This is a genomic window from Streptomyces sp. CB02980 (assembly GCF_014451325.2).
GTDB lineage: Bacteria > Actinomycetota > Actinomycetes > Streptomycetales > Streptomycetaceae > Streptomyces.
This window is the reverse complement of record NZ_JACSCH020000007.1, coordinates 291,583-346,777: the sequence shown is the minus strand read 5'-3', so window position 1 is coordinate 346,777 and position 55,195 is coordinate 291,583. Positions and strand designations below refer to the sequence as shown.

56 protein-coding genes and 1 pseudogene (2 of these 57 running past the window's edge) are annotated in these 55,195 nt (G+C 71.8%); 23 read left to right on the top strand and 34 right to left on the bottom strand.

The features are described from left to right. The 7 genes from pstS to E0F75_RS17935 form a co-directional block, all read right to left on the bottom strand. Positions 1-881, bottom strand: partial view of a phosphate ABC transporter substrate-binding protein PstS gene (gene pstS, locus E0F75_RS17965; protein ID WP_187623553.1) — the 5' end (the start) only. It extends 958 nt beyond the left edge of the window; only the first 881 of its 1,839 coding nucleotides appear in the window; it begins with the start codon at positions 879-881; its stop codon lies off the left edge, out of view. Next, complete coding sequence (gene pstA / locus E0F75_RS17960; RefSeq protein ID WP_187623512.1) at positions 878-2,179, bottom strand: phosphate ABC transporter permease PstA; 1,302 nt, start codon at positions 2,177-2,179, stop codon at positions 878-880. Before pstA ends, pstS begins: the two co-directional genes overlap by 4 nt. Positions 2,180-2,228: 49 nt before the next feature. After that, complete coding sequence (pstC, locus tag E0F75_RS17955) at positions 2,229-3,233, bottom strand: phosphate ABC transporter permease subunit PstC (RefSeq protein ID WP_187623511.1); 1,005 nt, start codon at positions 3,231-3,233, stop codon at positions 2,229-2,231. A 78-nt stretch (positions 3,234-3,311) separates the two neighbouring features. Further along, complete coding sequence (locus E0F75_RS17950) at positions 3,312-3,683, bottom strand: DUF1508 domain-containing protein (protein WP_187623510.1); 372 nt, start codon at positions 3,681-3,683, stop codon at positions 3,312-3,314. Between the two features lie 319 nt (positions 3,684-4,002). Next, entirely contained in the window at positions 4,003-4,749 is a 747-nt protein-coding gene (locus E0F75_RS17945; protein WP_187623509.1) for a PH domain-containing protein, read from the bottom strand. 34 nt (positions 4,750-4,783) lie between these two features. Further along, positions 4,784-5,425 carry a class F sortase gene (locus E0F75_RS17940; RefSeq protein ID WP_187623508.1) on the bottom strand — a complete coding sequence of 214 codons (642 nt, stop codon included), beginning with the start codon at positions 5,423-5,425 and terminating at the stop codon, positions 4,784-4,786. Between the two features lie 111 nt (positions 5,426-5,536). Then, positions 5,537-6,928 carry a hypothetical protein gene (locus E0F75_RS17935; protein ID WP_187623507.1) on the bottom strand — a complete coding sequence of 464 codons (1,392 nt, stop codon included), beginning with the start codon at positions 6,926-6,928 and terminating at the stop codon, positions 5,537-5,539. Between the two features lie 276 nt (positions 6,929-7,204). Between E0F75_RS17935 and deoC the strand changes: the two genes are divergently transcribed. The 3 genes from deoC to E0F75_RS17920 are packed head-to-tail and all read left to right on the top strand — an operon-like array spanning position 7,205 to position 10,495. After that, a complete protein-coding gene (gene deoC / locus E0F75_RS17930; protein WP_187623550.1) occupies positions 7,205-8,164 on the top strand; it encodes a deoxyribose-phosphate aldolase in 960 nt (319 codons plus the stop codon). Between the two features lie 5 nt (positions 8,165-8,169). After that, positions 8,170-9,606 (top strand): aldehyde dehydrogenase family protein, encoded by a 1,437-nt coding sequence (locus E0F75_RS17925; RefSeq protein ID WP_187623506.1) that lies wholly within the window; start codon positions 8,170-8,172, stop codon positions 9,604-9,606. Then, the gene (locus tag E0F75_RS17920; RefSeq protein ID WP_187623505.1) at positions 9,599-10,495 is read left to right on the top strand and encodes an aldehyde dehydrogenase; all 897 of its coding nucleotides are present in this window, start codon (positions 9,599-9,601) and stop codon (positions 10,493-10,495) included. Before E0F75_RS17925 ends, E0F75_RS17920 begins: the two co-directional genes overlap by 8 nt. An 87-nt stretch (positions 10,496-10,582) precedes the next feature. Here E0F75_RS17920 and E0F75_RS17915 read toward each other — a convergent pair whose 3' ends face one another. Continuing rightward, entirely contained in the window at positions 10,583-11,317 is a 735-nt protein-coding gene (locus E0F75_RS17915) for a TetR/AcrR family transcriptional regulator (RefSeq protein WP_187623504.1), read from the bottom strand. A 114-nt stretch (positions 11,318-11,431) separates the two neighbouring features. Between E0F75_RS17915 and E0F75_RS17910 the strand changes: the two genes are divergently transcribed. After that, the gene (locus E0F75_RS17910) at positions 11,432-12,022 is read left to right on the top strand and encodes an NADPH-dependent FMN reductase (RefSeq protein WP_187623503.1); all 591 of its coding nucleotides are present in this window, start codon (positions 11,432-11,434) and stop codon (positions 12,020-12,022) included. A gap of 4 nt (positions 12,023-12,026) precedes the next feature. Then, positions 12,027-13,559 (top strand): MDR family MFS transporter, encoded by a 1,533-nt coding sequence (locus tag E0F75_RS17905; protein ID WP_229312718.1) that lies wholly within the window; start codon positions 12,027-12,029, stop codon positions 13,557-13,559. Here the strand turns inward: E0F75_RS17905 and E0F75_RS17900 are convergent. Then, positions 13,492-13,890 (bottom strand): hypothetical protein, encoded by a 399-nt coding sequence (locus tag E0F75_RS17900; RefSeq protein ID WP_187623502.1) that lies wholly within the window; start codon positions 13,888-13,890, stop codon positions 13,492-13,494. The two genes, E0F75_RS17905 and E0F75_RS17900, sit on opposite strands and share 68 nt — an antisense overlap. A 61-nt stretch (positions 13,891-13,951) precedes the next feature. On the opposite strand from E0F75_RS17900, the gene E0F75_RS17895 reads away from it, so the two are divergent. After that, entirely contained in the window at positions 13,952-14,647 is a 696-nt protein-coding gene (locus E0F75_RS17895) for a uridine kinase (protein WP_187623501.1), read from the top strand. Positions 14,648-14,791: 144 nt separating this feature from the next. Here the strand turns inward: E0F75_RS17895 and E0F75_RS17890 are convergent, their stop codons facing one another. Then, positions 14,792-15,511 carry a SigE family RNA polymerase sigma factor gene (locus tag E0F75_RS17890; protein ID WP_030318346.1) on the bottom strand — a complete coding sequence of 240 codons (720 nt, stop codon included), beginning with the start codon at positions 15,509-15,511 and terminating at the stop codon, positions 14,792-14,794. Positions 15,512-15,680: 169 nt separating this feature from the next. Here E0F75_RS17890 and afsQ1 point away from each other — a divergent pair, with 169 nt between their 5' ends. The 5 genes from afsQ1 (at position 15,681) to E0F75_RS17865 (ending at position 19,475) form a co-directional block, all read left to right on the top strand. Further along, a complete protein-coding gene (afsQ1, locus tag E0F75_RS17885) occupies positions 15,681-16,358 on the top strand; it encodes a two-component system response regulator AfsQ1 (protein ID WP_017239746.1) in 678 nt (225 codons plus the stop codon). Further along, positions 16,355-17,884, top strand: a complete 1,530-nt coding sequence (locus E0F75_RS17880) for a HAMP domain-containing sensor histidine kinase (RefSeq protein WP_187623500.1) — start codon at positions 16,355-16,357, stop codon at positions 17,882-17,884. The genes afsQ1 and E0F75_RS17880 overlap by 4 nt, the downstream gene beginning before the upstream one ends. After that, positions 17,881-18,489 (top strand): hypothetical protein, encoded by a 609-nt coding sequence (locus tag E0F75_RS17875; protein ID WP_187623499.1) that lies wholly within the window; start codon positions 17,881-17,883, stop codon positions 18,487-18,489. The genes E0F75_RS17880 and E0F75_RS17875 overlap by 4 nt, the downstream gene beginning before the upstream one ends. A 158-nt stretch (positions 18,490-18,647) precedes the next feature. Next, positions 18,648-19,184 (top strand): VanZ family protein, encoded by a 537-nt coding sequence (locus E0F75_RS17870; RefSeq protein ID WP_374115409.1) that lies wholly within the window; start codon positions 18,648-18,650, stop codon positions 19,182-19,184. A 90-nt stretch (positions 19,185-19,274) separates the two neighbouring features. Continuing rightward, on the top strand, positions 19,275-19,475 hold the full coding sequence (locus E0F75_RS17865) for a PspC domain-containing protein (RefSeq protein WP_055600943.1): 201 nt from the start codon (positions 19,275-19,277) through the stop codon (positions 19,473-19,475). A gap of 83 nt (positions 19,476-19,558) precedes the next feature. On the opposite strand, the gene E0F75_RS17860 is transcribed toward E0F75_RS17865, so the two are convergent. After that, positions 19,559-19,930: a hypothetical protein gene (locus E0F75_RS17860; protein WP_187623497.1), complete on the bottom strand. Its 372-nt coding sequence runs from the start codon at positions 19,928-19,930 to the stop codon at positions 19,559-19,561. A 173-nt stretch (positions 19,931-20,103) separates the two neighbouring features. After that, positions 20,104-21,258 (bottom strand): adenosine deaminase, encoded by a 1,155-nt coding sequence (locus E0F75_RS17855; protein ID WP_187623496.1) that lies wholly within the window; start codon positions 21,256-21,258, stop codon positions 20,104-20,106. A gap of 265 nt (positions 21,259-21,523) precedes the next feature. On the opposite strand from E0F75_RS17855, the gene E0F75_RS17850 reads away from it, so the two are divergent. From E0F75_RS17850 to E0F75_RS17835, 4 genes are all read left to right on the top strand, one after another. Further along, on the top strand, positions 21,524-21,922 hold the full coding sequence (locus E0F75_RS17850) for a hypothetical protein (RefSeq protein WP_187623495.1): 399 nt from the start codon (positions 21,524-21,526) through the stop codon (positions 21,920-21,922). 120 nt (positions 21,923-22,042) lie between these two features. Next, positions 22,043-22,816 carry a GNAT family N-acetyltransferase gene (locus E0F75_RS17845; RefSeq protein ID WP_187623494.1) on the top strand — a complete coding sequence of 258 codons (774 nt, stop codon included), beginning with the start codon at positions 22,043-22,045 and terminating at the stop codon, positions 22,814-22,816. A gap of 4 nt (positions 22,817-22,820) precedes the next feature. Beyond that, positions 22,821-23,864 (top strand): S66 peptidase family protein, encoded by a 1,044-nt coding sequence (locus tag E0F75_RS17840; RefSeq protein ID WP_187623493.1) that lies wholly within the window; start codon positions 22,821-22,823, stop codon positions 23,862-23,864. 93 nt (positions 23,865-23,957) lie between these two features. Beyond that, entirely contained in the window at positions 23,958-24,734 is a 777-nt protein-coding gene (locus E0F75_RS17835) for an alpha/beta hydrolase (RefSeq protein ID WP_187623492.1), read from the top strand. On the opposite strand, the gene E0F75_RS17830 is transcribed toward E0F75_RS17835, so the two are convergent. Continuing rightward, the gene (locus E0F75_RS17830) at positions 24,720-25,733 is read right to left on the bottom strand and encodes a LysR family transcriptional regulator (protein ID WP_229312717.1); all 1,014 of its coding nucleotides are present in this window, start codon (positions 25,731-25,733) and stop codon (positions 24,720-24,722) included. The genes E0F75_RS17835 and E0F75_RS17830 overlap by 15 nt on opposite strands. 62 nt (positions 25,734-25,795) lie before the next feature. On the opposite strand from E0F75_RS17830, the gene E0F75_RS17825 reads away from it, so the two are divergent. The 3 genes from E0F75_RS17825 to E0F75_RS17815 all read left to right on the top strand — a co-directional run bounded on the left by E0F75_RS17825 (position 25,796) and on the right by E0F75_RS17815 (position 28,923). Continuing rightward, positions 25,796-27,079: an MFS transporter gene (locus E0F75_RS17825; protein ID WP_187623490.1), complete on the top strand. Its 1,284-nt coding sequence runs from the start codon at positions 25,796-25,798 to the stop codon at positions 27,077-27,079. A gap of 77 nt (positions 27,080-27,156) precedes the next feature. Next, positions 27,157-27,864, top strand: a complete 708-nt coding sequence (locus E0F75_RS17820) for a L,D-transpeptidase (RefSeq protein WP_187623489.1) — start codon at positions 27,157-27,159, stop codon at positions 27,862-27,864. Positions 27,865-27,948: 84 nt separating this feature from the next. After that, positions 27,949-28,923, top strand: a complete 975-nt coding sequence (locus tag E0F75_RS17815; protein WP_187623488.1) for a sigma-70 family RNA polymerase sigma factor — start codon at positions 27,949-27,951, stop codon at positions 28,921-28,923. 19 nt (positions 28,924-28,942) lie between these two features. Here E0F75_RS17815 and E0F75_RS17810 read toward each other — a convergent pair whose 3' ends face one another. Next, on the bottom strand, positions 28,943-29,194 hold the full coding sequence (locus tag E0F75_RS17810; RefSeq protein ID WP_229312716.1) for an STAS domain-containing protein: 252 nt from the start codon (positions 29,192-29,194) through the stop codon (positions 28,943-28,945). A gap of 89 nt (positions 29,195-29,283) precedes the next feature. Between E0F75_RS17810 and E0F75_RS17805 the strand changes: the two genes are divergently transcribed. Further along, complete coding sequence (locus E0F75_RS17805) at positions 29,284-29,943, top strand: HAD family phosphatase (RefSeq protein ID WP_187623486.1); 660 nt, start codon at positions 29,284-29,286, stop codon at positions 29,941-29,943. Here the strand turns inward: E0F75_RS17805 and E0F75_RS17800 are convergent. From E0F75_RS17800 to E0F75_RS17745, 12 genes and pseudogenes are all read right to left on the bottom strand, one after another. After that, a pseudogene (locus tag E0F75_RS17800) lies at positions 29,936-30,299 on the bottom strand (Uma2 family endonuclease). The gene E0F75_RS17805 and the pseudogene E0F75_RS17800 overlap by 8 nt on opposite strands. A 114-nt stretch (positions 30,300-30,413) precedes the next feature. Continuing rightward, the gene (locus E0F75_RS17795) at positions 30,414-31,691 is read right to left on the bottom strand and encodes a thymidine phosphorylase (protein ID WP_187623485.1); all 1,278 of its coding nucleotides are present in this window, start codon (positions 31,689-31,691) and stop codon (positions 30,414-30,416) included. An 80-nt stretch (positions 31,692-31,771) separates the two neighbouring features. Further along, positions 31,772-32,176 (bottom strand): cytidine deaminase, encoded by a 405-nt coding sequence (locus E0F75_RS17790; RefSeq protein WP_187623484.1) that lies wholly within the window; start codon positions 32,174-32,176, stop codon positions 31,772-31,774. Next, on the bottom strand, positions 32,173-33,435 hold the full coding sequence (locus tag E0F75_RS17785; protein WP_187623483.1) for an ABC transporter permease: 1,263 nt from the start codon (positions 33,433-33,435) through the stop codon (positions 32,173-32,175). Before E0F75_RS17785 ends, E0F75_RS17790 begins: the two co-directional genes overlap by 4 nt. Next, on the bottom strand, positions 33,432-34,550 hold the full coding sequence (locus tag E0F75_RS17780) for an ABC transporter permease (RefSeq protein WP_187623482.1): 1,119 nt from the start codon (positions 34,548-34,550) through the stop codon (positions 33,432-33,434). Before E0F75_RS17780 ends, E0F75_RS17785 begins: the two co-directional genes overlap by 4 nt. Continuing rightward, complete coding sequence (locus tag E0F75_RS17775; RefSeq protein WP_374115410.1) at positions 34,547-36,184, bottom strand: ABC transporter ATP-binding protein; 1,638 nt, start codon at positions 36,182-36,184, stop codon at positions 34,547-34,549. The genes E0F75_RS17780 and E0F75_RS17775 overlap by 4 nt, the downstream gene beginning before the upstream one ends. A 182-nt stretch (positions 36,185-36,366) precedes the next feature. After that, the gene (locus E0F75_RS17770; RefSeq protein ID WP_187623481.1) at positions 36,367-37,425 is read right to left on the bottom strand and encodes a BMP family protein; all 1,059 of its coding nucleotides are present in this window, start codon (positions 37,423-37,425) and stop codon (positions 36,367-36,369) included. Positions 37,426-37,728: 303 nt separating this feature from the next. Next, positions 37,729-38,949: an amidohydrolase gene (locus tag E0F75_RS17765; protein ID WP_187623480.1), complete on the bottom strand. Its 1,221-nt coding sequence runs from the start codon at positions 38,947-38,949 to the stop codon at positions 37,729-37,731. A 116-nt stretch (positions 38,950-39,065) separates the two neighbouring features. Next, positions 39,066-40,286: a hypothetical protein gene (locus tag E0F75_RS17760; protein ID WP_187623479.1), complete on the bottom strand. Its 1,221-nt coding sequence runs from the start codon at positions 40,284-40,286 to the stop codon at positions 39,066-39,068. Next, positions 40,283-41,176 carry an N-acetylneuraminate synthase family protein gene (locus tag E0F75_RS17755; protein ID WP_187623478.1) on the bottom strand — a complete coding sequence of 298 codons (894 nt, stop codon included), beginning with the start codon at positions 41,174-41,176 and terminating at the stop codon, positions 40,283-40,285. Before E0F75_RS17755 ends, E0F75_RS17760 begins: the two co-directional genes overlap by 4 nt. An 11-nt stretch (positions 41,177-41,187) precedes the next feature. Further along, positions 41,188-42,372, bottom strand: coding sequence for an acylneuraminate cytidylyltransferase (locus tag E0F75_RS17750; protein WP_187623477.1), 1,185 nt, complete (start codon positions 42,370-42,372; stop codon positions 41,188-41,190). Continuing rightward, positions 42,372-43,661, bottom strand: coding sequence for a DUF6716 putative glycosyltransferase (locus E0F75_RS17745; protein WP_187623476.1), 1,290 nt, complete (start codon positions 43,659-43,661; stop codon positions 42,372-42,374). The genes E0F75_RS17750 and E0F75_RS17745 overlap by 1 nt, the downstream gene beginning before the upstream one ends. Before the next feature lie 219 nt (positions 43,662-43,880). On the opposite strand from E0F75_RS17745, the gene E0F75_RS17740 reads away from it, so the two are divergent. Together E0F75_RS17740 and E0F75_RS17735 are read left to right on the top strand one after the other, a co-directional pair. Continuing rightward, positions 43,881-44,909 (top strand): glycosyltransferase family 2 protein, encoded by a 1,029-nt coding sequence (locus E0F75_RS17740; RefSeq protein ID WP_187623475.1) that lies wholly within the window; start codon positions 43,881-43,883, stop codon positions 44,907-44,909. Further along, positions 44,906-46,240: an alpha-2,8-polysialyltransferase family protein gene (locus tag E0F75_RS17735; RefSeq protein WP_187623474.1), complete on the top strand. Its 1,335-nt coding sequence runs from the start codon at positions 44,906-44,908 to the stop codon at positions 46,238-46,240. Before E0F75_RS17740 ends, E0F75_RS17735 begins: the two co-directional genes overlap by 4 nt. 136 nt (positions 46,241-46,376) lie before the next feature. Here E0F75_RS17735 and E0F75_RS17730 read toward each other — a convergent pair whose 3' ends face one another. From E0F75_RS17730 to E0F75_RS17720, 3 genes are read right to left on the bottom strand one after another with little or no spacing between them, the layout of a single operon-like run. Continuing rightward, entirely contained in the window at positions 46,377-47,198 is an 822-nt protein-coding gene (locus E0F75_RS17730; protein WP_187623473.1) for a MerR family transcriptional regulator, read from the bottom strand. Between the two features lie 37 nt (positions 47,199-47,235). After that, entirely contained in the window at positions 47,236-47,901 is a 666-nt protein-coding gene (gene leuE / locus E0F75_RS17725) for a leucine efflux protein LeuE (RefSeq protein ID WP_187623472.1), read from the bottom strand. A gap of 59 nt (positions 47,902-47,960) precedes the next feature. After that, positions 47,961-49,541 (bottom strand): methylmalonyl-CoA mutase, encoded by a 1,581-nt coding sequence (locus tag E0F75_RS17720; RefSeq protein ID WP_187623471.1) that lies wholly within the window; start codon positions 49,539-49,541, stop codon positions 47,961-47,963. Between the two features lie 123 nt (positions 49,542-49,664). On the opposite strand from E0F75_RS17720, the gene E0F75_RS17715 reads away from it, so the two are divergent. Beyond that, complete coding sequence (locus tag E0F75_RS17715) at positions 49,665-50,555, top strand: L,D-transpeptidase family protein (protein WP_187623470.1); 891 nt, start codon at positions 49,665-49,667, stop codon at positions 50,553-50,555. A gap of 179 nt (positions 50,556-50,734) precedes the next feature. Here the strand turns inward: E0F75_RS17715 and E0F75_RS17710 are convergent, their stop codons facing one another. Together E0F75_RS17710 and E0F75_RS17705 are read right to left on the bottom strand one after the other, a co-directional pair. After that, entirely contained in the window at positions 50,735-51,874 is a 1,140-nt protein-coding gene (locus tag E0F75_RS17710) for a hypothetical protein (RefSeq protein ID WP_187623469.1), read from the bottom strand. Continuing rightward, entirely contained in the window at positions 51,874-52,563 is a 690-nt protein-coding gene (locus tag E0F75_RS17705) for an RNA polymerase sigma factor (protein ID WP_187623468.1), read from the bottom strand. The genes E0F75_RS17710 and E0F75_RS17705 overlap by 1 nt, the downstream gene beginning before the upstream one ends. A gap of 386 nt (positions 52,564-52,949) precedes the next feature. Between E0F75_RS17705 and E0F75_RS17700 the strand changes: the two genes are divergently transcribed. After that, a complete protein-coding gene (locus E0F75_RS17700; RefSeq protein WP_187623467.1) occupies positions 52,950-53,693 on the top strand; it encodes an ATP-dependent Clp protease ATP-binding subunit in 744 nt (247 codons plus the stop codon). A gap of 7 nt (positions 53,694-53,700) precedes the next feature. Here E0F75_RS17700 and E0F75_RS17695 read toward each other — a convergent pair whose 3' ends face one another. The 3 genes from E0F75_RS17695 to E0F75_RS17685 all read right to left on the bottom strand — a co-directional run. Continuing rightward, positions 53,701-54,273 (bottom strand): hypothetical protein, encoded by a 573-nt coding sequence (locus E0F75_RS17695; protein WP_187623466.1) that lies wholly within the window; start codon positions 54,271-54,273, stop codon positions 53,701-53,703. A 66-nt stretch (positions 54,274-54,339) separates the two neighbouring features. Then, positions 54,340-54,981: a DUF4328 domain-containing protein gene (locus tag E0F75_RS17690; RefSeq protein WP_187623465.1), complete on the bottom strand. Its 642-nt coding sequence runs from the start codon at positions 54,979-54,981 to the stop codon at positions 54,340-54,342. Positions 54,982-55,068: 87 nt separating this feature from the next. Further along, positions 55,069-55,195: the 3' end of a glycoside hydrolase family 20 protein gene (locus E0F75_RS17685; protein WP_187623464.1), read on the bottom strand. 1,496 nt of this gene lie beyond the right edge of the window; the window shows 127 of its 1,623 coding nt (coding positions 1,497-1,623); its start codon lies off the right edge, out of view — the gene reads right to left on this strand; the stop codon is at positions 55,069-55,071.

Sequence of the window (55,195 nt, the reverse complement as noted above, 5' to 3'; positions counted from 1 at the left end):
TCGGAGTCGATCCGGGCCTTGAGCAGGGCGACGGCGACGGCCTGCGCGGTCGGCTCGACGTAGTAGCCGGAGGCGTTGAGCACCTTGACGACCGGGAAGTGCGCGTTGATCGCGTACGAGTACTCGACGTACGTGATGGCGCCCTCGCCCTGCGGCTGGCGGACGTGCGCGGAGACGCCGAGCGAGCCGGACTTGGCGACGGTGGTGGTGCCGGGCACGACCGGGAAGTACGAGGTCATGCCGCAGGGGGTGGAGCGGCCGGCGCGACGGCAGTAGTCGTCCCAGACGGGGCCGTTCTCCTTGGCGAGCCAGGTGGTGAACTGGGCCGTCGTGCCCGAGCCGTCGGAGCGCACGACGGGGACGATGCGGCGGGCGGGGAGGTTCAGGCCGGGGTTGTCGGCCTTGATCTCCGGCGCGTTCCACATGGTCAGCCGGCCGGTGAAGACCTTCGCGAGGACGGGCCCCGAGAGGCGCAGGTTGGTGACCTGGCGGCCGCCGATCCGCAGGTTGTACATGAAGGCGGTGCCGCCGGCGACGATCGGCATGTACGCGTAGCCCCGGCGCGGCGGTACGTCGGTGGCGCCGCCGTCGTTGAGGCCGTACGGGATCTCGGAGACGGCGAAGTCGACGGTGCCGTTCTTGAACTGCTCGCGGCCCTGCGAGGAGCCGTTGGCGTTGAAGTTGACCGTGAGGCCGACGTTGGCGCCGATGTTGCGGCGCCACTGCTCGACGGCGTTGGAGCTCCAGGTGGAACCGGAGCCGGTGATCTTGGTGTACCCGGCGGCCTGCGCCGCGGGCGGATGGACGAGCAGGGCGAGCACCGCGCACAGGGCTGCGGCGAGCCCCAGGGCGGTGCGGGCGAGCGGGGCGGCGGATCTCACGGCGTACTCCTCGGAGGTACGGATCGGTCGGCGGGCGCGGCGGAGGACCCGGAGGCGGAAGGGGTCCCGGGGGCCGGGTCCGGCCCGGAGGCGGAAGGGGGCTCGGGGGCCGGGGCCGGCCCGGGGGCGGCGACCCATCGCGCCGCGTCCTGCCGCGACGCGAGGGCCCTGCGCCGCTCCTGGCGCTTCGTCAGCTGCCCCGGTCCGCGCCCGCCCGCGATCCGCGCGAGGACGAAGAGGAGCAGGACGAGCAGCATCAGGACGGCGGCGGTGCCGAAGCCGCGGGCGATCATGTTCGGTTCGGGCGACTTGACGAGCTCGAAGGTGGCGAGCGGCAGGGAGACCTGCGCGCCGGACGTCGGCAGGGCGTTCAGCTCGGCGGTGAACCCGGCGGTCAGCAGCACGGGCGAGGTCTCCCCCACCCCGCGCGCGGTGCCGAGGATCACGGCCGTGGTCAGCCCCGAGCGGGCGGTCGGCAGGACGACGTGCCAGACCGTGCGCCAGCGCGAGGACCCCATGGCGTACGAGGCCTCCCGCAGCGTGCCGGGGACGAGCCGGATGACGACGTCGGAGGCGCGGATGATGATCGGCAGCATCATCACGGCGAGGGCGAGCGAGGCGGCGAGACCGGAACGCTCGGTGCCCAGGGCCAGGATGACGGTCGCGTAGATGAAGAGCCCCGCGACGATCGACGGCAGCGCCGTCATGGCTTCGACGATCGTGCGGACCAGGCGCGCGAAGGGGCCGGGCACCTCGGTGAGGAAGACGGCGCAGACGATGCCGGTGGGCACGGTGATCGCGAGCGCGATGCCGACCTGTTCGAGGGTGCCGACGACGGCGTGCAGGATGCCGCCGACGTCGAGCGGTTCGAGGGGTCCCGCCAGGCTCATGTCCTCGGTGAAGAAGTTGAGGTGGACGAGGGCCCTGCGGCCCTCCCAGAGCGTGAAGGCGACGACGAAGACGAGGACGGCGAGGAGCAGCAGACCGAGGCTGCGGACGACGACTCCGGCGATCCGGTCCCGTACGGCGGGCCCGTCCTCGTCGAACGAGACGAGCAGCGCGTACAGCCCGATGAAGAGGACGTACGCGACGATCACGAAGCCGACGGCGCCGCTGAAGGGCAGCAGGCGGGCGAAGAGGAGCCAGGTGAGGGCGAGCGAGGCGGCCGCGGCGCCGAACAGGGCGTACACGTCGGAGGCGCGGGTGGTGCCGGTGGTGCGGCGGCGTTCGGGTCCGGGGGGCGGCGGGGCCTTCTCGGTGGGCGGTCGCAGCCTCGGCCGCTCCGGGGCGATGGTCATCGGGTTCGGGTCCCCCTTGAGGAGAGCACGGGCCGGGGCCGACAGGCCCTCAGGCGTCGCTGCTGGCGCCGGAGCGGCTGCGCGCGACGATGGACGAAGCGGCGAAGTTGACGATCAGGGTCATGACGAAGAGCGCGAAGCCGGCCGCCATCAGGGCGGACATGCCGAAGGGCGTGGCCTCGCCGTAGCGCAGGGCGATGAGTGAGGACACCGAGCTGGTGCCGGTCTGCAGGACGTGCCACTGGATGGTGAAGACCTGCGAGATGACCATGTAGACGGCGATGGTCTCGCCGAGCGCGCGGCCGAGGCCGAGCATGGTGCCGCCGATCATGCCGCCCTTGCCGAAGGGCAGGACGACGCTGCGGATCATGCCCCAGCGGGTGGCGCCGAGCGCGTAGGCGCCCTCGCGTTCGCCCGCGGGGGCCTGGGAGAAGACCTCGCGCATGATCGAGCAGATGATCGGCGCGACCATCATCGCGACGACGAGACCGGCGACGAAGGTCGACGACGTGTAGACGGTGGGCGGGGCCAGCGGATCGTCGGGGTCGGCGCCGTCCACGCGCAGGAACGGGATCCAGCCGAAGTACGTGGCGATCCAGCGGGCGATCGGGAGGATCGACTCCTCCAGCCAGAAGACGCCCCACAGGCCGTAGACGACGGAGGGCACGGCGGCCATCAGGTCGACGGTGGAGATCAGGGTGCGGCGCAGCCTGGGCGCCGCGTACTCGGAGATGTAGAGCGCGGCTCCGGTGGCCAGCGGCACGGCCACGACGATCGCGACGAGGGCGATCAGGACGGTGCCGAGGAGGACGGCCGCGATGCCGAACCGTCCGGCGTCGGGCTCCCAGTTCTCGGTGGTGAGGAAGGAGAGTCCGGCGCGGTCGAGGGCCTGCCAGGCGCGGAGGAGCAGGAAGCCGCCGACGAGGAGCATGACCGCGAGGACGAAGCCGCCGCCGGTGCGGGCGACGGCGCGGAAGACCCGGTCGGGAAGGCCGGGGTCGGCATGGAGCCGTCGCGGCGTGTCGGGCGGCGGGTCAAGGGTCTCGGTCGTCACGGGAAGGACGTAAGTCCCGCCCGGTGGACAGGTGTTCCCCTCGACGTGAACGAGGGGAGTGCGGGGGGCAACTTCCGTTCACCGTAAGGCAGTCGAGGCCCATCTGGGCCCCTCGGCGGCGATCAGGGCGCGGAACCGCGCATAGGCGGTACGACAGGTGGAATGACGCTCGTAGGAGCGTCCCGAGAGGGCGGCGGTACGCCCCTCGGCGTCGCGCAGCAGCCACACCCAGCCGTTGCCGCCGGCCGTGTGCTGGACACCGCCGGCCATGTCCGCGTGCCCGGTGCACAGGGCCGTGAAGGCCTCCCGGCACCGGGCGTGGTCGTCGTAACAGACCCCCGAACGCGCGACGACCCTCCCGTTCTGCGCGACGAGTCGCCATCCGTAGCGTCCGTCGGCCCCCATGTCGACCAGACAACGCGTCCCGGACACACCGGTGTCCTTGGTCATCGCCCCCACCCCCACAGTCTCGGCAAGCGCAATCTATTGAGACCGGAGTGACTGTTGGGTGCTAAACCAATTGCGGGGTTGCACGCTTCACCAGGAGGTTGCCCCTAGGACACCGGCAGCGCGTGCGACCCCTCGGGAACAGGACAGTCTGACGAGATCGGCGCCCCGCGCCGGCTGTGGACGTGCCGATTCTGCGAAGGGTCGGCCCGTCGTGAGGGGGCGACCGTCGCGAGCAGGGTCGGTCCGTCGCGAGGGGGGCCGACCGTCGCGAGCAGGGTCAGCCCGTCGCGAGGGGGGGGGCCGACCGTCGCGAGCAGGGTCAGCCCGTCGCGAGAAGGATCACCAGGAGCAGCAGCCCGGCCGCCGCGGGGCCGACGATCTCGTACGCCCAGCGCACCCGCGCCTCGCCCCGCGCGCCCGGGGTGCCCGCGCGGCGCTCGGCGAGCTCGCGCAGATCGGCGACGGTCTGGTCGGTGGGCGCGGTGCGCGACGAGCTGTCCCGGACGTCGGCGGTGACCGAGGTACGGCCGTGCGGGTCGTCCTGGGAGGCGCGGGAGGCGCGGCGGGCCGCCTTCTTGCGCTGGCGCAGAGAGACGGGGACGGCCCACAGCTGGTACTTCGCGCCGTCCTGGGTGAAGACCTCGCTGGAGTAGCCGGCGCGGACGTCGGCGACCGTCGACCAGGGCAGCGTGATCGACCGGAACGGGTTGCGGATCCGGAGCCGGTCGTCGTTGGCGTACACGGCGGGCCGGATCGTGAAGGCCACGATCAGCGGCACGGCGAGGAGGAGGCCCGCGAGCGCGAGCCAGGGCGACCGGCCCTCGCCGCGGAACAGCACGTCACCGGCGAACAGTGCCGCGAGGATCAGCAGGAACACCCCGCTCGCGATCCCGAGCGGCGACCGGAAGACACGGTCGGGGGACTCCGGCCCCGTGGACTGCCGCCCTGCGGACTTCTGCCCGGCGGGCTTCCGCCCCGCGGGCTTCTTCCCGGCGGACGGCTGCTCGGGGGTCGACTCGCGGCTCGGCTCGTGGCTGGGCTCGGGGGTCGGCTCGGGGGTCGTCATGGGGCCGATTCTGCCTCAGTGGGCCGGTGGGGGCTCAGGCGGCCCGCGTGGCCACGAGATCCGCGTACAGAATGATGTTGTCGGGGCGGTGGCCGTCGGTCAGCTCGCCGCCGCAGGTGATGAGGCGCAGCTCGGGGCGGTCGGTGTCGCCGTACACCTTGGCCGTCGGGAAGGCGTCCTTGTCGACCTGCTCCAGTTCCCTGACCCGGAAGACCGCGGTGGTGCCGTCGGCCCGGGTCACGGTGATCTCGTCGCCGACCGCGACCTTGGACACGTTCTTCAGTACGGCGGGGCCCCGGGCGGTGTCGAAGTGCCCGATGAGGACGGCGGGGCCGGTCTGCCCGGGTGTGACGCCTTTGTCGTACCAGCCGATGCGGTCGGCGTCCGCGACCGAGGGCACCTCGACGGTGCCGTCGGCGGCGAGCCCGAGCTCCAGGACGGGCCCGGTGGGGCCGGTGTCGACCCCGGCGGCGGGGACCCGGACCCGGACGGGCAGGGAGCGGGCGAGCGGACGGACGGGGGCGGAGCTCGCGTCCGGCGTGGGGGCGGCGGTGGCCTCGGAGATCCGCGCGGGCGGGGTGACGGCCTGCTGCCCGCTCCCGGCCGAGCAGCCGGTGAGCGCGGCGAGGCCGGCCAGGAGGAGGACGGAGGCGGTACGGGCACGGCGACGGTTCACGGGAGGGCTCCGGACAGGGTGCGGCCGGCCGCCGCGTGGAGTGCGACGGCCGGCCAGGGGTGGGGTGTGCTCCCGCTCGGGTCGAAGGGCGAGGAGACGGGTGGTGCGGGATCAGACGCGGGCGGAGGCCCGGCGGCGCAGGACCACGAAGCCGAGGCCCGCGGCAGCGAGCGAGGCGGCACCGGCACCGGCCGCGACGAGCGCGGTGGAGTCGTCCGACGCGCCGAGCTCGGCACCGGCCGCGACGCCGCCCTTCGGGACGACGGAGGTCTGGCCGGCGTTGTTCGCGGTGACGTTCGTGCCGGTGGTGGCGGAGGGCGTCGGGGACGCGGTGGAGCCGTCCTTCTCGCAGCCCTTCGGGAGCGCCGGGAAGGAGGTCCAGCGGAACGGCGTGTCACCGCCCTGGGTGCGCTGGCCGAACCGCGGGGCGAGGGTGCCGGCACCCTCGATCTTGAGCCCAACGGCGCTGTCGAAGGGGTGGGCGCGGTCCGCCGTCCCGCGCACCTCGCCCTGCTCGTCCGTGAGGACCGCCTTCGGGCCCTTCTCCAGGTCGTTGGTGAGGGCGACGGTCCACCCGAGCCCGAACACCGAGGGGACGACCTGCTGGACCGTGCACTCGCCGGTGGCGACGGGGGCCGGGGCCTCGACGACGGGCTTCGGGGCCGCCTGGTACCTGTAGCCGGGCACGTACGCGGCGAACTGTCCGTCCGACTCCAGGACGACGACCGCCTTGCCGAAGGTCCACACGGCGCGGGCGCCGTTCACGTACGTGTAGCCGCGGCCCTTGCCGTTCTCGATCAGCTGGAGGCCGAAGCGCCCGTCCTTCTTCGCGAGCTGGAGGACGGTGCCGTCGACGAGGCGGTAGAGGCCGGGGGTGTTCGGGGCGATGTTCCCGATCCAGTTGTGGGTCGTGCCGTCCTGGTTCAGGACGAAGAACTCGCCGTTGTCCTGCCCCGCGGCGGAGCGGCTGTTCGCCTCCACGACGCCGACCGGGCTGCCCTGGCGGAAGAGCTCCGCGCGGTAGTCCAGCTGGTTGACCTTGTAGATCTTGGCGACGGTGCCGGTCAGGAGCGTCTCGGTACGGACGAGGGTGCCCTTCGGGGTGTCGACCGCGGTCGCGGTCACCTCGCCCTCGGAGTTCAGGGTCACCGAGTGTCCGGCGAAGACCTCGGTGTCCTGCTGGGCGTAGCCGCCGCCCGCCTTCAGCTCGCCGAGCACGTGCCCGTCCCGCACGACGGTGGCGGTGTAGTACGGGTGCTGGTCGCCCTTGGCGTACACCTTCGCCGACAGCCCGCCGGCCAGCTGGACCGTGCGGACGGGGGCGTCCTCCGCGGTGACGGCCGGGGCGTCCTCCGCGGTGACGGCCGGGGCGGCGGCCGTGGTGGCCTTCGGCGCCGGGGTCGTACCGGCGGCGAAGGCGGCACCGGCGGCGAGCGCCGGAGCGGTGATCGCGACGCCCGCGACGAGGGCGGTGGCGATGGCGGTGCGAAGGGCGGTGCGCATAACGACTCCTGTGAATTCAGGCAGGTGGATGGGAGAGTCGCATGCCGCTTTTTCTCGGTCCGTTCGTGCTGTCCGGTGAGGTCTGGCTGGCTGCAGGAAAAAATCTATTGATCTTGTATTCAGGACTCGTCCACTCCGCGTCACGGGCGTGTGACAGGGCTCACCACCCCCTCCCGGCGCACGCCACCACGCCGACGCCCGGCTGTGACCTCGGGCTCTGCGAAGCCGGTCCCCTGTACAGGTCGCTACGCGCGTAGATATGCTCGACTGGTGACCATGCCCACCACTGCATCCGCAGCATCCGCATTCGCCGACGTGACCGCGTCCGACGGTGCGCTGCGCCGCTTCCTCCACGGGCTGCCCGGCGTCGACGCCGTCGGCCTGGAGGCGCGCGCCGCGTCCCTCGGCACCCGCTCGATCAAGACCACGTCCAAGGCGTACGCCATCGACCTGGCCATTTCCATGATCGACCTGACGACGCTCGAAGGCGCGGACACCCCGGGCAAGGTCCGGGCGCTCGCCGCCAAGGCCGTCCGTCCCGATCCGACCGACCGTGCGACCCCGACGACCGCCGCCGTCTGCGTCTATCCGGACATGGTGGCCACCGCCAAGGCCGCCGTCGCGGGCTCCGGCGTCAAGGTCGCCTCCGTCGCCACCGCCTTCCCGGCCGGGCGCGCCGCGCTCCCCGTGAAGCTGGCCGACACGGCCGACGCCATCGCCGCCGGCGCCGACGAGATCGACATGGTCATCGACCGCGGCGCCTTCCTCGCCGGCCACTACCTGAAGGTCTACGAGCAGATCGCCGCGATCAAGGCGGAGTGCGGCGACCGCGCCCGCCTCAAGGTGATCTTCGAGACCGGCGAGCTGTCCACGTACGACAACATCCGCCGCGCCTCCTGGCTCGGCATGATGGCCGGCGCGGACTTCATCAAGACCTCGACCGGAAAGGTCGCGGTCAACGCCACCCCGGCCAACACGCTGCTCATGCTGGAGGCGGTGCGCGACTTCCGCGCGCAGACCGGCGTGCAGATCGGCGTGAAGCCGGCCGGCGGCATCCGGAACACCAAGGAAGCCATCAAGTTCCTGGTTCTCGTCAACGAGACCGTGGGCGAGGACTGGCTGGACAACCACTGGTTCCGCTTCGGCGCTTCCAGCCTGCTCAACGACCTGCTGATGCAGCGCCAGAAGCTGGCGACCGGCCGTTACTCCGGCCCCGATTACGTGACGGTGGACTGATCAACATGGCATCTGCATTCGAGTACGCACCGGCGCCCGAGTCCCGGTCCGTCGTCGACATCGCCCCCAACTACGGCCTCTTCATCGACGGCGAGTTCGTCGAGGCGGCCGACGGCAAGGTCTTCAAGACCGTCTCCCCGGCCACCGAGGAGGTCCTCTCCGAGATCGCCCAGGCGGGCGCCGAGGACGTCGACCGTGCGGTGAAGGCGGCCCGCAAGGCGTTCGAGAAGTGGTCGGCGCTGCCCGGCTCCGAGCGCGCCAAGTACCTCTTCCGCATCGCCCGGATCATCCAGGAGCGCAGCCGTGAGCTGGCCGTCCTGGAGACCCTGGACAACGGCAAGCCGATCAAGGAGACGCGCGACGCGGACCTCCCGCTGGTCGCCGCGCACTTCTTCTACTACGCGGGCTGGGCCGACAAGCTCGACCACGCGGGCTACGGCGCGAACCCGCGCCCGCTCGGCGTGGCCGGTCAGGTCATCCCGTGGAACTTCCCGCTGCTCATGCTGGCGTGGAAGATCGCCCCGGCGCTCGCGACCGGCAACACGGTCGTCCTGAAGCCGGCCGAGACGACCCCGCTGACCGCCCTGTTCTTCGCGGACATCTGCCGCCAGGCCGGGCTGCCGAAGGGCGTCGTCAACATCCTTCCCGGGTACGGGGAGACGGGCGCCGCGCTGGTCGCGCACCCGGACGTGAACAAGGTCGCGTTCACCGGTTCGACCGCCGTCGGCAAGGCCATCGCGCGGTCGATCGCCGGCACCGACAAGAAGGTCACCCTGGAGCTGGGCGGCAAGGGCGCGAACATCGTCTTCGACGACGCCCCCATCGACCAGGCCGTCGAGGGCATCGTCAACGGCATCTTCTTCAACCAGGGCCAGGTCTGCTGCGCGGGCTCGCGCCTCCTCGTCCAGGAGTCGATCCAGGACGAGCTGCTCGACAGCCTGAAGCGCCGTCTGAACACCCTCCGCCTCGGCGACCCGCTGGACAAGAACACCGACATCGGCGCCATCAACTCCTCGGAGCAGCTGGCGCGGATCACCTCGCTGGTGGAGCAGGGCGAGGCGGAGGGCGCCGAGCGCTGGACCGCCGCCTGCGACATCCCCGAGGCCGGTTACTGGTTCGCCCCGACGCTCTTCACGAACGTCACACAGGCGCACACGGTCGCCCGCGACGAGATCTTCGGCCCGGTCCTGTCGGTGCTGACCTTCCGTACGCCCGACGAGGCCGTCGCGAAGGCCAACAACAGCCAGTACGGCCTGTCCGCCGGCATCTGGTCGGAGAAGGGCTCCCGCATCCTGGCGGTCGCCAACAAGCTCCGCGCCGGTGTCGTCTGGGCCAACACGTTCAACAAGTTCGACCCGACCTCGCCGTTCGGCGGATACAAGGAGTCGGGCTTCGGCCGCGAGGGCGGCCGTCACGGTCTGGAGGCCTACCTCGATGTCTGAGTCGGCGACGCGGCTGAGCGTCTTCAAGACCTACAAGCTGTACGTCGGGGGCAAGTTCCCCCGTTCCGAGAGCGGCCGGGTGTACGAGGTGACCGACTCCAAGGGCAAGTGGCTGGCGAACGCTCCACTCTCCTCCCGCAAGGACGCGCGTGACGCGGTCGTCGCCGCCCGCAAGGCCTTCGGCGGCTGGGCGGGCGCGACCGCGTACAACCGCGGCCAGGTCCTCTACCGCGTCGCCGAGATGCTGGAGGGGCACAAGAACCAGTTCGTCCGCGAGGTCGCCGAGGCGGAGGGCCTGTCGAAGTCGAAGGCCGCCGAGGTCGTCGACGCGGCGATCGACCGCTGGGTCTGGTACGCGGGCTGGACGGACAAGATCGCCCAGGTCGTGGGCGGTGCGAACCCGGTCGCGGGCCCGTACTTCAACCTCTCCACGCCCGAGCCGACCGGTGTCGTCACGGTCGTGGCCCCGCAGGACTCGTCCTTCCTCGGCCTGGTCTCGGTGATCGCCCCGGTGATCGCCACGGGCAACACGGCGGTCGTCATCGCCTCGGAGAAGTCCCCGCTCCCCGCCCTCTCCCTGGGCGAGGTGCTCGCCACCTCCGACCTGCCGGGCGGTGTCGTCAACATCCTCTCCGGCAAGGCCGCGGAGATGGGCCCGCACCTGGCGGCCCACCAGGACGTCAACGCGATCGACCTGACGGGCGCGACCGAGGGCGACCTGGCCCGCGACCTGGAGATCGCGGCGGCGGACAACCTGAAGCGCGTCCTGCGCCCGCGCACGGAGGACTTCGCGGAGTCCCCGGGCACGGACCGCATGACGGCGTTCCTGGAGACGAAGACGGTCTGGCACCCGACGGGTTCGCTGGGCGCGAGCGGCTCTTCGTACTAGCCGGGTCCGACCAGGCTCACCAGTCGGGTCCGACCAGGCTCACCAGTTCGATCCGACAGGCCCCCGGGTGGTCCCGGGGGCCTGTCGTCATGCCCGGCCGCGTTCCACGATCCCCGCCACGCCGTCGAGCACGCAGTCGAGTCCCGTCTCGAACTGCCAGGCCGCGTCGTCCTTGCGCGCCGCCCCCCGGGTGTACCGCCGGTAGGTCGGGTAGCGCCCGGTCTCCATCAGGTACGACATCTGCGGGGCGAGCCCCCGCCGCGTCTCGTCGGCGCTCTGCCAGCCCTGCTCCTCCATGTACTGGAGCAGCGCGGCCTCGGACTGCGTGGCCCCGTGGACGTACGCGTTGACCGCCCGGAACGCGGCCATCATCGTGTCGACGTCGAGTCCGAGCCCGTCGAGCGAGGCCAGCTGAGCCTCGGCCGCCGCCATCCGGGTCGGGGTGAGTGCGAAGAGCGGCGCCGGCATATGGGCCAGCCAGGGGTGGCGCAGCATCATCTCCCGGGTCCGCAGCGCGTACGCGCGGAGCGTCTCCCGCCAGCCGGAGACCTCGTCCACCGGCGCCAGCTCGCCGGACACCCGGTCGATCATGAGCGCCCACAGCTCGTCCTTGCCGTTGACGTGCCGATAGGCGGCCATGGGCGCGACGCCCAGTTCGGTGGCGACCTTCCGCATCGTCACGGCGGCGAAACCCTCGCGGTCCGCGATGCCGATCGCGACCTCGGCGATCCTCCCCGCGCTGAGGGACGCCCGCGGCGCCGCCGCGGGCCGCTCCAGGCGTTCCCACAGCGAGACGTCGTCCGTCTCTTCCTTCTTCGCCACTGGGGCCTCCCTCTCTCGCGTACAGCGTATCTCCAGTAGACGACGTACACATCGGCGTGTACGTTGTACACCAGTCGGTATACGCCGTACACATCACCGTTCCAGGGGGACCCCATGACCGCTCCGCTCCACCTCGCCGTGATCCAGGGCTCGACCCGCGACGGCCGCCTCGGCCCCGTCGTCGCGAACTGGCTGCTCACCCACGCCGCCGACCGCCCCGATCTGACCACCGACCTGATCGACCTGGCCGAGACCCCGCTGCCGACCGTCTTCCCGCACCTCGGCCAGGCCCCCGAGCGGGCCGAGGACCGCGCCCTGCTCGCCGCCGTGTCACCGCGTCTGGCCGCCGCCGACGCCTTCGTCGTGGTGACCCCCGAGTACAACCACAGCTACCCGGCCTCCCTGAAGAACGCGATCGACTGGCACAACCGGGAATGGCACGCGAAGCCCGTCGGCTTCGTCGCCTACGGCGGCTTCTCCGCCGGCCTGCGCGCCGTCGAGCACCTGCGGGGCGTCTTCGCCGAGCTGCACGCCGTCACCATCCGCGAGACGGTCGGACTCCAGGGCGTCTGGGGACAGTTCGACGAGAACGGCCGGGCCGCCGACGCCGCCGCCGACACCGCGGCGAAGGCGATGCTCGACCAACTCGTGTGGTGGGGCGAGGCACTGCGCGACGCGCGCACGAACAAGCCCTACGCGGCCTAAACCAATGACGACCGCTCAGACGTCCCCGCGGGAGACCCGCATCCCCTACCTGGGCGTCGCCGGGCTCATGCTCGGCGTCGTCCTCGCGACCCTCGACGGCACGATCGTCGGCACCGCCCTCCCCACCATCGCGGGCGAACTCGGCGGCCTCGACCGGCTGTCCTGGGTCGTCACCGCCTATCTCCTCACCGCGGCCGTCGCCACCCCGCTCTGGGGCAAGCTCGGCGACCTCCACGGCCGCAAGGGGGCCTACCTCTCCGCCGTCGGCGTCTTCCTCGCCGGATCGGTCCTCTCCGGCCTCGCGCAGAGCATGGGACAGCTCATCGCCTTCCGCGCCCTCCAGGGCATCGGCGCCGGCGGCCTGATGGTCGGCGCCTTCGCACTCATCGGCACCCTGGTGGCCCCGAAGGACAGCGCCCGGGTCCAGGCAGTCACCGGGGCGATGCTGCCGGTGGCCTTCGCCGGCGGCCCGCTCCTCGGCGGCCTCCTCACCGACCACCTGAACTGGCGCTGGGCCTTCTACGTCAACCTGCCCGTCGGCCTCGCCGCCCTGCTGATCGTCTCGCTCCGCCTGCGCGTAAGGACCCCGCGCGTCCGAGCCCGCGTCGACTGGGCGGGAGCCCTGCTGCTGACCACCGGGGTCCTCGCGCTGACCCTGCTCGCCGGCTGGGCCGGCACCGCCCACGCCTGGACCTCACCCCGGATCCTGGCCCTGGGAACGCTCGCGGTCGTGGCGCTCGCCTGGTTCGTCCGGGTCGAGCGGCGGGCCGAGGAGCCCGTGATCCCGCCCCGGCTCTTCCGCACCCGCAACTTCACGCTGGCGCAGATCCTGAGCCTCCTGGTCGGCGCGGGCATGATCGCCGCCCTGAACTACCTCCCGCAGTACCTGCAGTTCGCCCGCGGACAGTCGTCCACGGCGAGCGGGCTGCTGCTGCTCCCGCTGATGCTCGCCATGGTCGCCGCGCAGCTGGCCTCGGGCCGGATCATCGCCCGTACCGGCCGCTACCGGATGTACCCGATCCTCGGCGGTGCGCTGATGACGGCGGGCGCGCTCGCCCTGCTGCTGCTCGACGTGGACACCCCCGTCGCCCTCGCCTCCGGACTCACCGTGGTCGTCGGCGCGGGCATGGGCCTCCTCATGCAGGCCACGCTGCTCGTCACGATGTACGGCGCCGAGCCGCGCGACATGGGCGCGGCCAGCGGCACCGTCACACTCGTGCGGACGCTCGGCGGCTCGCTCGGCGTGGCCGTCCTCGGCGCGGTGTTCACCGCGCGCCTCGACGGGGCCGACACCCACCTGACCCCGGCACAGGCCCTGCGGCTGCCGGAGCCCGTACGGGAGGACCTGGGGGCGGCCGTGACGAGCGGGGTGCACGGGGTGCTGCTCGGCACGGCACTGCTCGCCGCCCTGGCCTTCGCCGTGGCGTGGCTCGTACGGGACGCCCCGCTGCGGCCCGGAACCGGCTCCGTTACGGAAGCAGCCCCCGCGTCAGCGGACCGGCCACCGGAAGATCGGCCACTGCCCCGCCCTTCGTGACGTGGTCGGTCACCAGGTTGGTGCCCACCGGCTTGAAGTCGGCGACCTGGGTGCCGAGACCGTTGTCGAGCGGGTCGACGCCGGTGTTGGCCAGCGGGTCGAGCTGGAGCCGGGTCAGCGGGCCGATCCCGTGGGTGACACCGGACAGCGCACCCGCACCGGCCGCGGTGGCGTCCGTCCTGGTCAACGAGTCGACGGGCAGCGGCACCGGGGCCACGGCCTGCGCCGCCGCACCGGCGCCGAGCACCGCCGCGCCCGCCGCCGTGACGGTGAGACCTGCCGCGAGCAGGGCGCTGCGACGGGGACTCCGGGGTTCTGCGTGACGCGCCATGATGATCCTTCCGAGATTTCCACGGGGTGACCGAGCGGACACCGACAGTAGTTGAGGTGTGATGCTCGATACCAACGGGCCTCCTCGGGGGTCCCCTGCACGGGGGAATGCTTCACACTGGTGTCCCGTGAGTTCCCAACCGATCCCGACCCGTGTCGTCCTGCTCGCGGGCCCCTCAGGCTCCGGCAAGTCGTCCCTCGCCGCCGTCACCGGTCTCCCGGTCCTGCGCCTCGACGACTTCTACAAGGAGGCCGACGACCCGACCCTCCCTCTCGTGGAGGGCAGCTCGGACATCGACTGGGACTCTCCGGGGTCCTGGGACGCGGAGGTGGCCGTCGCCGCCATCGTCGAACTGTGCCGTACGGGACGGACCGACGTCCCCGTGTACGACCTCGCCACCAGCTCCCGGGTGGACCGCGAGCGGCTGGACATCGGACGGACGCCGCTGTTCGTGGCGGAGGGGATCTTCGCGGCCGAGATCGTGGCCCGCTGCCGTGAGCTCGACGTCCTCGCCGACGCGCTCTGCCTGCGCGGCCGCCCCTCGACGACCTTCCGCCGCCGGCTCGCCCGCGACCTGCGCGAGGGCCGCAAGTCGGTCCCGTTCCTGCTGCGTCGCGGCTGGCGTCTGATGCGCGCGGAGCGGGCGATCGTCGCCCGCCAGTCGGAACTGGGCGCCCACCCCTGCGCCAAGCCGGAGGCCCTGGGCCGTCTGGCGGCGGCGGCAGCGGGCCGCCACCGCACGCCCGCGACCAGCTGAGAGCCGCAGAACACGACGCGGGTCGTACGAGCCCCCCAGCTCGTACGACCCGCGTCGCCATTCCCCGTACCCCCGTACGGTTCCCCCGTGCTCCCCCGACGGCTCCGTTTCCCCCGTAGCCCCCGTGGGTCTTTCCCCCAGCCTTCAGGCCACCAGCTCGCCGAAGGACTCCTCCTCGTCACGGCCGAAGCTGAGCACCTCGTCCTCGCGCAGTCGCCGCAGCGACCGCCAGATGCTCGACTTCACCGTGCCGACACTGATGTCCAGGATCTCCGCGATCTCCGGATCGGTACGGCCCTCGTAGTAGCGCAGCACCAGCATCGTCCGCTGGAGCTCGGGCAGCCGGGCCAGCGCCTGCCACAGCACCGCGCGCAGCTCCGTGCCGCGCATCGCGTCCGTCTCGCCCACCGTCTCCGGGAGCTCCTCGGTCGGGTACTCGTTGAGCTTGCGCCGGCGCCAGGCGCTGATGTGCAGATTGGTCATGGTGCGGCGGAGGTATCCGCCGACCGCGGCCTTGTCGCTGATCCGCTCCCAGGCGCGGTACGTGGAGAACAGCGCGCTCTGGAGCAGGTCCTCGGCCTCGAACCGGTCACCGGTGAGGTGGTAGGCGGTGGCGTACAGGGAGGCACGACGCTCCTGGACGTAAGCCGTGAACTCGGCTTCCGAACAGTTGCGCTCCCCCGTGACCTCCCCGTACGCCGCTCCCCCGTCAGCAATGGCCACCATGTACGGCGCCTTGCGCTGACGCCCGACGCTGCGAACGCACCCCCGCCCGTTCACCGCGCCGGACTTCTCCGTGCTCCGCACGACGTCGTGGAGACGCGTGACTACTGCGCTTGAGGTGGTGCTGTGCAGTGCGTTCATCCGGCGCCCCCCGTCGGTTGGAGTGTGTTTCGGTCCGTGTGCAATGAAGCTTGCCCATCGGACTTCATGGCGTTGTCCGCCGACTGTCACAGGCGTGTCACAGGGGCCCGGGCAGAAGCGCGCCTCCCAGCGGTCGAACTCGGACGGCCGAATGCGACAGAATGACGGCGTGCCTTTTCTGTTGCTGATCGAGGACGACGACGCCATCCGCACGGCCCTCGAACTCTCCCTGTCGCGGCAGGGCCACCGGGTGGCCACCGCCGCGACCGGTGAGGACGGCCTCCAGCTGTTGCGCGAGCAGCGGCCGGACCTGGTCGTGCTCGACGTCATGCTGCCCGGCATCGACGGCTTCGAGGTCTGCCGGCGCATCCGCCGCACGGACCAGTTGCCGATCATCCTGCTGACCGCGCGCAGCGACGACATCGACGTGGTCGTGGGCCTGGAGTCCGGAGCCGACGACTATGTCGTCAAGCCGGTGCAGGGCCGCGTCCTCGACGCCCGGATCCGGGCCGTACTGCGGCGCGGGGAGCGGGAGTCGACGGACTCGGCGACCTACGGCTCGCTGGTGATCGACCGCTCCGCGATGACGGTCACCAAGAACGGCGAGGACCTCCAGCTCACCCCGACCGAGCTGCGGCTGCTCCTGGAGCTGAGCCGCCGGCCCGGACAGGCGCTCTCCCGGCAGCAGTTGCTGCGGCTCGTGTGGGAGCACGACTACCTGGGCGACTCGCGGCTCGTCGACGCCTGTGTACAGCGGCTGCGCGCCAAGGTGGAGGACGTGCCGTCCTCGCCGACGCTCATCCGCACCGTGCGCGGGGTCGGCTACCGGCTGGACGTTCCTGCGTGAGCAAGGGGATCGTCACGCGGCTGCGTCTCTCCAGCCTGCGTCTGCGTCTAGTCGTCGTCTTCGCCCTGGTCGCGCTCACCGCGGCCGTCGCCGCCTCCGGCATCGCGTACTGGCTGAACCGCGAGGCGGTGCTGACGCGTACTCAGGACGGGGCGCTCAACGACTTCCGGCAGGAGATGCAGAACCGGGCGGCGACGCTGCCGCTGCGGCCCACGCAGGAGGACCTGCGGCGGACGGCCGAGCTGATGGCGACGGGCAGCGCCAACTACCAGGTGCTGCTGCTCGGCGAGCGGGACGCGGGCAAGCCGATCGTCGGCGCCTCGGACCCGGACGACTTCACCCTGGCCGACGTGCCGCGCTCGCTGCGCGAGGCCGTGGACACCGAGCGGCCGGTGACGGAGGCCAACCCGTATCCGTACCACCTGTTCTGGCAGCGAACGGAGCGGAACGGGACGCCGTACCTGGTCGGCGGGACGCGGATCGACGGCGGCGGGCCCGCGGGCTACATGTTCAAGTCGCTGGCCGCGGAGAAGGCCGATCTGAACTCGCTCGCCTGGTCGCTCGGGATCGCGACCGCGCTCGCGGTGGCCGGCTCCGTGCTGCTCGCGCAGGTCGCGGCGACGACCGTGCTGCGGCCGGTGCACCGGCTCGGCGAGGCGGCCAAGCAGCTCGGCGAGGGCAAGCTCGACACCCGGCTCCGGGTCACCGGCGCCGACGAACTGGCCGATCTCACCCGGACGTTCAACAGTGCGGCCGAGTCCCTGCAGAAGAAGGTCGCGGACATGAGCGCCCGCGAGGAGTCCTCCCGGCGGTTCGTCGCCGACATGTCGCACGAGCTGCGGACCCCGCTGACCGCGCTCACCGCCGTCACGGAGGTCCTCGAGGACGAGCAGGACTCCCTCGACCCGATGATCGCCCCGGCGGTCGCCCTGGTGGTCAGCGAGACCCACCGGCTGAACAACCTGGTCGAGAACCTGATGGAGGTGACCCGCTTCGACGCGGGCACCGCCCGGCTCGTCCTCGACGAGGTGGACATCGCCGACCAGATCACCGCGTGCATCGACGCGCGCGCGTGGCTCGACGCGGTCGACCTGGACGCCGAGCGCGGCATCGTGGCGCCGCTCGATCCGCGCCGGCTCGACGTGATCCTGGCGAACCTGATCGGGAACGCGCTGAAGCACGGAGGTTCGCCGGTCCGGGTCTCGGTGCGCACCGAGGACGACGAACTGGTCATCGCCGTACGCGACCACGGCCCCGGCATCCCCGAAGAGGTGCTGCCGCACGTCTTCGACCGCTTCTACAAGGCGAGCGCGTCCCGGCCCCGGTCCGACGGCAGCGGGCTCGGCCTGTCGATCGCCATGGAGAACGCGCTGATTCACGGCGGTTCGATCACCGCCGCCAACTCGGTCGGCGAGGACGGTGCGGTGGACGGCGCGGTGTTCGTGCTGCGGCTGCCGCTCGACGCGTCGGGGATCACCCGCGAGGTGCAGACCCGCAGCAGCCAGGGCGAGGTGGAGGAAGCGTGAGACGCCGCACTGTGGGGCGTACGGCCGTGACGGCCGGGCTCGTCGTGCTCACCGCGCTGGCCACCGGCTGCGGGATCAGGACCACGTCGGTCCCGGTGGACGCCGGCGCGGCCCCGTCACGGGTCCCGTGCAGCGTGACCCAGGAGGGGACGACGGGCGCGGCGGTGCAGGGCGTGCCGGTCCGGGTGTTCCTGGTCTGCGGCTCGCAGCTCGAGGCGGTGGACCGGCGCTCGCTGCCGGAGGAGAAGGCGGGCGGCGACCCGGTACGCACGGCGTCGGGGCTGCTCGCGCAGCTGCTGGCCGAGCCCTCGGAGAGCGAGCAGCGGGCCGGGTACACGACGGCGGTCCGCGGCCCGCTGGTGGTGAGCGGCGGCCACAAGGGCGACCCGGCGGGCACGCTGCGGCTGAGCCGCCAGCCGGAGGACCTGGCGCCGACGGCCCTGTCGCAGCTGGTCTGCACGTTCGCGGCGAGCTCGGCGGGGGCGGGGGAGCAGACGGTGCTGCTCGGCGGCCCGGGCGCGTACGCCCCGAAGCGGTACCGCTGCACGACGGAACTCCGCGAACGCCCGGAATCGACCCCGCCGACGGCCCCGACACCCTCCTGATCCCGCCGCCCCCCGCTGCGGCCGGCCGCTCCGCGGGGGCAGTGACCCTCCACACGGCGGGTCGCGTGGGGTTCGGTGGAACCGGATTCGGTGTTCGGGGCGTCTTGGGGGGCGTGCAGCGTCAAGGTTCGGGCGGCAGTGCCGCCGTGGTCGTCCGCGTGGCAGGGTTCGCCCTCGTCCTCGCGCATCTGCTGCTCGTCGCCTGGGTCAGCCTGCGCCCACGGGACGTCGCCTGGGTCACCGCGCCGAACATCGTCCCCCTCGACGGCCTCCGCGCCGACCTCGCCCTCGGTACCGCCGAGGCCGCCCGGCTGATCGGCGAGGGGCTGCTGCTCCTCGCCCCGCTCGGGATCCTGCTCCCGATGGCCGACGGACGGCTCCATGTCTCCGGGTGGGCCTCCCTCGCCCGTACGACCGCCGCAGGCGCGCTGGTGTCCCTCGCCGTGGAGCTGCTGCAGACCGCCGTGCCCGGTCAGGTCGTGGACGTGGACTCGGTCCTCCTGAACACCGCCGGGGTGGCGCTCGCGCATCTGCTCTTCGTCCCGGCCGGCCGCACCTGGCTGCGCCGCAGGTCGGACGGGGGGCGGACGGACTCCTCCGCGGGGAGCAGGCCGGGTCGGGGTTCCGCCCTGCTGCGGAACGAGGCGTCTCAGGGTGCGACCCCGACGATTCCCAGGGTCCCGATCGCCCGGTAGACCGACGCCCCGGACGGCACTCCGGCGGCACCATGGAGTCATCGGGAGCCCGACGGAGCGGCTCCCGGACCGACTCCGAAGGAGCCCACCATGGCCGCACTGACCCGCCCTCGTGACGGACGCGTGATCGGCGGAGTGTGCGCGGGCCTGGCCCGGCGCTTCGGCATCTCCGCGAACACGATGCGTCTGATCTTCCTGGTCTCGTGCCTGCTGCCCGGCCCGCAGTTCCTGATCTACATCGCCCTGTGGATCTTCATGCCGGACGAGCGGAAGGCCACCACGGCCTGGTGACGAACCCACGCCGAAGGGGCGCGTGCCCGGGAGACCGGGTGCGCGCCCCTTCGGCGTACGGAGAGCCGGGTACGGCCCCGGGGTCAGCCGATCGGCAGGCCGCCGGCGCCCAGCGGCAGGCCGCCGAGGAGGCCGCCCAGCGGGGTGGCGCCGAGGCCGCCGGCGGCGGCGTCGAGCGGGAGGCTCTGGGTGGCCTGCCCGGCGGCGGCCGGGAGGGTCTTCACGCCCTGGTCGAGACCCTGGCCGAGGGCGCCCTGGCCGGCACCGAGGGACTCGGCCGCGCCGTCGGGGAGCTTGGTGAGGTCGTCACCCAGCGGCACGGTCTGGGTCACCAGGCCGAGCGCGTCGGGGGTGGCGGGCACGACCGGGGCGGCGGAGGCCGTGCCGGCGGCGGCAGCGGCGAAAGCGGCACCGAGAGCGGCGACACCGAGCTTCTTGGCGGCAGACTGCTTCATCTGAAAATCTTCCTTGTGGAATCCGGGGGCTTCCGGGAAAGCCGGGCGGGGAAATCCTGGGAATGCAGAGCGGCTCTGCAACCTAACCAGTGATCGGCCCGTCCGCAAACACCGGAAAGCGGCCGGGTGTCGTACTTTTCCCGGCCGCTCGGTTCCTCTTGACGGGGTGGCGTTCAGCCCGCCGTACGGGAAGAGTCGCTGGTCGTGGCGGTCTGCTGGAACAGCCATTCGGACTTCAGCTCGGCATATCCGGGCTTGATGACCTCGTTGATCATGGCCAGGCGTTCATCGAAAGGAATGAACGCTGATTTCATCGCATTGACCGTGAACCACTGCATGTCATCGAGCGTGTAATCGAATGCCTCGGTCAGGAGCTCGAATTCCCGGCTCATGCTCGTCCCGCTCATGAGCCGGTTGTCAGTGTTGACCGTGGCCCGGAAGTGCAGCTTGCGGAGCAGACCGATGGGGTGCTCGGCGAACGAGGCCGCGGCACCGGTCTGGAGGTTGGAGGAGGGGCACATCTCCAGCGGGATCCGCTTGTCACGGACGTAGGCGGCGAGCCGGCCGAGGGTCACCGAGCCGTCGTCGGCGACCTCGATGTCGTCGATGATCCGGACGCCGTGCCCGAGCCGGTCGGCGCCGCACCACTGGAGCGCCTGCCAGATCGAGGGCAGCCCGAAGGCCTCGCCCGCGTGGATCGTGAAGTGGTTGTTCTCCCGCTTGAGGTACTCGAAGGCGTCGAGGTGACGGGTGGGCGGGTAGCCGGCCTCGGCGCCCGCGATGTCGAAGCCGACGACGCCGGTGTCGCGGTAGCGGTTGGCGAGCTCGGCGATCTCCAGGGCGCGTGCGGCGTGCCGCATCGCGGTGAGCAGGGCGCCGACCCGGATCCGGTGCCCGTTGGCCCTGGCCTGCCGCTCGCCCTCGCGGAAGCCCTCGTTGACGGCCTCGACGACCTCCTCCAGGGTGAGGCCGGCCTCCAGGTGCTGCTCGGGGGCGTAGCGCACCTCCGCGTACACGACGCCGTCCTCGGCGAGGTCGACGGCGCACTCGGCGGCGACGCGGAAGAGGGCGTCGCGGGTCTGCATGACGGCGCAGGTGTGCGCGAAGGTCTCCAGGTACCGCTCGAGGGACCCGGAGTCGGCGGCTTCGCGGAACCAGATGCCGAGCTTGTCGGGCTCGGTCTCGGGGAGCTGCTGATAGCCCTGCTCCCGGGCGAGTTCGATGATCGTGCCGGGGCGCAGTCCGCCGTCGAGGTGGTCGTGGAGCAGCACCTTCGGGGCACGGCGGATCTGGTCCGCGGAGGGGACGCTGGGAGTCTGGCTCGTCATTTCCGCACTTTAGCCCCTACGCGCGTAGAGCGCGCCCCGTGGCGCGGTGTCTGTGCCCGGTCTCTCCCACCCACGGGTGCTCCGATGCCGTGTCACCGGCACGTCGAGGGAGAAGAGGCCGCGTTCAGACCTTCGCGTATACGACTTATTGGTCTGTTGAGACGACACCGGCCTCTCCGGGTGCGCCGGGTCCCGCCGGCTCGCGGTTACGTGAGTCGATCACGGCGGGAGCCGACACCCGCCGGAACTCTTGGAAGGACGTGTCGTGAGATTCATCCGCGGACTGTTCGTCGCGCTCTCGGCGGGCGCCCTGTCGCTCGGCATGATCGGTACCTCGCAGGCCGATACCGACCAGTCGAACCAGAACCTCGACCACAGCTGCCAGAACAGCACGTTCGGCTCCTGTACCCAGGAGGTGAACTACGCTCCGGAGCTCCTGGGGGATGTCTCCCTCGCCGGCCCCCTCCTCGGCCCCTCCGGGCTGCTCGGTCCGTCCGGGCTCCTCGGCCCGTCCAGGCTCCTCGGCCTGACCGGCACCACCGGCACCACGGGTGCCAAGGGCGCGACTGACACCACTGGCACCACCAGCACCACTGGCGCCATCAGCACCAAGGGCACCACCGGCGCGACCACCCCGACCGCGCCGACCGCGCCCACCCGATAGCCCTCGCCGGCATCGATCACCAGGACGTGCACGGCCCGCGTGTCGGTCATTCCCCCCGCCACGCGGGCCGCCGCCCGAAACCGACGTGAGCCGGTTCCGGGCGACTCCTAGGCTGTCGGCATGACTTCGCCATCGACCGACACCGAACTGCCGCGCATCCACGGCTTCTTGTCCGACTTCCACCGTCGTCAGGCGGACCGGGTCGTCGCGTTCCCCGGTGGCTTCGCCGCGCTCGACGACCGGTTCACGCATTCGCGCGGCAACAACCACGTGCTGGTCGACGGCCCGACCGACGCCGAGGCGCTGCCCGCGCGGGCCGAGGAGCTGCTCGGACATCTCCCGTACCGGCTCGTGTACGTCGTCGACGACGAGGTCGCGGCCGCCTGCCGGGGTCCGTTGGAGCGGGCCGGTTACACCGGTGCGACCACGTATCTCATGCGGCACACCGGCCCGGTCCCGGCGCACGGCGGGGCCCGGCGGGTGGGCATCGAGGAGCTGCGCGCACCGGCCTCGACGGCCTGGCGCCGGTTCGCGCCGGGCATCTCCGACGAGCAGGTCCAGCACCTGGTGGAGCGGCGGGTCGCCCGGCTCGGGGCCGCCGACGACGTACGGTTCCTCGCCACGCACACCGAGGACGGCGAGGTGGCGTCGTGGGTCGACCTGTATCTGGATCCGGCGGCCGGGATCGCCCGGATCGAGGACCTGGTCACCGCCGAGGCGCACCTCGGGCGGGGCCACGCCGGACGGGTCCTCGACACGGCGCTGCACCTGGCGGCCGAGGCCGGCTGCGACCTCCGCTTCCTGAGCGCGAACAAGGCGAAGTGGCCGCACCGCTGGTACGGGCGGAAGGGCTTCACGATCGTCGACACCATCCACTACTTCGAGAAGGTGTAGCGACATGTCGGCACCCGTGCACCCGCCCAAGCCGCAGCCCGGCGACAAGGTCGCGATCGTCTCTCCGTCGGGCGGCCTGCCGGGCCTCCTCCCGATGCCCTACGAGCTGGGTCTCGACCGGCTGCGGAAGGAGTTCGGCCTGGTCCCGGTCGAGTACCCGACCACCCGCACCTGGGGCTCGACGCCCCGGGAGCGCGCCACGGACCTGAACGCCGCGTTCGCCGACCCGGAGATCAAGGCCGTCATCGCGAGCATCGGCGGCGAGGACCAGATCACCGTGCTCCCCCATCTGGACCGGGAGTTGATCCGCGCCCACCCGAAGCCGTTCTTCGGGTACAGCGACAACACCAACCTCCTGCTCTTCCTGCGCAACCTCGGCGTCGTGAGCTATCACGGCGGCTCGGTGATGGTGGAGCTCGGCCGGCCCGGGGCTCTCCACCCGCGGACGGCGGACTCCCTGCGGGCCGCGCTGTTCGGCTCCGGCCCGTACGAGCTGACGCCGTCGGCGGACGTCGGCGACGTCAACGGACGGTGGGAGACGCCGGAGACCTTCGCGCGCGAACCGGTGATGGAGCCGGGCGAGGGCTGGTTCTGGCACAACGCCGACCGGGTCGTCACCGGGGCCGGCTGGGGCGGCTGTCTGGAGATCCTGGCCTGGATGCTGATGGCCGACCGGGAGATCCGGCCGGTCGAAGAGTACGCCGGGCAGGTGCTCTTCCTGGAGACCTCCGAGGAGATGCCGGGGGCCGACGAGGTGTACCGGATCCTGCGGAACATGGGAGAGCGCGGGCTGCTGCGGCAGTTCCCGGCCGTCCTGGTGGCCCGGGCCAAGAGCTGGAGCTTCGAGCAGCCGCTGGAGGCGCCGGCCCGCACCGCGTACCGCAAGGCCCAACGCGAGGCGGTACTACGGGCGTTGGAAGAGTACGCGCCCGAGACCATGGCGGTCTTCGGGGTGGACTTCGGGCACACCGACCCACAGCAGGTGCTCCCCTGCGGGGGTCCGATCCGCGTCGACGGTCCCGCGCGGCGCATCACCGTCACGTACTGAAGTCCGGCCCGACGACGGTGCCCCGCCGGACGATACGTAACAGAGACCGCGCGTACGACTGGCGTACACCTCTCCTTCTGAGACTGTTCTGTCATGGCGCACTTCGCACTCGTGGGGCCGCCCGACACCCGGAGACCCCGGCTCGGTCGGCCTGTTGGAGGTTCCCGCACCTCGGCGGCGGTGGGCGGCGTGGTGCTGCTCCTTCCGGACGGCGAGCCGGTGTCGGGGCGGCGCGCCTCCATGCCGGCGCACGCAGCGATGCTGCCGCTCGGGCGCGGACTGGTCCGGGCGGGCCGGTCCGAGGGGCTCGTCGCCCATGTGGTGCGCTACCGCGGGCGCGGCTGGAACGGCACCGACGCGAACCTCGCGGCGGACGCCTCCTGGGCCGTCGCGGAGGCGGTACGGCGCTACGGCGACGTCCCGGTCTGTCTCGTCGGCCACGGCCTCGGCGGCAGGGCGGCGCTGCGGGCCGCCGGGCACGGCGCGGTCGGCGCGGTCCTCGCACTCGCCCCGTGGCTGCCGGAGGACGACATGGCGGCGGAGCCGGAGGCCGTACGGCAGCTGGTGGGGCGCCGGGTGCTGCTCGTGCACGGCACGAACGACGCGCGTACGGACCCGGAGTTGTCGTTCCGGTACGCCGAGCGGGCGAAGAAGGCGAACCGCGACACCTGCCGGTTCGAGGTGCACTCGGACGGTCACGCGCTGCGGCAGTACGCGGACGAGGTGCGGGCCCTCGCCGCCGACTTCGTCCTCGGGGCGCTCTTCGCCCGGCCGGTCGCCCGGCCGGTGACCGACGCGATGGCCGCTCCCCCGCCGCTGGGCCTGCGGATGCCGCTCGCGGCGGGCTTCGGGGGCTCACTCCGGAGGTGAGGGCTCCCGCGCGTCGGCCTCCGCCGGGAGGAGGGGCGCCGCGGGCTCCTTCGGGAGCAGATGGCCGCGCCTGCCGAGCAGGAACTTCTTGAAGGCTGCCACCGGGGCCGTGTCCGGGTGGCCGTCCAGCCAGGCGACGCCGATCTCGCGGACCGCGCGCGGTGCGGTGACGGTGAGTTCGACGACGCCGGGGCGCGGCACGGCGGGCGGGGGCAGCAGGGCGACGCCGAGGCCTGCGGCGACCAGGCCGCGCAGGGTCTCGGCCTCCTCGCCCTCGAAGGCGATCCGGGGCTTGAAGCCGGCGTCCGCGCACAGGTCGTCGGTGATGCGGCGGAGCCCGTACCCCGGTTCCAGGGTCACGAAGGTCTCGTCGGCGGCCTCGGCGAGGCGGACGCGCTTGCGCCCCGCGAGCCGGTGGTCGTCGGGGACGACGAGCCGGAGCCGCTGCTCGTCGAGGCGCCGGGCGACCAGGTCGGGGGCGTCCGGCACCGGCGAGGTCAGACAGAGGTCGAGGTCGCCGGCCCGGAGCCGTTCGATCATGGCCTCGCCGTAGTTCTGGACGAGGGTGAAGCGGATCCTCGGGTGGTCGACGCGGAAGGCGCGGATGAGGCCGGGGACGGTCTCGGAGCCCATGGTGTGGAGGAAGCCGAAGGCGACGCGGCCCGCGGTGGGGTCGGCGTCGGCCCGTACGGTGTCGGCGGCCCGCTCCACCTCGGCGAGGGCCCGCTCGGCCGCGGAGAGGAAGCGGCGCCCGGCGGGGGTGAGGGAGACCGTGCGGCCGCGGCGGGCGAAGAGGGTGACGCCGAGGTCCTGTTCGAGCCGGACCATCGCGCGGGAGAGCGTGGACTGCGGGACGCCCATCTCGGCCGCGGCCCTGGTCACATGCTCGTGCCGGGCGACCGCGGCGAAGTACGCGAGCCGCGGCGCGAGCAGCAGTCCCATGTCTTCTTCGTTACTGTTCGGTGACAGCCGATGCTGTGACCTGTACTCATGCACCATGGGAACGATTACAGCAGTTCCGTGCATTGGACGCATGAAGCGGGGCGTCCTACGTTCTAGACATGCCTTCCGCCAGTACCAAGGCGGCCGCCACCCACGCGTCCGCCGACACCCGCCCCGCCCCTGCCGACACCCGCCTCGCCCCCGGCGCCCCCGGCTACCGCCGCATGAGCCTCGCGCTCTTCGCCGCCGGCCTCGCCGCCTTCGCGCTCCTCTACTCCACGCAGGCCCTCCTCCCGGCCATCTCGGCCGAGTTCGGCGCCACCGCCTCCGCCGCCTCCTGGACGGTCTCGGCCGCGACCGGCGCCCTCGCCCTGTGTGTGCTCCCGCTCAGCGCCCTCTCGGAGCGCTTCGGCCGGCGCACGATGATGATCGCCTCCCTGACGGTCGCGGTCGGCATCTCGCTCCTCGTGCCGCTCGCCCCGAACCTGGAGTCCCTGATCGCCCTCCGCGCGATCCAGGGCGCCGCGCTCGCCGGGCTGCCGGCCTCCGCGATGGCCTTCCTCGCCGAGGAGGTCCGCCCCAAGGCGCTGATCGCCGCGATCGGCCTGTTCGTGGCGGGCAACTCGATCGGCGGCATGAGCGGCCGTCTGGTGACCGGCTGGGTGGCCCAGATGTGGGGCTGGCGGGCGGGTCTGGCCGCCGTCGGCCTGACGTCCCTGCTGTGCGCGCTGGCCTTCCGGGCGCTGCTGCCGAAGGCACGGCACTTCACGCCCGGCACGCTCAACCCGAAGGCGCTCGCCCGGACCGTGCGGACGCACCTCGCGGACCCGCTGCTGATGCGTCTCTACGTGATCGGCGCCCTGTTCATGACGGTGTTCGGCGCGGTGTACACCGTGATCGGCTACCGCCTGGTCGAGGCCCCGTTCTCGCTGCCGCAGGGCGTGATCGGCTCGATCTTCCTGATCTACCTGGTCGGTACGGTCTCCTCCGCCGCCGCGGGCCGGCTCGTCGGCCGGCTCGGCCGGCGCGGGGCGCTCTACCTGGCGGTCTCCACCACCGCCGCGGGCCTGCTGCTCTCGCTCTCCGACGCGCTGCCGGCGGTCCTCGCGGGCCTCGTCCTGATCACGGCCGGCTTCTTCGCGGGCCACGCGGTCGCCTCCTCCTCGGTGAGCCGGACGGCCACGACGGGCCGCGCGCAGGCCTCGGCGCTCTACCAGTCCGCGTACTACCTGGGCAGCAGCGCGGGCGGCACGCTCGGCGCGATCGCGTTCCACGCGGGCGGGTGGGCCGGCACGGTCCTGATCGGTCTCGTCGCGGTCCTCGGGGTCGTCTCGGTGACCCTGTACGGCAGCCACAGCGCGCGCGTGGAGGCACGGCAGGGACGGCTCGCCGCGTCCTGCTGATTCCGGCCGAATCCGCTGCAACTGAGTCGCTCCCCCGGACGTCCTGACAGATAGGACTCAAGGGGGAGTTGACGATCATGAAGAGAATCACGGGTCGAATAGCCAGAAGAGCCGGCATCGCGGCGGGTCTCACCTCGCTGGTGCTGCCGATGACGATCGCGCTCGGTGCGGCTCCGGCGCAGGCGGCGTCCTGCAACGTGACGACGGGCCCGTACCAGAAGCAGGTGGAGAAGTTCCTCGGCCGCCCGGTCGACGGACGCCAGTCGCTCGCCGACTGCAAGGCCACCCAGGCCTTCCAGAAGAAGCACGGCATCACCCCGGCCGCGGGGTACGCCGGGACGATCACCTGGCGCACGATGAACACGATGAACCAGCAGAAGGCGGCGGGGTCCAACCCGAACAAGGACCGCAAGTGTCCGACCAACCGGGGCCGGATCGCGTGCGTCGACCTCACCCGCCAGCTCAGCTGGATCCAGGACGGCTCGCGCCTCAAGTACGGGCCCGTGCCGGTCCGTACGGGCAAGGACGGCACCGAGACCCGGACCGGCTCGAAGAAGATCTACTGGCGGAACATCAACCACTGGTCGACGCTCTACCACGTCTCCATGCCGTACTCGCAGTTCTTCGACGGCGGGCAGGCCTTCCACTCGACGACCAAGTCCATGTGGAACCCGCCGGGTTCCGGCGGCTGCGTCAACATGCGGTCCGCGGACGCCAAGGCGTACTGGAACCTGCTCAGGAACGGCGACGACGTCTTCATCTACGGGCGCAAGCCGGGAACCTGACCCCGGCTGTCAGTCCGCTGCGGTAGCTTCCCTCTCACCGGCACCGAACGGGTGCCGGTGAGGGGTGAGTGGGGTGTGGACCCGATGAGCGACGCCGCGGCCGCGACGACCGACCAACTCGACACGTACCGCCGGGAGCTGACCGGCTACTGCTACCGGATGCTCGGATCCTCCTTCGAGGCGGAGGACGCGGTGCAGGACACCATGGTGCGGGCCTGGAAGGCCATCGACTCCTTCGAGGGGCGCTCCTCACTGCGGTCCTGGCTCTACCGGATCGCCACCAACGTCTGCCTGGACGCGCTGAACGCGGGCAACCGGAGGGCACGGCCGATGGACCTGACCTCTCCGACGCCGGTCGCGCAGGCGCAGCTCGTCAAGCAGCCGGAGATCACCTGGCTGGAGCCCGTCCCCGACGGGCGGGTGCTGCCCTCGGTCGCCGACCCGGCGGAGACGGCCGTCTCCCGGGAGACGGTGCGGCTCGCGTTCGTGGCCGCGCTCCAGCATCTGCCGCCCAAGCAGCGGGCGGTGCTCATCCTGCGCGAGGTGCTGGCCTGGAAGGCGAGCGAGGTCGCCGAGCTCCTCGACACCTCCGTCGCCTCGGTCAACAGCGCCCTCCAGCGGGCCCGCGCGACGCTGGCCGAGCAGGCGCCGGCCGCCTCAGACACCGCGAACCCCCTCGACGAGGAGCAGAAGGCGCTCCTGGAGCGCTATGTCGCCGCGTTCGAGGGCTACGACATGAAGGCGCTGACCGCGCTCCTCCACGAGGACGCGACCATGTCCATGCCGCCGTACGACCTCTGGCTCCAGGGGCACGACGACATCGTGGGCTGGATGCTGGGCGTCGGCGAGGTGTGCGCCGGCTCGAAGCTGGTGCCGACCGTGGCGAACGGCTCCCCGGCCTTCGCCCAGTACCACCCGGACCCGTCGACGGGCGGCTTCAGCCCGTGGGCGCTCATCGTCCTGGAGCTCCGGGACGGCAAGGTCGCCGGGATGGACTTCTTCCTGGACACCGAGCGCTGGTTCCCGCTCTTCGACCTGCCGGCCCGACTGGAGGCGTAGAGCACCGGAGGGCTGGAGGCTAGAGGCCCAGGGTCCCGCCGAGACCGGTGAGCAGGAGCAGGGCCCGCAGGTCGGGCCCCGCTCCGTGGAACCGGATCCGGTGCCCGCTGCGCCCGGCGGCGAGCTTCAGCCGGGCGAGGGCGTCGACGGCGGCGAGGTCGGCGGGCGCGAGGGCGCCGACCTCGCAGACCACGTCCCCGGGCGGCGCGGCCCCGAGCTCGGCACAGAGACGCGCCACCTCGTCCCCGGTGGGGCGGGCGGTCAAAGTCACGACGAGCGGTCGACTGGTGTCCACACGGCTTGAGACCGGCCCTCGGACCAGAACTCATCGGTGATCATTTCCACCGTAGGGTCTGGGCCATGACTCTTGAGCCCGCCGAACTGGTGATCTTCGACTGTGACGGTGTCCTGGTGGACAGCGAGCGGATCTACTGCCGTGTGGACCGGGAGGTGTTCGCGGCGCTCGGAGCGGAGTTCACCGAGGCGGAGATCGTCGAGTACTTCGTCGGCTCCCCGCACGACATGCTCACCACGCTCGTGGAGGAGCGCCGGGGCCGCCCGCTGGAGCCCGACTGGCAGGCGCCCTTCAAGCAGCGGTACGAGGACGCCCTGGACGCGGAGCTGACGGCCGTGGAGGGCGTCACGGACCTCCTGGACGCGCTCGCCGTCCCGTACTGCCTCGCCTCCAACGGCAGCCACGCCTCCATCCGGAAGAACCTCGGCCGCGCGGGCCTCCTGGACCGCTTCGAGGGCCGGATGTTCAGCGCCCGCGACGTCGCCCGGGGCAAGCCGGCGCCGGACCTCTTCCTGCACGCGGCGGCCACGATGGGCGTCCCGCCGGAGCGCTGTGCGGTGGTCGAGGACAGCCCGTACGGCGTCCGCGCGGCCCGAGCGGCCGGCATGCGCGCCTTCGGCTACACCGGCGGCCTGACCCCGGCGGCCCGGCTGACGGGCCCGGGCACGGTGGTCTTCGAGGACATGCGGGAGCTGAGGGGGCTGCTGGCAGCGGGACTCAGCTGACGGGGAACTCTGCGGTGTCGAGGGCGAGGTCGAAGGGCGCGGGGAGGCGGATCTCCTCGCCGAACGGCACGGCGCGGAGGACTCGGCAGACGTCCCCCTTCGGCTCTCCGTAGAGGGTCACGGTGGGGCCGCCGGGCGCGTACGCGTCGATCAGCAGGTACAGCGGGACTCCCGCCCGCGCGTACGCGGCCGCCTTCGTGATGCGGTCGTGGTTCGCGTTCGAGGGCGAGGTGACCTCGGCGACCAGCAGGGAGGTTGTGGCGGACACTGGGCGACGGTGCCACGGTGATGATCCCCTCGATGATCTCCACCTTGCAGCCCTCGGGCCAGTCCCTCGACTCCCAGCGACGGACCAGGTCCTCCCAGCCGTTGCCCTGGCCGTTCCCAGCCTGCCGAACGGGACCGGTGTAGGTCCACCGGTCCCGTTCACCCGAAGGTGTCACTGGCACATGCCAGCGTCGATCAGGTCACTACGCGATGCGGTCCAGGACGATCGGGTTCGGGGTGAACTCCGTGCCCGGGGCCGCGATGTCCCAGGCCGAGCCCAGGGACTGCAGCGCGTAGTCGAACTTCTCCGGGGTGTCCGTGTGGAGGGTCACGAGGGGCTGGCCCGCCGTCACCGTGTCGCCCGGCTTGGCGTGGATCTCGACGCCCGCGCCGGCCTGCACCGGGTCCTCCTTGCGGGCGCGGCCCGCGCCCAGACGCCAGGCGGCGATGCCGATGTCGTAGGCGTCGAGGCGGGTCAGGACGCCGGAGGACGGGGCCGTGACGACGTGCTGCTCGCGGGCGACCGGGAGGGCCGCGTCCGGGTCGCCGCCCTGGGCCGCGATCATCCGGCGCCAGTGGTCCATCGCCGAGCCGTCGGCCAGCGCCTTCGCCGGGTCGGCGTCCTTGATGCCGGCCGCTTCGAGCATCTCGCGGGCCAGCGCGATCGTCAGCTCGACGACGTCCGCCGGGCCGCCGCCGGCCAGGACCTCGACCGACTCGCGGACCTCGAGGGCGTTGCCGGCGGTGAGGCCGAGCGGGGTGGACATGTCGGTGAGCAGCGCGACCGTCTTCACTCCGCTGTCGGTGCCGAGGCCGACCATCGTGGAGGCGAGCTCGCGGGCGTCCTCGATGTTCTTCATGAAGGCGCCGGTGCCGACCTTGACGTCGAGGACCAGGGAGCCGGTGCCCTCGGCGATCTTCTTCGACATGATCGAGGAGGCGATGAGCGGGATCGCCTCCACCGTGCCCGTGACGTCGCGGAGCGCGTACAGCTTCTTGTCCGCCGGGGCCAGGCCGTCGCCCGCCGCACAGATGACCGCGCCGGTGGTGTCGAGGACGTGCAGCATCTCCTCGTTGGAGAGCAGCGCGCGCCAGCCCGGGATGGACTCCAGCTTGTCGAGCGTGCCACCGGTGTGGCCGAGGCCGCGGCCGGAGAGCTGCGGGACGGCCGCGCCGCAGGCGGCGACGAGCGGGGCGAGCGGGAGGGTGATCTTGTCGCCGACGCCGCCGGTGGAGTGCTTGTCGGCGGTGGGGCGGGAGAGGGAGGAGAACTCCATGCGCTCGCCGCTCGCGATCATGGCCGCCGTCCAGCGGGCGATCTCCGCGCGGTTCATGCCGTTCAGCAGGATGGCCATGGCCAGGGCGGACATCTGCTCGTCGGCGACCACACCGCGGGTGTAGGCGTCGATGACCCAGTCGATCTGCTCCGGGCTCAGCTCGCCCTTGTCCCGCTTCGTGCGGATGACGGAGATGACGTCCATGATGGTGCCTCTTTCTACGCGCATAGAGGGGGAAAGGAGGAGCGGCCCTTCCCATCGTGCCGGAAGGGCCGCTCCGAGGTTTACTTCGCGAGGTGGTGCGGACCGAATGCCTGCGGCAGCATCTCGGCGAGTGTCAGGAACCCGCCGGGCGTCTCCAGTACGAGCTCGGGGCCCCCGAACTCGTACAGCAGCTGCCGGCAGCGGCCGCACGGCACCAGGGACTCGCCCCGGCCGTCCACGCACACGAAGTGCGTGAGGCGCCCGCCGCCGGTCGCCTGGAGCTCGGAGACGAGCCCGCACTCGGCGCACAGACTGAGGCCGTACGAGGCGTTCTCCACGTTGCAGCCGGAGACCGTCCGCCCGTCCTCGACACGGGCCGCCGCACCGACCGAGAAGCCCGAGTACGGGGCGTACGCACGGGCCATGGCCTCGCGCGCCGTGACCCGCAGGGCCTCCCAGTCGGCCTCCGAGAGGGCGGTCGTCACTTGCCCTGGCCCTTGCGGTACGGCAGGCCGTCCGCCTTCGGCATGCGCAGGCGCTGCGCCGAAAGGGCGAGCACGAGCAGGGTGGTGATGTACGGGGCCGCGTCGACGAACTGGCTCGGGACCTCGTCGGTCAGCGCGTACCAGAGGAAGAAGCCGGCGCCGAAGGCCGCGGAGATCACGCCGACCACGTACTTCTTCTTGTACAGCTGCCACAGGGCGGCGATCACCAGGAGCAGGGCGACGAGCAGCAGCAGCGCGTGGACGTTCTCGGCGCCGCCGCGGAGCTTGAGGCTGTCGGTGAAGCCGAAGAGGCCCGCGCCGAGCGCCATGCCGCCGGGCATCCAGTTGCCGAAGATCATCGCGGCGAGACCGATGTAGCCGCGGCCGCCGGTCTGGCCCTCCTGGTAGATGCCGGTGGAGACGATCGCGAGGAACGCGCCGCCGAGGCCCGCGAGGGCGCCGGAGACGGTGACGGCGATGTACTTGTACTTGTAGACGTTCACGCCGAGGGACTCGGCCGCGACCGGGTTCTCACCGCAGGAGCGCAGGCGCAGACCGAAGGCGGTGCGCCAGAGCAGCCACCAGGTGGCCGGGATCAGCAGCAGGGCGACGATCGTCAGGAGCGACAGGTTCGTCACGAGGCCGCCGAGGATGCCGGCCAGGTCGGAGATGAAGAACCAGTGCTTGCCCTGGAGATCGGTCAGCCAGTCCGAAAGACCCGGCACCGTGATCTCGTAGATCTCGTCGATGCGGGGAGACTGCTTGGAGGAGCCGCCCTCGGCCTCGGCGAACGTGAAGTTCGACAGGTACTGGGTGAAGCCGACCGCGAGGATGTTGACCGCCACACCGGAGACGATGTGGTTCACGTTGAACGTGACGGTGATGATCGCGTGCAGCAGACCGCCGAGCGCGCCGCCGAGGAGACCGACCAGGACACCCGTCCAGGGGCCCCACTGGTATCCGGCCCAGGCGCCGAACCAGGTGCCGAGCACCATCATGCCTTCGAGGCCGATGTTGACGACGCCCGCGCGCTCGGCCCACAGACCGCCGAGACCGGCGAGACCGATCGGCACGGCGAGCTTGAGCGCGCCCGAGACCTGACCCACCGAGGTGAGGTCGTTGGCCCCGGAGACCGCCCGGACGAAGGAGAAGAGCAGGAGACCGGCCGCGACGATCAGCATGATCCACGGCAGGGTGAGCTTGCGGCGTCCGCCGCCCTTGGGCGCGGCGCTCGGCTTGGTGACAGTGCCGGTGCTCATGCCGAGACCTCCTTGTCGGTCTTGATGGCGCCGCCGGCGGCGAGTTCCTCGCCGACCTTCTGCTGCTGGCGGCGGAGGCCGTAACGGCGGACGAGCTCGTACGAGACGACCACGGCGATCACGATGATGCCCTGCATGATCTTGGTGATCTCCTTCGGGTACCCGTACACGTCGAGGTTGCTGGACGCCTTGTCCAGGAACGCGAAGAGCAGGGCCGCGAAGAGGATGCCGACCGGGTGGTTCCGGCCGAGCAGCGCGATGGTGATGGCGGTGAAGCCGACACCGACGGGGAAGTCGAGGCTGTACGTGTGGGACTCGCCGAGCAGCGTCGGCATGCCGGCGAGACCGGCCAGCGCGCCCGAGAGCAGCATCGCGGTGAGGACCATCTTCTTGGCGTCGACGCCGCTGGCCTGGGCGGCGGACTCGCTGGCGCCGGTGGCGCGCAGGTCGAAGCCGAACCGGGTGCGGTTGAGGACGAACCAGTAGACGACGCCGAGCGCGAGCGCGACGAACGTGAAGCCGTAGATGACTCCGTTGCCCTCGCCCATGTCGATGCCGGGGAACCAGCCGGACTCGGAGATCTCACCGGTGGTGAGGTTGTTCGAGCCCTCCGGCTGGACGCCGAAGTTCTTCGGCAGGATCAGCCAGGCCACCAGCGAGGTCGCGATGGCGTTCAGCATGATGGTCGAGACGACCTCGGAGACACCGCGGGTGGTCTTCAGGATGCCGGCGATGCCGGCCCAGAAGGCGCCGGTGAGCATCGCGACGAGCACGATGACCAGGATGTGCAGCGGGCCGGGCAGCTCGATCGAGGCGCCGACGAGGGCCGAGACCATCGCGGCGAGCCGGTACTGGCCGTCGACACCGATGTTGAACAGGTTCATCCGGAAGCCGACGGCCACGGCCAGGGCTGCCAGGTAGTAGATCCCGGTCTGGTTGACGATCAGGACCTGGATGTCGGCGAAACCGGCGTTGTCGATCATCAGCCGGATCGGCTCGATCGGGTCGAGGCCCGTCGCGAGCAGCACCAGGACGGTGAGCACGAACGAGGTGACCAGGGCGAGCACCGGTCCCGCCGCGCCCAGGATCAACTTGTCCTTGTCGAACTTCATCATCGGGCGTCACCGTCTTCGGGCTGCTCTGCGCCTTCGAGCTGGCCGCTGGCCGCGCCGGTCATGGCGGAACCGAGCTGCTCGGGCGTGATGGTGGCGGGGTCGGCGTCCGCGACGAGCTTGCCGCGGTACATGACCCGGAGGGTGTCGGAGAGGCCGATCAGCTCGTCGAGGTCGGCGGAGATCAGCAGCACCGCCAGGCCCTCGCGGCGCGCGTCCCGGATCGCGTCCCAGATCTGCGCCTGCGCGCCGACGTCCACACCACGGGTGGGGTGGGCGGCGATCAGGAACTTGGGGCTGTGGCTCATCTCGCGGCCGACGATCAGCTTCTGCTGGTTGCCGCCGGAGAGGGAGGCCGCGGTGACGTCGATGCCGGGGGTGCGCACGTCGTACTCGCGCACGATCCGCTCGGTGTCCTTGCGGGCCGCCTTCGGGTCGAGGATGCCCCGCTTGGAGTTGGGCGCCTCGGAGACATGGCCGAGGATGCGGTTCTCCCAGAGGGGCGCTTCGAGGAGCAGGCCGTGGCGGTGGCGGTCCTCGGGGATGTAGCCGATGCCGCCCTCGCGGCGCTTGCGCACCGAGACCTTGGAGATGTCCACGCCGTCGAGGGTGATGACGCCCGAGTCGGGGGTGGCCATGCCCATGAGGGTCTCGATGAGCTCGGTCTGGCCGTTGCCCTCGACACCGGCGATGCCGAGGATCTCGCCCTTGTGGATCGTGAGGGAGATGTCGTCGAGGAGCTTGCGGCCCCCGGCCGGCTCCTCGAGCACGACGACGGTCTTCGCCGGGTCCGGCGGTGCGGCGCTGGTCAGCGGGGCAGCGGCGACGGCGCCGGCCTCGGTCAGCGTCAGGTTCTGGACCTGGAGCATCGGGACGGTGGTGACCGTCGACTCGCGGGTCTCCGGCGAGGGCAGCTCGCTGCCGACCATCAGCTCGGCGAGCTGCTTGGTGGTGGCGGTCTTCGGGTCGGCGGTGCCGACGGTGGTGCCCCGGCGGATGACGGTGATGTCGTCGGCGACCTTCAGGACCTCGCCCAGCTTGTGCGAGATGAAGATGACGGTCAGGCCCTCGGACTTGAGCTCGCGCAGGTTGTCGAAGAGCGCGTCGACCTCCTGCGGGACGAGCACCGCGGTCGGCTCGTCGAGGATGAGGATCTTGGCGCCGCGGTAGAGGACCTTGAGGATCTCCACACGCTGCCGGTCGGCGACGCCGAGGTCCTCGACGAGGACGTCGGGGCGGACCCCGAGGCCGTACGCGTCGGAGATCTCCCGGATCTTCTTCCGCGCCTTGGCGCCGATGCCGTAGAGCTTCTCGCCGCCGAGGACGACGTTCTCCAGGACGGTGAGGTTGTCGGCGAGCATGAAGTGCTGATGCACCATGCCGATGCCGCGCGCGATGGCGTCACCGGGGCTGGAGAAGGTGACCTGCTGGCCGTCGACCGCGATGGTGCCCTCGTCCGGCTTCTGCATGCCGTAGAGGATCTTCATGAGGGTCGACTTGCCGGCACCGTTCTCGCCGATGAGGGCGTGCACGGTGCCCTTGCGGACCGTGATGGCGATGTCCTTGTTGGCGACGACGCCGGGGAATCGCTTGGTGATGCCGTGCAGTTCTACGGCAGGGGGGCTGGACGCGTTGATGACGCACTCTCCTTGGCCGGAAGGAGTGGGAGCGGGGAGGGCAGGGCGGGGTGAAGTTATCGTGCCAGGGAGACATCTACACGCGTAGCGCTGCCGAAAAATGAAAACCCGTACGGGAATGGGGCCCGGCAACGATGGGGGTGCCACCGTTGCCGGGCCTTGGGTCGTTGACCAGTGCGTCCTTACGGAGCGGTCTTGACCGTGATCTTGCCGTCGATGATGTCCTTCTTCGCCTTGTCCACCGCGGCGATGAGGTCCGTCATCTGCTTGTACTTCGGGTTGGAGTCGGACAGGGCGACGCCGTCCGTGGCGAGGCCGTAGCGGACCTCACCGGACTGCGGCTTGCCGTCCTGGACCGACTTGATCACGTTGAAGACGGAGTCCGAGACGTCCTTGGTGACCGAGGTCAGGATGCTGTCCTTGTACGAGGCCAGACCCGGCTGGTTGTACTGGTCGGAGTCGACGCCGATCGCCCACTTGCCGGCGGCGGAGGCGGCCTCGATCGAGCCGGAGCCGGCCAGACCGGCGGCGGCGTAGATCACGTCGGCGCCCTTGTCGAGCTGGCCCTCCGCGGCGGCCTTGCCGAGGTCGGGCTTCGAGAAGCCGTCGAAGTTCGGCGGCTGGGTCAGGTACTGGACGAGCACCTTCGCCTTGGGGTTGGTGTCCTTGACGCCCTGCGCGAAGCCCGCCTCGAACTTCTTGATCAGCGGAACCTCGACACCGCCGATGAAGCCGACCGTGCCGGTCTTGGACGCCTTGGCGGCGGCGACGCCGGCCAGGTAGGAGCCCTGCTCCTCGTTGAAGACGAGGTTGGCGATGTTCGGGCCGGTCTTCGACGTGTCGTCGATGAGGCCGAAGGTGGTCTTCGGGTAGGCCTTGGCGACCTTCTCGATGGCCGGGGCGTAGGCGAAGCCGACGCCGATGACCGGGTTGTTCCCGGCGCGGGCGAGAGCGGTCAGGCGCTGCACCTTGTCGGCGTCGCCCTCACCCTCGGAGGGCTCGGCCTCGGCGCCCTTGACGCCGAGCTCGTCCTCGGCCTTCTTGAGGCCCGCGTAGGCGGCGTCGTTGAACGACTGGTCGCCGCGGCCACCGATGTCGTAGGCGATGGCGGCCTTCGTGGCCTTCGCGCTCGAGCTCGGGCTGGAGCCGGAGTCCGTCGAAGACTTGCCACACGCGGTGGCGGAGAGGGCGAGCGCCGCGGAGGCGATGCCCACGGTCGTGATCCTGGTGATCCGGCGCAAGAGGAGGTCCCTTCAAGACTGACCGAAAGCGCCTCTTCCGGCGCTGGTTTCGCGGCGATCGTAACGCGCGTAGATGTCAGTTAAAGACCCGTTCATGAGTCGTTATCGGATCGTCGCGAACCGGCCAGTCGAGGCGACCGGGGGCGTTCGGCCCGGTACCGCCGGTTATATCTCCGGGTCCGGGCGCCGGGAAGGGGGTCCGGGGGCGCCACGCCGGGCCGTTGGGCCGGAGGGGGGACATCGGTCGGCCGGACGGATGAAGGGTCCGTCCGGCCGGAACCAAGGCTGCCGTTTGGCGTGAAATCAGCGCTTTGGTGCCGCGTCGAGCAGCGCCGCGGCCGTGAAAAGCTCCACCGCGGCCTCGATGCAGCGCTCGTCCACGTCGAAGTCGCCGGCGTGCAGGTCGCGGACCCGGGTGTCGCCCGGGGTGCGGACGCCGAGCCGGGCCATGGCACCGGGCACGTGCTCCAGATACCAGGAGAAGTCCTCGCCGCCGAGGCTCTGCTCGGTGTCCTCGATCGCATACGGTCCGCGACGGGCGGTCATCGCGGCCTGGAGCAGCTCGGTGACGGCCGGGTCGTTGACGACCGGGGGGACACCGCGCACATAGGTGACGGTCGACTTGGCCCGGTGCAGGGTCGCGATCTCGTCGATGGCCGCGTGCACCAGGTCGGGCGCCTCCCGCCAGGTGGGCAGGTCGAGGCAGCGGACGGTGCCGGAGAGCTCGGCGTGCTGCGGGATGACGTTGCAGGCGTGGCCGGACTCGATGCGGCCCCAGGTGACCGAGAGCCCCGAGCGGGCGTCGACGCGGCGGGACAGGACGGCGGGGACGTCGACGGCGACCCGGGCGGCGGCGGTGACGAGGTCGGTGGTGAGGTGCGGGCGGGCGGTGTGGCCGCCGGGCCCGTCGAGGGTGACCTCGAGCCGGTCGCAGGCGGAGGTGATGGGGCCGGTGCGGAGCCCGATCTTCCCCGCGTCCACCCTGGGGTCGCAGTGCACGGCGATGATCCGGCCGACCCCGTCCAGGACACCGGCCTCGACGGCGTCGGCGGCGCCGCCGGGGAGGACCTCTTCGGCGGGCTGGAAGAGCAGCCGCACGGCGGCCGGGAGGAGGCCCTGCCGGTCGAGCTCGGCGAGGACGAGTCCGGCGCCGAGGACGGTGGTGGTGTGGACGTCGTGTCCGCAGGCGTGGGCGCGGTTGGCCACCGTGGAGTGATAGGCGACGGTCTTGACGTCGGGGATGGGCAGCGCGTCGAGGTCGGCGCGGATCGCGAGCATCGGCCGCTCGGGGTCCGGGGTGCCGATGTCACAGATGAGTCCGGTGCCGCCCGGCAGGACCTTCGGCGCGAGACCGGCCGCCTCCAGGCGGGCCTTGAGCGCGGCGGTCGTACGGAACTCCTGGTTCCCGAGCTCCGGGTGCATGTGCAAGTCCCTGCGGAAGGCGATCAGTTCGACGCGCAGGGGTTCGGACAGCGTTCCGGGCAGGGTGACGGAGCCTGGCTCACGGGACTTCAACTGGTTCACCCTTTGAAGGGTAGGCCTCCGGAGAGGTCAACTGCCCGTTGATCACAAAAAGTTCAGCCCGTTAGGGGAAAGAATCTCGGTTCGACAGGCATGAAGCCCGTTCCATATGGGTACGCTCAGCCGAATTCGAGCCGATCGGTCTGAGTTGCCGCCCGCGAGGTGAGCCGGTCGACCTCGTGGGCCGCCGTGCCCGTCACCCCGGACAGGAAGCCCTGGGCCCGGGGGGAGGCGGTGGCCCGCAGCCACTCGGGCGAGATCTCGCAGACCGCGACCTTCACCCCGGTGCCGGCGAGGGCCAGCGGCAGGGTGTGCACGACCGTGGACGGGAAGCTGACGACCGTACGCCCGATGGGGCCGCGGCGGGCGATCAGCTCCAGGGGCAGCTCCGGGCGGACCACCTGGAGGCCCGTCTCGACCGCGATCCGGTGCAGCTTCTCGGCGCTCTCCCTGCGGTGCGCGAAGTAGCGGGTGGCGCCGTGCGTGCGGGCGAGTTCCGCGACCACCCGGTCGTAGTGGCCGGCGTCGACCACCCCCGTCTCCACCAGCGAGGTCCCCACCAGGTCCGCGCCGCCGGTGAGCCGCGGCGGGCCGAAGCGGGCCCGGGTCCAGGCGTAGGAGTTCTCGGTGACCGTGACGCCCTCGGGCACCTCGACGGGCAGCGAGGTGAAGATCTCGACCGTACGGCCGGAGGCCGGGGCGAGGCGCTTCTTGGCGAGCAGGGTCACCGGTGCGAGCACCAGCTCGCGCGGGTCGAGGCCGCTGTTCCTGCGGTGCCAGCGCACCAGGCGCTCGCCGCGGCCGATCTGGGCGGCGTACTCCATGGTGGCGGTGCCGTCGTCGACCACGGTCAGGTGCCGGGGTGCGAAGAGGGTGAGGAGGAGCTGGACGTACCGGGAGAACGGGTCCCCGATGATCACCCGCTCCGCCGAGCGCAGCGGCCGGGCGAGCTCCCGCAGCGTGCGGACGAGCGCGCCCCGGCCGCCGCGGGCCTCCTGCCAGCGGACGGTGAGGCCCTCGTCGCGGGCCAGCTGGGCCATCCGGCGCAGCTGGCCGCGCGACATGGGGTCGGTCGGCGAGAGGACGACGACCGTCAGGGCGGGCGCGGGCCGTGCCGCACCCTGGGTGGCGTTCGTCGAGCGGGGCGCCCGCACGGACGCACCGGCGTCCGCGGAGTCGGGCGCCGCGGTGACCGCGCCGGCGGGCACGGCGTCCGCCGGGCCGTGGGTGCCGGCGGGTGCCGCGGTGGGCGCACCCGTGGCGGGAGCCTGGGTGTGCGCCCATTCCAGGACGTTGAGGAGCTGGACCGGGCTCTCGACGAACGCCAGCTGCCCGGTCATGCGGCGACGAGGCCCTGGACCCGGCGGAGCTTCTTCATCGGGCCGAGCTCCGACTCGTAGACCTTCTTGACGCCGTCGCCGAGGGCGGCCTCGATGGTGCGGATGTCGCGGACCAGGCGCTGCAGGCCCTGGGGCTCGACGGAGGCGGCCTGGTCGGAGCCCCACATGGCGCGGTCGAGGGTGATGTGGCGCTCGACGAAGGTGGCGCCCAGGGCGACGGCGGCCAGCGTGGTCTGCAGGCCGGTCTCGTGGCCGGAGTAGCCGATCGGGACGTTGGGGTACTCCTCCTGCAGGGTCTGGATGACGCGCAGGTTGAGCTCCTCGGCCTTGGCCGGGTAGGTCGAGGTGGCGTGGCAGAGCAGGATGTTCGCGCTGCCGAGGACCTCGACGGCGTGACGGATCTGCGCCGGCGTCGACATGCCGGTGGAGAGGATGACCGTGCGGCCGGTGGCGCGCAGCGAGCGCAGCAACTCGTCGTCGGTGAGGGAGGCCGAGGCGACCTTGTGGGCCGGGACGTCGAACTTCTCGAGGAAGGCGACGGCCTCGGTGTCCCACGGGGAGGCGAACCAGTCGATGCCGCGCTTCTTGCAGTGCTCGTCGATGGCGCGGTACTGGGTCTCGTCGAACTCGACGCGGTGACGGTAGTCGATGTACGTCATCCGGCCCCAGGGGGTGTCCCGCTCGATGTCCCACTGGTCGCGCGGGGTGCAGATCTCGGGGGTGCGCTTCTGGAACTTGACGGCGTCGCAGCCGGCGTCGGCGGCCACGTCGATCAGCGCGAACGCGTTGTCGAGGTCACCGTTGTGGTTGATGCCGATCTCGCCGGTGATGTAGACGGAGTGGCCCGGGCCTGCGGTCTTGTCGCCGAGGGTGCGGATACGGGTGTTCATGGTGCCGGTCCTTAGGAGTTGGGGGTGTCGAGCTCGGGTCCGAGGAGCCAGGCGGCGATCTCGCGGATCGCCCCCGAGCCACCCGGGGTGACGGTGACCGCGCGGGCCGCGGCCCGTACGGAGTCGTGTGCGCTGCTCACCGCGACGGGCCAGCCGACGAGATGGAAGCAGGGAAGGTCGTTGACGTCGTTTCCGGCGTAGAGCACGCGCTGCGGGTCGATGCCCTCGGCCTCGCACCACTCCTTGAGGGCCCGGTCCTTGCGGTCGATGCCGTGCAGGACGGGGATCTTGAGCTTGCGGGCGCGGGCGGCGACGACGGCGTTCTGCTCGGTGGAGAGGATGAGGACGGGCAGTCCGGCGCGGCGCAGGGCGGCGATGCCGAGGCCGTCGCCGCGGTGCGCGGAGACGAACTCGCGTCCCTCGGCGTCCAGGTGGACCCGGTCGTCGGTCTGCGTGCCGTCGAAGTCGAGGACGACGGCGTCGATGTCCGCGAAGCCGGGGGTGGCCGGGGTGTCGAGGAGCGGGGCGAGGACGCGGGCGCGGGCCAGGTCGTGCGGGTCGTCGATCTCCAGGACCCGGGCGGGGTCGGTGACGACGAGCGCCGTACGGCCGAAGAAGCGGTGTTCGTGGGTACGGAAGCCGGCCGCGTCCATCGCGTAGACGGCGCCGGTCTCCAGGTACTCGGGCTCCCGGTCCTGGCGGCGGGGGCGGTGCGCCTTGTCGTGGTTGACGCCGGTCGCGCCGTCCTCGACCGTCTCGCGCCAGAGGAAGCCGTGCGACGGGGCGGCGGTGAAGGCCGTGTCGGCGGCACCGGAGGTGATGCGCTCGACGGTCTCGGCGACCTCGGCGGAGCTCAGGAAGGGGCTGGTGCACTGGACGAGGAGGACCACGTCGGCCGGGCGGCCGTGGGCGGCCTCGAAGGCGTCCATGGCGTGCAGGACCGCGGCCTCGCTGGTGGCGGTGTCGCCGGCGATCTCGGCGGGGCGCTGCACGGCCTCGGCCCCCGCGGTGCGGGCGGCGGCCGCGATGCCGGCGTCGTCGGTGGAGACCACGACGTGGGTGACGGGGCGGGCGCCGAGGCAGGCCCGGACGGCGCGGGCGACCAGGGGTACTCCGGCCACCGGGGCGAGGTTCTTGGCGGGCACGCCCTTCGAGCCGCCCCTCGCGGGGATCACGGCGAGCACGGTGGTGGTCATCAGAGTTCTCCCAGACGGCGGATGACGGGGGCGACGCGTTGCACGCCGTGGCGGTACGCGCCCCGCGCGGCCTCTCGAACGACCTTGCGGAGGCCGCTCTCGCGCGGCTCCGGGGCGGTGACGTCCAGGCGGTGGCGGGCGAGGATCCCGGGCAGGTAGCCGGGCGCCGTCTCCGTTGTGTAGTAGGGGGTGATCGGAGGGAGCGCGGGGAGCGCAAGGAGTTCGGTGACCCGGTCGCGGGCCGCGTCGAAGGCCGCGTCGTACGAGCCGTCGGAGGCGACGCCCTGACGGGCGAGCCAGGTCTCGTCGGGCGTCGGGGCGAGCCCCTTGTCGAGCCGGTCGAAGGAGGCGAGCAGACCGGAGCCGACGAAGTGGTGGTTGCCGAGCACCTCGCGGACCCCGAGGTCGGTGAGGATCGCGGTGGGGATGCGCCGGTGGAGGGCTTCCAGGGCGGCCGTCGAGGAGACGGTCACCAGCAGGTCGGTGCGGTCGAGGACCTCGCCCATGTGCCCGTACACGAGCTGGAAGTTGGCCGGCGGGTCGAGCTCGCGGACCAGCTTCTGGAACGGGTACTCCTCCAGGTGCGTGGTGTGTTCGCCCGGCTTGGAGCGGAGCTTGAGGAGCACCTCGCGGCCCGGGTGGAGCCGGGCGTGCTCGATCAGGCGCCGCAGCACGTAGGCGCGTTCGTTCCGGGTGACCGGCACGGACGGCTGGGCGGCGAAGACCAGGGTGTCGCGGCCGGCTTCCGGGGTGTGCGGGGCGCCGCCCAGGAAGGGCAGTGCCGCCTCGACGACCGATTCGGCCCCGGCACCCACTCCTTCGTACACGGAACGGAAACGCTCCGCGTCGTGACGGGAGTTGGCGAGGACGACGTCGGCGCCGTGGCGCAGCAGCAGACCGTCGGTCAGCTTCTCGTAGACGACGCCGACATAGCCGGTGACGACCACGGGACGCCGTTCGAGGCCCAGGTCGGCGAGCCCCTGGAGGACGGCCCGTACGGTGCCGCCGACGAGAGCGAGGACGACGACGTCGTATCCCTCGCCGCGCGTCTCCGCGTCCCGTACCGCGCGCAGGAACTCCGCACCCGTCACCTCGCGCGGGGTGGTGGTGGACACCCCGGTCTCGGCGAGCTGGCGTTCGGTGGGGGTCGCCCGTCCGCGCAGGACGAATCCGGTGGGTTCGGCGGTCGCCGTGGTGATGCGGCGCGCCGTGAGGGCGCCCCATTTCCACCGGGTGTCGGAGTCGGCGAGTACGGCGACCCGTACCGCTTCTCTGGTACTTGCTGGCACGCCGAGGACGCTAGAAGGGCATTCCGCTTTTCGGCCCAACTGGGACACAACAAACGGTGAACAGAGCCTCTCCTCCTGTTGAAGTGGGTCGTGAACCGGACGTATGGGGGCTGTTTCTCCCTGCCGGGAAAGGTGGTTAATCGGCCCGCCGCTTCGTGTTCACCGAAGAGATGCCCAACGGTCGGTGGGAATGCCGGGACGGCACCTAGCGTCAACCGCGTGGTCAAGCTCTCCGTCGTCGTGCCGTTCTTCAACGTGCAGACATATGCCCCCGACACCCTCACCAGCCTGCGGGCCAATGCCCGGGAGGACTTCGAGTTCCTGCTCGTCGACGACTGCTCGTCGGACGGGACCCCGGAGATCCTCGAGCGGGCCGCGCGCGAGATCCCGGGTGCCGTCCTGATCAGGCACGAGCACAACGGGGGCCTCGCCACCGCCCGGAACACCGGTCTCGACGCCGCTCGCGGCGAGTACCTCACCTTCCTCGACGGGGACGACTGGCTCGCCCCCGGCTACTACCCCCGCCTGGTCGCCGCCGCCGAGGACCTCGGCTGCGACTTCCTGCGCACCGACCACGTCTCCGTCACCGGCAGGAACCGCGGCATCCGCCGCGCCCCGGTCCCCCGGCGCCGCGAGGTGCTGAACCCGCGGGACGCGATCCTGCCGGCGCACCGGACGACCTCGGTCGACTACCCGTACGCCTGGGCGGGGATCTACCACCGGCGGCTCCTCGACCGCGGCCTGCTGCACTTCACGCACGGACTGCGGACCGCCGAGGACCGGCCCTGGATCTGGCGACTGCACCGCGAGGCGAAATCATTCGCCGCAATCGGCGAACTCGGGGTCTTCTACCGGCGCGGAGTGGCGACCTCGCTCACTCAGATCGGCGACATACGACAATTGGATTTCATCCGCGCTTTCGATCAGGTGATCGAGGAGACCGCAAAGGACGCGGACGCCGACCTTCTTCTTCCGAAGGCCGTGCGCACCTATTGCGCGGTGATTTCCCATCACATCGGCTCGATAGAACGTTTCGAGCCGGACGTCGCCCGTCAGTTGAAGGCGATGAGCGCGGGCGCGCTGCGGCGCATGCCGCAGGACGTCCTCGACGAGGCCCTCACCGCGATGGGCGGGGACCGCGCGACGATGCTGCGGAAACTGCGGCGGCGCCGTCCGGCACCGCCGCCGACGCCGGGCGCGGGCCCGGACGCCGGCGCCGGCTCGGCCTCCACGGAGGTGGCCGCGTGAGCACCCGCCGGACCACCCAGATCTTCTGCGCCTCCACCCTCTACGGCGCGGTGACGATCGCCGCCGCACTGGACAGCGGCGGCTTCGGCCCCGCCGACCGCCGGATCCTCCTCGTCACCAACAACGCGGCCGTGCCGGAGACGACGCCTCCGCTGGACCGGGCCGAGGGCTTCGAGCGGCTCCGCGGCCGCTTCGACTCCGTCCTGTCGTGGAACGAGACGATCTCCCCGCTCCACCCGGGCGGCTGGACCCCCCGGGCGAGCGACCTGCCGCTCCTCCAGCGCCATCTCCGCAGGATCTGGGACCTCGGCGACGACCACGTCGAACTCGCCCTGGAATCGATCCAGGTGACGCCCGCGCTCGCCATCGCCCAACTGCTGCCCGACGCGCCCATCACCGTCTACGCGGACGGCCTGATGAGCTACGGGCCGACCCGCAACAAGATCGACCCGCTGATCGGCGGGCGCGTCGGCCGACTGCTCCACCTGGACCTCGTGCCCGGCCTCGCGCCGCTGCTGCTCGCCGAGTTCGGGGCGGTGCCGGAAGCCGTACCGACGGAGGCGTTCACCAAGTGCGTCGACGAGCTGGCCGGGCCCGCCGCCACCGCCGCCTCCGAGGACGGGCCCGTGCTGCTCCTCGGCCAGTACCTGGCGGCGCTCAACCTGCTGTCCGTCGCCGAGGAGGAGGGGCTGCACCTGCAGATGGTCCGGGGCGCGGTGGCCCGGGGCCACCGGCGGCTCGTCTTCAAGCCGCACCCGACGGCCCCCGACACCTGGTCGAAGGCGCTGGCGCAGGAGGCGGCGGCGCTCGGCGCCGAGCTGACCGTCGAGGACCGGCCGGTGCTCGCCGAGGTGCTCTACCGCGAGCTGCGGCCCGCCCTCGTCGTCGGCTGCTTCTCCACGGCGCTGCTCACCGCGCAGACCTTCTACGGACTGCCGGTCGCCCGGGTCGGGACGCGCGGTCTGCTTGAGCGGCTCACCCCGTTCCAGAACAGCAACCGCATCCCGCTCACCGTCGTGGACGCGGTCGTGCCGCCGCTGGAGGCCGGTGCGGAGGACGGCGCGGGGGACGGCGGCGGGATCGCGGCGGCCCGGCTGAACGACCTGGTCGCGGCGGTCGGCTTCGCGATGCAGCCGAAGATCCGGCCGGAGCTGCGGGAAGCGGCGGTACGGCATCTGTCCGGGCCGTTCGCCGAGCGCACCCGGCACCACTTCACCCGCCGCCGCCTCACCGTCCTGAACCTGCCCGGCGGCATCCCGCTCCCCCGGCACCCGAGGGTCCGCCGCCTGGCGCGGCGCGCGCTGCGGCTGCGCAAGGCGCTGAAGAGATAGCGGCCCCGGCGGCGCCCGGCGCGGCGGATGCCGCCGCGCCACGAACGGCGGGCCCGGGGCGCGCCACGAACGGCGGGCCCGGGCCCCGTGCGGGGGACCCGGGCCCGCGGGCACGAACGGGAAGAGGCGTCCTGCGTCAGGCGCGGACGATCTCCTCCTGGATCTCCGTCACCCACTGGGAGCGGTCCTCGGGGCACTCCAGGTACAGCTCGCGCGCGTAGTGCCGCGTCTCGTACCCGTTGGCCTCGATCCAGCGGGCCAGGGTCTGCGCGGTCGGCAGGATGGTGTCCATCGAGCCCCGGTGGACGACGGTCGCCGCCTCCTCGATGCCGCGCAGCACGTGCACCTCGACGCCCTCCACGGCCGTCCCGTCCGGGACGGTCATGCCGGCGTGCACGAGGACCGATCCGTCGCCCTTGCCCGCGTCCTCGTAGTACGCGATCCCCGGACCGAATCCGGTGAGCCCGGCGGCCTCAAGACGGCCGCACAGCTCGTCGTACAGAGGCCCGATGACCGGGCCGATGTGCTGCGGGCCGAAGCTCGCGGCGACCGCGCTCAGTTCGGCGATCCGGACGGCGGGGATCTTCTTGACGACGACGTCCTGGGTGGACATGCGTCCCTCGCTTTCGATGGCCCGGAGCCGCGCGCCGACCTGGGCGAGCCGTGCCCGCGCCGCCGCCATGGCCGCTTCCAGCTCGGCCTGGCGCAGACGCAGCATGCCCCGCAGCTCGTCCGCGTCGAACTTCTCGTCGAGGATCGCCCCCACCTGTTCGAGGGTGAAGCCGAGGTCCTTGAGCGCGATGACACGGTTGAGCAGGGCGAGCTGGTCCGCCGTGTAGAAGCGGTAGCCCGTGTGCGGGTCGACCCGGGCCGGGCGCAGCAGTCCGATGGCGTCGTAGTGGCGCAACATCCGGACCGACACCCGCCCGTGCCGGGCGAAGTCTCCGATGGTGAACATGACGACCCCTACGGAACGGCCTCACACGGTGTGAGGGTCAAGCGGCGCTGCTGAGGGAGAGCTTCGCGGCGAAGCCGAGGAAGAGGGCTCCGGCGGCGGAGGTGGCTCCCGCGGAGAGCCGACGGCGGCGGCGGAAGGCGGCGGCGAGCCGGGTGCCGCCGAATATCAGCATCGTCAGGTAGAGGAAGCTGCCGATCTCCAGGAGGGTGCCGAGCACCAGGAAGGAGAGGGCCGGGTAGGCGTACGCCGGGTCCACGAACTGCACGAAGAAGGAGATGAGGAAGAGGATCGCCTTCGGGTTGAAGAGGCTGATGACGAGCGCCCTGCGGTACGGGTTCTCCCCCGGCCCGGCCTGCGTCTCCGCGGAACCGTCGGCCGCCGTCTCCGCCACCTCGCCGCGCGAGCGCCACATCTCCCGGGCCGAGCGCAGCATCCCGTACGCCATCCAGGCCAGATAGCCCGCACCCGCGTACTTCACGATCATGAAGAGCAGGGGGGTGGTCTGGAGGAGGGAGGCCGCGCCGAGCGCGGCCAGCGTCATCAGGACGGCGTCGCCGGTGAAGACTCCGGCGGCGGCCTTGTATCCGGTCCTGGTGCCCTTGCGCGCGGCGACGGACAGCACGTACAGCGAGTTCGGCCCCGGCAGGAGAATGATGAGGACGAGGCCCACGAGATAGGTCGGAAGATCGGTGACACCCAGCATGAAGCGGAGTGTCGCATGTCAGTACGACACTCCGCCTGTGTGTTTCGTATCGCGGAAGATCAGAACGCGTCGGTCGGGACGTACGTGCCCCAGACCTCCCGGAGCGCGTCGCAGACCTCGCCGACGGTGGCGCGGGCCCTGAGGGCGTCCTTCATCGGAGGGAGGACGTTGTCCGTGCCCCCGGCCGCCTTCCTCAGTTCCGCGAGGGCCGCGTCCACCGCCGCCCGGTCGCGCCCGGCCCGCAGGGCGGCGAGGCGCTCGGCCTGCTGGGCCTCGATCGCCGGGTCGACGCGCAGCGGCTCGTACGGCTCCTCGACGTCGACCGTGTAGCGGTTGACCCCGACGACGACCCGTTCGCCGCTGTCGGTCTCCTGCGCGATCCGGTAGGCCGAGCGCTCGATCTCGCCCTTCTGGAAGCCGCGCTCGATGGCGCTGACCGCGCCGCCCATCTCCTCGACCCGACCCATCAGCTCCAGGGCGGCCGCCTCGACGTCGTCGGTCATGCTCTCCACGACGTACGAGCCGGCGAACGGGTCGACGGTCGCGGTCACGTCCGTCTCGTACGCCAGGACCTGCTGGGTGCGCAGGGCCAGGCGGGCGGACTTGTCCGTCGGCAGGGCGATCGCCTCGTCGAAGGAGTTGGTGTGCAGCGACTGCGTCCCGCCGAGCACGGCGGCGAGGCCCTGGACGGCGACGCGGACGAGGTTGACCTCGGGCTGCTGGGCGGTCAGCTGCACCCCCGCGGTCTGGGTGTGGAAGCGGAGCATCAGCGACTTGGGGTTCTCCGCGCCGAACTCCTCCTTCATGACCCGGGCCCAGATCCTGCGGGCCGCCCGGAACTTCGCGACCTCCTCCAGGATCGTCGTACGGGCCACGAAGAAGAAGGAGAGCCGGGGGGCGAAGTCGTCGACGTCCATCCCCGCGGCGACGGCGGTCCGCACGTACTCGACGCCGTCGGCCAGCGTGAACGCGATCTCCTGCGCGGGCGAGGCACCCGCCTCCGCCATGTGATAGCCGGAGATCGAGATCGTGTTCCACTTCGGGATCTCGGCCCGGCAGTACTTGAAGATGTCCGCGATCAGCCGGAGGGAGGGCTTGGGCGGGAAGATGTACGTGCCGCGGGCGATGTACTCCTTCAGCACGTCGTTCTGGATCGTGCCGGTCAGCCGGTCCGCCGGGACCCCCTGTTCCTCGCCGACCAGCTGGTACATCAGCAGCAGGAGGGCTGCGGGGGCGTTGATCGTCATCGACGTGGAGACCTTGTCCAGCGGGATGCCGTCGAACAGGATCCGCATGTCCTCGACCGAGTCGATCGCCACCCCGACCTTGCCCACCTCGCCCGAGGCGATCGGCGCGTCCGAGTCGTGGCCCATCTGCGTCGGCAGGTCGAAGGCGACGGAGAGGCCCATGGTGCCGTTGGCGATCAGCTGCTTGTACCGGGCGTTGGACTCCACCGCGGTGCCGAAGCCCGCGTACTGGCGCATCGTCCACGGCCGGCCGGTGTACATCGACGGGTACACCCCGCGGGTGAAGGGGTACGCGCCCGGCTCGCCCAGCTTCTCCGCCGGATCCCAGCCCTCCAGCGCCTCCGGTCCGTAGACCGGCTCGATGGGCAGTCCCGACTCCGACTCGCGCGCCATTGGCTGTGCCTCCCGATGAGATTGGGCCCTGCTCACAGCATGCGCGGATCGTGACCTGCGCGCGCAACCACACACGCGCGGGAAGCATCTCTGGGTACATACGAATCGTCCCGGGGGGCAATGATGAAGCGGTCTTCTTCCGTCATACGCAGAGTGGTTCTGGCAGCGGCCTCGGTGGCCCTCGCCGCCGGTTGTACGGCCCAGGCGGCCGGCTCCGGAGGCGGCTCCGGGAGCCCGACGAACGCGCCGGCGACCTCGGCCCCCGCGCCGACCGACACCCCCACCGACGACGGCAAGCCCCCGTCCCCCTCGGACACCGCGGCGACGCCCACCGACGCGCCTTCCGGGACGCCTTCCGGAACTCCTTCCGGGACCGCGCAGCCCAAGGCCCTGATGGACGACGGGGACGAGACCGAGCAGGTCCGTGAGCTCCAGGCGCGGCTGCGGCAGCTCGGGTACTTCGACCGGGCACCCACCGGTTTCTACGGGACGATGACGGCCGGCTCGGTCAAGACCTTCCAGAAGAAGCAGGATCTGCCCAGGACGGGTTCGGTCGACGAGGCGACCTGGCAGCGGCTGCTCGGCGCGAGCCGGAAGCCGACCGCCGACGAGCTGAAGCCGTCGACGACCAACCAGCTGGACACCCCCGACGCGCGCTGCCTGACCGGCCGGGTGCTGTGCATCAGCAAGGAGAGCCGGACCCTCGCCTGGATGATCGACGGCAAGGTCGTCTCGTCGATGGACGTCCGCTTCGGCTCGGAGAACACCCCGACCCGCGAGGGCATCTTCACCGTGGAGCGGAAGGTCCGGCAGGACTGGTCGCGGCTCTACCACACGCCGATGCCGCTCTCGATGTACTTCAGCCGCGGCCAGGCGGTGCACTACTCGGCGGACTTCGCGGCGCGCGGCTACAACGGGGCCTCGCACGGCTGCGTCAACGTCCGCGACCGGGCCAAGCTCACGACCCTCTTCGACCAGGTGAAGGTCGGCGACAAGGTCGTCGTCCACTGGTGACCGGGGACCCCGTCCACCGGTGACCCGGGAGGGGAAGGGAGAGGGCGCGGGTGGGACCGGGGGAACGTGTCCCACCCGCGCCATGTGCGCGGAGCCGTAGGTACGGGGGGAACCCCGGCTCACTGCGCGGCCGATGACCAGTCGGCACACTCAGTACTGCGCCGACGGGTCCAGAAGTGTTACACCGGGAGCGGAACGCGTGCGCCGACGCCGATGCCGAGGGGCAGCACGGCGGTGAGACCGGCGGCGTCGGGGGCCGCGGACCGGGCCGTGTCGCGGAGGTCCCGGCCGCTGTCACCGTTCCGGCCGTCGCGGTCTCCGGCGCGACCGCCATCGTCCCCGCGGTCGTTCCCGTCACCCTTGGGGTCGTCGTCGGACTCGTCCTTCGAGCCGTCCTTGCCGCTGCCGCCGCCCTCGGGCGCGGCCGTGCCGCCGCCGAGGATCCGGTCGCAGTATCGGCGCAGGGTCTCGCCGTCGCGCAGGATGCTGGTGAGCCCCTTGCGGCCGGTGGCGTCGAGCTTCCCCGAGCGGAACGCCCGGCAGGCCTTGAGGACCTTCTCCCGGGCCGTGGTGGTGCTCGGGTCACCGCCTGGGCCGCCGTCCGTGCCGCCGGTCTCCCTGCCCGGTCCGTCCGGGTCCGTTCCCGTGCCGGTGCCCGGTGTGCTCCTGCCCGGCTTCGGGGTGCCGGGACGCTGGGTGCCCGTGCCGTGCCCGTCGGGGGCTCCGGTGGACGGCGGGGTGGTGCCCGTGCCGGCCGAGGGGGACACGCCGGGCGTGCGGTCACCGCCGCCGCCCGGTTCCGTCGGGGGTGCCTCGGGGTCCTTGCGTATGCCGGGATCCTCCGAGACGAGCGGGTCGGCGTTCTCGCCCGCCGTGACGGAGCTGGCGGGCGCGGGGCCACCCACCATGGGCAGCACACCCGTTCCCGCGGCGACGGCGACCCCTCCGACGGTGACGGCGGCGACCGCGGCGGCGAGTCCGTACCGGAGGGAGCGTCCCCAGCGGGGGCGGCCGGCGGGCACGGGGGCGAGCCGCACCCGGCCGAGTTCGGCCTGTTCGGTGCGGCTCGCGGCGGCCGCCGTGACGAGGGCGGCGGCGCGCTCGGCGTGCGCCGCGCGGAAGGCGGCGAGCGCGGCGGCCTCGCCCGGAAGCTCGGTGCGTGCGGCCGGGGGGAGGGTCGGGGTGCGGGCCGTGTCGAGGGCTCCGGCCAGGCGCTCGGCCCGGGAACGCGCGTGGTCGTCGACGGCATCGACCGGCTCGCCGCGGAGCAGCCGCTCCGCGGCCTCCTGGTCGAGCCACTGGTACCGCTCGTCGGCCATCACATGTCCTTCTGCGTACGCGGACGCGATTGCGTCACACCGCCCGGGGCCACGGACCCCGGCACGCGCCCGCGTTGCGGAGGCACACCGTCCAGCGGGACGACGGCCTCGTCGGCGCCGTCGGGCCCGGCAGTCCCGCCGTCGGCGCCGAGGAGTTCGGCCAGCTTCTTGAGGCCGCGGTGGGCCGCGGTACGGACGGCTCCGGGGCGTTTCCCCAGGGTGTCGGCGGCGGTCTTGGCGTCGAGGCCGACGACGACGCGCAGGACGACGGCCTCGGCCTGGTCCTGCGGAAGCTGGGCGATCAGCTGCATGGTGTGGCCGGTGGCCAGCGCCTCCAGGGCTTCGCCCGCGGTGTCGGACGCGGCGGGCTTGTCGGTGAGTTCGGTCTCGTCGGCCCCGACGGCGGGGCGCCTGCCGCGCATGCGGACGTGGTCGAGGGCGCGGTTGCGCGCGATCCGGGCCGCCCAGCCGCGGAAGCGGTCCGCGTCGCCGTCGAAGCGGTCGAGGTCGCGGGCTATCTGGAGCCAGGCCTCCGAGGCGACGTCCTCCGCCTCGATGTCGCCGACCAGTGTGCGTATGTAGCCGAGCAACCGTGGATGCACGGCGCGATACACAGTACGGAACGCGTTCTCGTCCCCGTCCTGCGCAGCGAGCACCGCGGCCGTCAGCTCCGCGTCGTCCCCCAGCACTCCCCAAACCCTGTTCGTCGGTCGCGTCGTCGCCTCATCGCGGCTGGTCACCACCGCCACGCCGTCTCGCGCATCTGCACGCTACGTCGTGTCGCGGCGCCGCGTCCACGCGGTCCGGGCTCTTTGTACAACTTGCAACCTTCGGGCGGTGGTGTGCGGGATGCCGCCGGCGCGGTCGCGGTGTGACAGAAAGCGCACTCCCGGCGCTGAATGGAGTACGGAGCCGTGCTGCGGCTCCGTGGACGACGGCCGGGGTCTCTCCTGTGGGGGGTGGCGACCCCGGCCGTCTCCCTTTTCCCTCCCCTCTCCCTCCCCCTCCCGTCACCACTCGACGGAGTGTCAACCGACGGTTGACAGTGCAGGAAGTGTCAACCTAGGGTTGCCTCATGACGAATCCAGTCGGCATGAATGTCCCTGTCCGCCTCGACGAACTCATCGACGCGATCAAGAAGGTCCACCCCGACGCGCTGGACCAGCTCTCCGACGCGGTCATCGCGGCGGACCACCTCGGCGATGTCGCCGATCACCTCATCGGCCACTTCGTGGACCAGGCCCGGCGCTCCGGCGCCTCCTGGACCGACATCGGCCGCAGCATGGGCGTCACCCGCCAGGCGGCCCAGAAGCGCTTCGTCCCCAAGGACCCGGACGCGGAGAAGATGGACCCGAGTGCGGGGTTCGGCCGCTTCACCCCGCGCGCGCGGAACGTGATCGTCTCCTCCCAGAACGAGGCGAAGAGCGCCGGGAACGACGAGATCGTCCCCGGCCACGTGGCGCTCGGCCTGCTCGCCGAGCCCGAGGGGCTGGCGGTGCTCTGGATCGCCTCGCGGGGCGTGACACCGGAGCAGCTGCGGGAGGCCGTCACGGCGACCCTGCCGCCGGCCGCCGCCGAGGTGCCCGCGCTCGTCCCGTACGACGCGGCGGCGAAGAAGGTCCTGGAGCTGACGTTCCGCGAGGCGCTGCGCCTCGGCCACAACTACGTCGGCACCGAGCACATCCTGCTGGCCCTCATGGAGCACGAGGACGGTACGGGCGTGCTGGCGGGTCTTGGCCTCGACAAGGCGACGGCCGAGCGGCAGATCGCCGAGACGATCGCCTCGGCGACGATCGAGGCCCCGGAGGCGGCTTCCTAGGAGTACCTCAGGCGGTGCGGGCCCGGCGGGAGACGACCGCGCGCAGCACCCGGCCGCCCTCGACGGAGAGCTCACGGGCCCGGCGCAGGCCGGTCGGGCCGTGGGCGGCCGATTCGAGGACGGCCTGCTGACGGCGGAGTTCTCCCGCGAGCAGCGGGCCCGCGCCGTCCGCGTCGCCGGCCCGGCAGCGCTCGACGAGACCGTCGGGCACGTCGGCGGCGTCGTACCGCCCGTGCAGGACGAGGGCGGTGACGGAGCACGCGGCGGCCCAGGCCCGCAGGGCCTCGGCCGTCCAGTCGAGGGGGGCGTCCGCGAGCATTCCGTGGACGGCCCCGGCGCCCTCCGTGCCGGAGGCGCCCGCTTCGGCGTCCAGCTCGATGCGGGCCTTGGCGACGGCTTCGCTCCAGGCCGCGCCGTCCCCGCGGGCGACCGCCGCCCAGGCCGGGCGCAGAACATCGCCCCGGTCGGCGGCGAACAGCGGGAGGCAGCGGTCGAGGCAGGCGAGAGCGGCCGCGGCCAGGCCTCGCTCCTCGGCCTCGTCGATCAGTTCCAGCAGGCTCCGGCCCGTCGCCGACGTCATGGACGCCTCCTTGCCACCCGATGCGGACGCAGTACTTCCACTACTGCGCCGTGCGGCGCTTTTTCGTCACTGCGCGGCCGGAATCATGCCAGTGGCCTTGATGTGCTGCATAGAGGTCAGACGGCGGACGAAGAGGATCGCGAGGACCGCGGCGACGATGTCGAGGCCGAAGCCGGCGAGGGACCACTGGCTCGCGGCCTCGTAGTCGCCGGTGGTCGCCGCCGTCTTGAGCATCTGGCCGGAGGTCCAGTTCACGACGGTGCCGAAGATCCAGCACGTCCACCAGGTGTTGAGCAGCGTCAGCTCCCGCTTGCCGTCGGCGGCGTACGGGTCCCAGCGACTCGCCCGCCAGATCTCCACGGCGACCGCCCGGGGGATCCAGAAGTTGCCGATCGGAATGAACCAGCCTCCGATGGCGTAGCCCGGCTTCCGGGTCTGCAGGTCGCCGGCCCAGACTTCGGCGTTCTTCCGCAGTCGGCGGAACCAGATGATGAAGACGATCCCCGTCGCCACGTACAGCGTGAACGACAGGCTGTACACCAGGTTCAGGTCGAGCGGCCCGAACCTCGTCGAATCGAGGTACTCCGTCTCGTCGGCCGCCAGATCACGGACGTCGGCGAGACCGAGCAGGACGTCGAAGAAGATGTTGCCCCCGAGCAGGGCCACGACGGCATGGGAAAGGCCGTTCGGATTGCGCAGCGTGAGCATGTGGTCCCCCCCGGGGTCCCATGGCGACCGGGCGGCCGCCGCCGGGGGAACCTACGTGATCCGGACCAGTCGCGTCCACGACGAAGATCACCGCACCTGCGTCGCCAGAGTCCTGAACTCTTCCCACGTCGGGGTCGGCGTCCTGGCGTCCCAGACCTTCTGGGCGAGGGCCGTCAGGGGCATGCGGATGCCGTTCGCCACCTGGGTCGGGGTC

Excerpts from the sequence above, each read along its gene's own strand:
- pstA (WP_187623512.1), bottom strand. The coding sequence starts at position 2,179 with ATGACCATCGCCCCGGAGCGGCCGAGGCTGCGACCGCCCACCGAGAAG.
- E0F75_RS17950 (WP_187623510.1), bottom strand. The coding sequence starts at position 3,683 with ATGACCAAGGACACCGGTGTGTCCGGGACGCGTTGTCTGGTCGACATG.
- E0F75_RS17945 (WP_187623509.1), bottom strand. The coding sequence starts at position 4,749 with ATGACGACCCCCGAGCCGACCCCCGAGCCCAGCCACGAGCCGAGCCGC.
- E0F75_RS17935 (WP_187623507.1), bottom strand. The coding sequence starts at position 6,928 with ATGCGCACCGCCCTTCGCACCGCCATCGCCACCGCCCTCGTCGCGGGC.
- deoC (WP_187623550.1), top strand. The coding sequence starts at position 7,205 with ATGCCCACCACTGCATCCGCAGCATCCGCATTCGCCGACGTGACCGCG.
- E0F75_RS17925 (WP_187623506.1), top strand. The coding sequence starts at position 8,170 with ATGGCATCTGCATTCGAGTACGCACCGGCGCCCGAGTCCCGGTCCGTC.
- E0F75_RS17920 (WP_187623505.1), top strand. The coding sequence starts at position 9,599 with ATGTCTGAGTCGGCGACGCGGCTGAGCGTCTTCAAGACCTACAAGCTG.
- E0F75_RS17910 (WP_187623503.1), top strand. The coding sequence starts at position 11,432 with ATGACCGCTCCGCTCCACCTCGCCGTGATCCAGGGCTCGACCCGCGAC.
- E0F75_RS17905 (WP_229312718.1), top strand. The coding sequence starts at position 12,027 with ATGACGACCGCTCAGACGTCCCCGCGGGAGACCCGCATCCCCTACCTG.
- E0F75_RS17900 (WP_187623502.1), bottom strand. The coding sequence starts at position 13,890 with ATGGCGCGTCACGCAGAACCCCGGAGTCCCCGTCGCAGCGCCCTGCTC.
- E0F75_RS17895 (WP_187623501.1), top strand. The coding sequence starts at position 13,952 with ATGCTCGATACCAACGGGCCTCCTCGGGGGTCCCCTGCACGGGGGAAT.
- E0F75_RS17890 (WP_030318346.1), bottom strand. The coding sequence starts at position 15,511 with ATGAACGCACTGCACAGCACCACCTCAAGCGCAGTAGTCACGCGTCTC.
- E0F75_RS17865 (WP_055600943.1), top strand. The coding sequence starts at position 19,275 with ATGGCCGCACTGACCCGCCCTCGTGACGGACGCGTGATCGGCGGAGTG.
- E0F75_RS17860 (WP_187623497.1), bottom strand. The coding sequence starts at position 19,930 with ATGAAGCAGTCTGCCGCCAAGAAGCTCGGTGTCGCCGCTCTCGGTGCC.
- E0F75_RS17855 (WP_187623496.1), bottom strand. The coding sequence starts at position 21,258 with ATGACGAGCCAGACTCCCAGCGTCCCCTCCGCGGACCAGATCCGCCGT.
- E0F75_RS17845 (WP_187623494.1), top strand. The coding sequence starts at position 22,043 with ATGACTTCGCCATCGACCGACACCGAACTGCCGCGCATCCACGGCTTC.
- E0F75_RS17840 (WP_187623493.1), top strand. The coding sequence starts at position 22,821 with ATGTCGGCACCCGTGCACCCGCCCAAGCCGCAGCCCGGCGACAAGGTC.
- E0F75_RS17835 (WP_187623492.1), top strand. The coding sequence starts at position 23,958 with ATGGCGCACTTCGCACTCGTGGGGCCGCCCGACACCCGGAGACCCCGG.
- E0F75_RS17830 (WP_229312717.1), bottom strand. The coding sequence starts at position 25,733 with ATGGTGCATGAGTACAGGTCACAGCATCGGCTGTCACCGAACAGTAAC.
- E0F75_RS17825 (WP_187623490.1), top strand. The coding sequence starts at position 25,796 with ATGCCTTCCGCCAGTACCAAGGCGGCCGCCACCCACGCGTCCGCCGAC.
- E0F75_RS17820 (WP_187623489.1), top strand. The coding sequence starts at position 27,157 with ATGAAGAGAATCACGGGTCGAATAGCCAGAAGAGCCGGCATCGCGGCG.
- E0F75_RS17815 (WP_187623488.1), top strand. The coding sequence starts at position 27,949 with ATGAGCGACGCCGCGGCCGCGACGACCGACCAACTCGACACGTACCGC.
- E0F75_RS17805 (WP_187623486.1), top strand. The coding sequence starts at position 29,284 with ATGACTCTTGAGCCCGCCGAACTGGTGATCTTCGACTGTGACGGTGTC.
- E0F75_RS17795 (WP_187623485.1), bottom strand. The coding sequence starts at position 31,691 with ATGGACGTCATCTCCGTCATCCGCACGAAGCGGGACAAGGGCGAGCTG.
- E0F75_RS17785 (WP_187623483.1), bottom strand. The coding sequence starts at position 33,435 with ATGAGCACCGGCACTGTCACCAAGCCGAGCGCCGCGCCCAAGGGCGGC.
- E0F75_RS17780 (WP_187623482.1), bottom strand. The coding sequence starts at position 34,550 with ATGATGAAGTTCGACAAGGACAAGTTGATCCTGGGCGCGGCGGGACCG.
- E0F75_RS17760 (WP_187623479.1), bottom strand. The coding sequence starts at position 40,286 with ATGACCGGGCAGCTGGCGTTCGTCGAGAGCCCGGTCCAGCTCCTCAAC.
- E0F75_RS17755 (WP_187623478.1), bottom strand. The coding sequence starts at position 41,176 with ATGAACACCCGTATCCGCACCCTCGGCGACAAGACCGCAGGCCCGGGC.
- E0F75_RS17750 (WP_187623477.1), bottom strand. The coding sequence starts at position 42,372 with ATGACCACCACCGTGCTCGCCGTGATCCCCGCGAGGGGCGGCTCGAAG.
- E0F75_RS17730 (WP_187623473.1), bottom strand. The coding sequence starts at position 47,198 with ATGTTCACCATCGGAGACTTCGCCCGGCACGGGCGGGTGTCGGTCCGG.
- leuE (WP_187623472.1), bottom strand. The coding sequence starts at position 47,901 with ATGCTGGGTGTCACCGATCTTCCGACCTATCTCGTGGGCCTCGTCCTC.
- E0F75_RS17720 (WP_187623471.1), bottom strand. The coding sequence starts at position 49,541 with ATGGCGCGCGAGTCGGAGTCGGGACTGCCCATCGAGCCGGTCTACGGA.
- E0F75_RS17715 (WP_187623470.1), top strand. The coding sequence starts at position 49,665 with ATGAAGCGGTCTTCTTCCGTCATACGCAGAGTGGTTCTGGCAGCGGCC.
- E0F75_RS17710 (WP_187623469.1), bottom strand. The coding sequence starts at position 51,874 with ATGGCCGACGAGCGGTACCAGTGGCTCGACCAGGAGGCCGCGGAGCGG.
- E0F75_RS17700 (WP_187623467.1), top strand. The coding sequence starts at position 52,950 with ATGACGAATCCAGTCGGCATGAATGTCCCTGTCCGCCTCGACGAACTC.
- E0F75_RS17695 (WP_187623466.1), bottom strand. The coding sequence starts at position 54,273 with ATGACGTCGGCGACGGGCCGGAGCCTGCTGGAACTGATCGACGAGGCC.
- E0F75_RS17690 (WP_187623465.1), bottom strand. The coding sequence starts at position 54,981 with ATGCTCACGCTGCGCAATCCGAACGGCCTTTCCCATGCCGTCGTGGCC.